Origin of the sequence: Akkermansia sp., from assembly GCF_020860705.1 — a bacterium.
Classification (GTDB): Bacteria; Verrucomicrobiota; Verrucomicrobiia; order Verrucomicrobiales; family Akkermansiaceae; genus Akkermansia.
Genome location: NZ_JAJBTT010000019.1, coordinates 1 through 57,671, shown reverse-complemented (window position 1 = coordinate 57,671; position 57,671 = coordinate 1). Strand labels below are relative to the sequence as shown.

At 58.2% G+C, this 57,671-nt stretch carries 34 protein-coding genes and 1 pseudogene; 20 read left to right on the top strand and 15 right to left on the bottom strand.

Annotated features, from left to right (window positions below; all coding sequences use genetic code 11):
- Positions 1-48 precede the first annotated feature (48 nt).
- The 6 genes from rpsO to LIO64_RS04020 all read left to right on the top strand — a co-directional run bounded on the left by rpsO (position 49) and on the right by LIO64_RS04020 (position 7,661).
- Positions 49-303 carry a 30S ribosomal protein S15 gene (rpsO, locus tag LIO64_RS04045; protein WP_022396563.1) on the top strand — a complete coding sequence of 85 codons (255 nt, stop codon included), beginning with the start codon at positions 49-51 and terminating at the stop codon, positions 301-303.
- Between the two features lie 146 nt (positions 304-449).
- Positions 450-1,067 (top strand): TetR/AcrR family transcriptional regulator, encoded by a 618-nt coding sequence (locus tag LIO64_RS04040; protein WP_290548167.1) that lies wholly within the window; start codon positions 450-452, stop codon positions 1,065-1,067.
- Positions 1,064-2,074, top strand: a complete 1,011-nt coding sequence (locus LIO64_RS04035; RefSeq protein WP_290548166.1) for an HlyD family secretion protein — start codon at positions 1,064-1,066, stop codon at positions 2,072-2,074. The genes LIO64_RS04040 and LIO64_RS04035 overlap by 4 nt, the downstream gene beginning before the upstream one ends.
- A 9-nt stretch (positions 2,075-2,083) precedes the next feature.
- On the top strand, positions 2,084-3,643 hold the full coding sequence (locus LIO64_RS04030; protein WP_290548165.1) for an MFS transporter: 1,560 nt from the start codon (positions 2,084-2,086) through the stop codon (positions 3,641-3,643).
- A complete protein-coding gene (locus tag LIO64_RS04025) occupies positions 3,640-5,061 on the top strand; it encodes an efflux transporter outer membrane subunit (RefSeq protein WP_290548164.1) in 1,422 nt (473 codons plus the stop codon). Before LIO64_RS04030 ends, LIO64_RS04025 begins: the two co-directional genes overlap by 4 nt.
- A 455-nt stretch (positions 5,062-5,516) precedes the next feature.
- Positions 5,517-7,661, top strand: a complete 2,145-nt coding sequence (locus LIO64_RS04020; RefSeq protein ID WP_290548163.1) for a polyribonucleotide nucleotidyltransferase — start codon at positions 5,517-5,519, stop codon at positions 7,659-7,661.
- Positions 7,662-8,132: 471 nt separating this feature from the next.
- Here LIO64_RS04020 and LIO64_RS04015 read toward each other — a convergent pair whose 3' ends face one another.
- A complete protein-coding gene (locus tag LIO64_RS04015; protein WP_290548162.1) occupies positions 8,133-9,323 on the bottom strand; it encodes a hypothetical protein in 1,191 nt (396 codons plus the stop codon).
- Positions 9,324-9,490: 167 nt separating this feature from the next.
- Here LIO64_RS04015 and LIO64_RS04010 point away from each other — a divergent pair, with 167 nt between their 5' ends.
- The 5 genes from LIO64_RS04010 (at position 9,491) to LIO64_RS03990 (ending at position 15,989) form a co-directional block, all read left to right on the top strand.
- Positions 9,491-10,825, top strand: a complete 1,335-nt coding sequence (locus LIO64_RS04010) for a hemolysin family protein (protein ID WP_290548161.1) — start codon at positions 9,491-9,493, stop codon at positions 10,823-10,825.
- Positions 10,822-12,147 (top strand): hemolysin family protein, encoded by a 1,326-nt coding sequence (locus LIO64_RS04005; protein WP_290548160.1) that lies wholly within the window; start codon positions 10,822-10,824, stop codon positions 12,145-12,147. Before LIO64_RS04010 ends, LIO64_RS04005 begins: the two co-directional genes overlap by 4 nt.
- Positions 12,148-12,241: 94 nt before the next feature.
- The gene (locus LIO64_RS04000; RefSeq protein WP_290548159.1) at positions 12,242-14,521 is read left to right on the top strand and encodes a tetratricopeptide repeat protein; all 2,280 of its coding nucleotides are present in this window, start codon (positions 12,242-12,244) and stop codon (positions 14,519-14,521) included.
- 25 nt (positions 14,522-14,546) lie between these two features.
- Positions 14,547-15,281: a thioredoxin-like domain-containing protein gene (locus LIO64_RS03995; RefSeq protein ID WP_290548158.1), complete on the top strand. Its 735-nt coding sequence runs from the start codon at positions 14,547-14,549 to the stop codon at positions 15,279-15,281.
- 27 nt (positions 15,282-15,308) lie between these two features.
- Positions 15,309-15,989, top strand: coding sequence for a TetR/AcrR family transcriptional regulator (locus tag LIO64_RS03990; protein WP_290548157.1), 681 nt, complete (start codon positions 15,309-15,311; stop codon positions 15,987-15,989).
- 37 nt (positions 15,990-16,026) lie between these two features.
- Here the strand turns inward: LIO64_RS03990 and thiE are convergent, their stop codons facing one another.
- On the bottom strand, positions 16,027-16,674 hold the full coding sequence (thiE, locus tag LIO64_RS03985) for a thiamine phosphate synthase (RefSeq protein ID WP_290548156.1): 648 nt from the start codon (positions 16,672-16,674) through the stop codon (positions 16,027-16,029).
- Between the two features lie 88 nt (positions 16,675-16,762).
- Here thiE and LIO64_RS03980 point away from each other — a divergent pair, with 88 nt between their 5' ends.
- Genes LIO64_RS03980 through LIO64_RS03970 form a run of 3 tightly spaced genes read left to right on the top strand, consistent with a single transcriptional unit; the run spans position 16,763 to position 21,922 of the window.
- On the top strand, positions 16,763-17,809 hold the full coding sequence (locus tag LIO64_RS03980) for a quinone-dependent dihydroorotate dehydrogenase (protein WP_290548155.1): 1,047 nt from the start codon (positions 16,763-16,765) through the stop codon (positions 17,807-17,809).
- Between the two features lie 32 nt (positions 17,810-17,841).
- On the top strand, positions 17,842-21,366 hold the full coding sequence (gene dnaE, locus LIO64_RS03975) for a DNA polymerase III subunit alpha (protein WP_290548154.1): 3,525 nt from the start codon (positions 17,842-17,844) through the stop codon (positions 21,364-21,366).
- 4 nt (positions 21,367-21,370) lie between these two features.
- On the top strand, positions 21,371-21,922 hold the full coding sequence (locus tag LIO64_RS03970; RefSeq protein ID WP_290548153.1) for a GNAT family N-acetyltransferase: 552 nt from the start codon (positions 21,371-21,373) through the stop codon (positions 21,920-21,922).
- A 221-nt stretch (positions 21,923-22,143) separates the two neighbouring features.
- Here the strand turns inward: LIO64_RS03970 and LIO64_RS03965 are convergent, their stop codons facing one another.
- Complete coding sequence (locus LIO64_RS03965; protein ID WP_290548152.1) at positions 22,144-25,626, bottom strand: autotransporter outer membrane beta-barrel domain-containing protein; 3,483 nt, start codon at positions 25,624-25,626, stop codon at positions 22,144-22,146.
- A 465-nt stretch (positions 25,627-26,091) separates the two neighbouring features.
- Between LIO64_RS03965 and LIO64_RS03960 the strand changes: the two genes are divergently transcribed.
- Entirely contained in the window at positions 26,092-27,492 is a 1,401-nt protein-coding gene (locus tag LIO64_RS03960) for a glutamate decarboxylase (protein WP_290548151.1), read from the top strand.
- A gap of 690 nt (positions 27,493-28,182) precedes the next feature.
- Here the strand turns inward: LIO64_RS03960 and LIO64_RS03955 are convergent.
- From LIO64_RS03955 to LIO64_RS03915, 9 genes are all read right to left on the bottom strand, one after another.
- Positions 28,183-28,914: an N-acetylmuramoyl-L-alanine amidase gene (locus tag LIO64_RS03955; protein WP_290548150.1), complete on the bottom strand. Its 732-nt coding sequence runs from the start codon at positions 28,912-28,914 to the stop codon at positions 28,183-28,185.
- 147 nt (positions 28,915-29,061) lie between these two features.
- Positions 29,062-29,982, bottom strand: a complete 921-nt coding sequence (locus LIO64_RS03950; protein WP_290548149.1) for a type I phosphomannose isomerase catalytic subunit — start codon at positions 29,980-29,982, stop codon at positions 29,062-29,064.
- Between the two features lie 100 nt (positions 29,983-30,082).
- Positions 30,083-31,330 (bottom strand): hypothetical protein, encoded by a 1,248-nt coding sequence (locus LIO64_RS03945; protein ID WP_290548148.1) that lies wholly within the window; start codon positions 31,328-31,330, stop codon positions 30,083-30,085.
- Between the two features lie 134 nt (positions 31,331-31,464).
- Positions 31,465-32,790: a Na+/H+ antiporter NhaC family protein gene (locus LIO64_RS03940; RefSeq protein WP_290548147.1), complete on the bottom strand. Its 1,326-nt coding sequence runs from the start codon at positions 32,788-32,790 to the stop codon at positions 31,465-31,467.
- A gap of 33 nt (positions 32,791-32,823) precedes the next feature.
- Positions 32,824-33,912: a GDP-L-fucose synthase gene (locus tag LIO64_RS03935; protein ID WP_345779567.1), complete on the bottom strand. Its 1,089-nt coding sequence runs from the start codon at positions 33,910-33,912 to the stop codon at positions 32,824-32,826.
- Between the two features lies 1 nt (position 33,913).
- Positions 33,914-34,981: a GDP-mannose 4,6-dehydratase gene (gene gmd, locus LIO64_RS03930; protein ID WP_290548145.1), complete on the bottom strand. Its 1,068-nt coding sequence runs from the start codon at positions 34,979-34,981 to the stop codon at positions 33,914-33,916.
- Positions 34,982-35,124: 143 nt separating this feature from the next.
- Positions 35,125-36,231 (bottom strand): glutamine-hydrolyzing carbamoyl-phosphate synthase small subunit, encoded by a 1,107-nt coding sequence (carA, locus tag LIO64_RS03925; RefSeq protein WP_290548144.1) that lies wholly within the window; start codon positions 36,229-36,231, stop codon positions 35,125-35,127.
- Between the two features lie 30 nt (positions 36,232-36,261).
- A complete protein-coding gene (carB, locus tag LIO64_RS03920) occupies positions 36,262-39,465 on the bottom strand; it encodes a carbamoyl-phosphate synthase large subunit (protein ID WP_290548143.1) in 3,204 nt (1,067 codons plus the stop codon).
- 254 nt (positions 39,466-39,719) lie between these two features.
- Positions 39,720-41,855, bottom strand: coding sequence for a glutamine synthetase III (locus LIO64_RS03915; RefSeq protein WP_290548142.1), 2,136 nt, complete (start codon positions 41,853-41,855; stop codon positions 39,720-39,722).
- A gap of 401 nt (positions 41,856-42,256) precedes the next feature.
- Here LIO64_RS03915 and gltB point away from each other — a divergent pair, with 401 nt between their 5' ends.
- Positions 42,257-46,696, top strand: a complete 4,440-nt coding sequence (gene gltB / locus LIO64_RS03910; protein WP_290548141.1) for a glutamate synthase large subunit — start codon at positions 42,257-42,259, stop codon at positions 46,694-46,696.
- A 183-nt stretch (positions 46,697-46,879) separates the two neighbouring features.
- On the opposite strand, the gene LIO64_RS03905 is transcribed toward gltB, so the two are convergent.
- The gene (locus LIO64_RS03905; protein WP_290548140.1) at positions 46,880-49,342 is read right to left on the bottom strand and encodes an autotransporter-associated beta strand repeat-containing protein; all 2,463 of its coding nucleotides are present in this window, start codon (positions 49,340-49,342) and stop codon (positions 46,880-46,882) included.
- Between the two features lie 589 nt (positions 49,343-49,931).
- Between LIO64_RS03905 and LIO64_RS03900 the strand changes: the two genes are divergently transcribed.
- Both LIO64_RS03900 and LIO64_RS03895 read left to right on the top strand, forming a co-directional pair.
- Complete coding sequence (locus LIO64_RS03900; RefSeq protein WP_290548139.1) at positions 49,932-52,514, top strand: two-component regulator propeller domain-containing protein; 2,583 nt, start codon at positions 49,932-49,934, stop codon at positions 52,512-52,514.
- On the top strand, positions 52,511-53,038 hold the full coding sequence (locus tag LIO64_RS03895) for a hypothetical protein (RefSeq protein WP_290548138.1): 528 nt from the start codon (positions 52,511-52,513) through the stop codon (positions 53,036-53,038). The genes LIO64_RS03900 and LIO64_RS03895 overlap by 4 nt, the downstream gene beginning before the upstream one ends.
- Before the next feature lie 452 nt (positions 53,039-53,490).
- Here LIO64_RS03895 and LIO64_RS03890 read toward each other — a convergent pair whose 3' ends face one another.
- The gene (locus LIO64_RS03890; RefSeq protein ID WP_290548137.1) at positions 53,491-55,488 is read right to left on the bottom strand and encodes a beta-N-acetylhexosaminidase; all 1,998 of its coding nucleotides are present in this window, start codon (positions 55,486-55,488) and stop codon (positions 53,491-53,493) included.
- 239 nt (positions 55,489-55,727) lie between these two features.
- On the opposite strand from LIO64_RS03890, the gene LIO64_RS03885 reads away from it, so the two are divergent.
- The gene (locus tag LIO64_RS03885; RefSeq protein ID WP_290548136.1) at positions 55,728-56,516 is read left to right on the top strand and encodes a hypothetical protein; all 789 of its coding nucleotides are present in this window, start codon (positions 55,728-55,730) and stop codon (positions 56,514-56,516) included.
- 45 nt (positions 56,517-56,561) lie between these two features.
- On the opposite strand, the gene LIO64_RS03880 is transcribed toward LIO64_RS03885, so the two are convergent.
- Positions 56,562-57,152: a hypothetical protein gene (locus LIO64_RS03880; protein ID WP_290548135.1), complete on the bottom strand. Its 591-nt coding sequence runs from the start codon at positions 57,150-57,152 to the stop codon at positions 56,562-56,564.
- 209 nt (positions 57,153-57,361) lie between these two features.
- On the opposite strand from LIO64_RS03880, the pseudogene LIO64_RS03875 reads away from it, so the two are divergent.
- Positions 57,362-57,671, top strand: a pseudogene (locus LIO64_RS03875) (hypothetical protein); the annotation flags it as partial.

Sequence of the window (57,671 nt, the reverse complement as noted above, 5' to 3'; positions counted from 1 at the left end):
TGTCGATTAGCCGCTGCCACGAGCTAAATACATTCAAAGAAAACACTTATGAGTAACGAAATCAATTTGCAGGAATTCAAGATGCATGAAAAGGATTCCGGTAGCTCCAGCTACCAGATCGCCCACCTGACCCAGCGCATCGCCCACCTGACCGACCACCTGAGCACGAACAAGCATGATGTTTCTTCCCGCCGCGGGTTGCTGAAGATGGTGGCTCTGCGCCGCAAGCTTCTTGATTACGTCAAGCGTGAAGATCTGGCCCAGTATCAGAGCCTGATTCAGCGTCTTGGCCTTCGCCGCTAAACGGCGGAGCATTTATTCCCGTTTGATACGGCCGTTGCGGTTTTCCGCAGCGGTCGTTTTTTTTGCGCCTGCCGGGAGGGGCGTTCCCATGCCCGGGAAGAGGGCCTTGACCTGTAAAAAAATGTCTGTTACACTGACAGACATCTATGGAGCAGATGACACGGGTCCAGCAGAACACGCTGAGAAAGATTGTGGAGGCGGCCATTGAACTGATGAGTGAAAGGGGGTTCCACCGCGTCAGCGTTCAGGAAGTGGGGAAGAAGGCCGGGATTTGTGAAAAGACCGTTTTCCGCTACTTTGCCACCAAAAAGTCCCTGCTGGATGAAATCATCCGGTACAGGGAATACGTCAGTGAATTGAAGAAAGAGTTTGAGCGTAAGAGAACCTGGGAGCTGGCGCATGACCTGAAACTGGCGGCGCGCCTGTACTTCCAGGCGACAAAAGCCAAAAGAAACGCCTTCCGGGCCTACTTGAGCGCGCTGGATTCCGTGGATACGAACGGAGATGATTTTTTGCGCGATCCCCGGGAACTTCACTCCTTCCTGTGCGATTACATGACCGCCATGCAGGAAAAGGGAAAGGTCCGGGAGGGGGATGTCCGGCTCATGGTGCGCGCCTTCGTCAATACGCTGCACGGCTATATGCTGATGTACTGCCTGAATGACGACAGCAGGTCGTGGCAGGACAAGGTGGCCTCCATGAAGCTGACCATTGATTTGTTCATTCAGGGATTTTCCCGGCAACGCCTTTCCTGCGACGCATGAGCAAGCATTTGAAGGCCATTTCACTGGGGAGCATGGCCCTGGCGGCAGTTGGCGCCATTGGCTGGGGCGTCTGGCATTTCCGGGAGAGCCGTTCCATGAAGACGGACGACTGCCGCGTGGAGGCGAGCATCGTTTCCGTGGGGTCAAAGCTGGCGGAACGCGTTACCAGCGTGGAGGTGGCGGAGGGAGACGCCGTGACCCGCGGGCAGACGCTTGCCCATCTGGACGGCCGCACCATGCAGGCGCGCCTGATGGCCGCGCGTTCCCGCGTCAAGCTGATGCAGGCCAGGTATGATGAGATGATGACCGGGTTCCGGCCGCAGGAAATCGAATCCCAGCGGGCACGGACGGCCCAGGCCTCCGCCAGCCTGGAACACGCGCGGCGGGATTATGAACGCATTGAAAAGCTGGTGAGGGAAGAGGCGGGCATCAGTTCTGCAGACCGGGACGCCGTACGGGCTTCCTATCTGGCGGCGCAGGCTGTGGAGAAGGCGGAGCAGGAAAATCTGGCCCTCAAGCTGGAAGGCTACCGTGAGGAGGAAAAGCGGTCTGCCCAGGCCCAGCTGGAAGCCGCCCGGGCAGAGCTGGAGGAATTGGAAGTGCTGTGCGGGGAGTGCGTGATCAAGTCCCCCGTGGACGGGGTAGTTGCCCGCAAGCTGGTGAACGGGGGTGAGATGGTCAGTTCCGGCCAGAAACTGTTTTCTATTGTGGACAGCGGGGACATCTGGCTCAACGTCCGCGTGGAGGAGACCAAGATAGGGCGCATCAGGCAGGGGCAGGATGTGCAGTTCACCCTGGACGGGTATGGAGGGAAGGTGTTCCATGGCACGGTTTATGAGATAGGGGCGGCCACCTATGCCACGTTTTCCCTGATTTCCACGGAGAACGTCAGCGGCTATTTTACCAAGGTCATGCAGCGTTTTCCCGTCAAGGTAAGCCTGCCGAAGGCTGAGGACGGCGTGGTATTCCGTCCCGGGATGCAGGGGAAGGTTTCCATTGATTTTTAAAAGAGGGATATGAGCGGTTCAGTTCAGCAAACAATGGTTCCGGCGTGGCAGCGCCGCCTGCTGATAGGGATGGCCTGCACCTGCACGATGCTGACGTTCCTGAATATGGGATGCATTACGGCGGCTACGCCGGATTTGTCAGGCACGTTTGTCGTGGGCACGCTGGATGTTTCCTGGTCCGGGGCGGCGTGTCCGCTGGGGACGGCCCTGTCATTCACCGTAGCCTCCTACCTGTGGGCGCGCATCGGGTTGAGAAGATCCCTGCGCATGGCCTTGCTGATGATGCTGGCCGGGTCGCTGCTTGGATTGGCGGCGGATCATTTTTTCATCATGATTGCGGCCCGCTTCCTTCAAGGGGCGGGAGGAGGGCTGGCCCTGGTTTACGGTACGGGGCTGGTCAACGCCGCCCTGCCTCCGGAACGCCGCAGCGTGGCGATGGGGGTGAAGCTGTGTTCCATTGGCCTGGCTTCCTGCGCCAGTCCGGTGGTGGGCTGCCTGCTGGTCCAGTACTGGCACTGGCGGGGGCTGTTTGTCCTCGTGGGCGCGGCTGCGGCCGTTCTGGCCGTTTTAACGACGCTGTACGTTCCCAACCAGAGGATTCCCAAGAGCGGAAAGTTTGACTGGTTTTCCTTTCTGGCGGTGGGAATGGGATGCGTATGCATGCTGATGGTGCTTATTTACGGGGAGACGGACGGCTGGACGGTTCCCAGCGTGCTGGGCTGGATGTACGGCGGATGTTGCGCCTTTACCCTGGCCTTCATCTCCTGCATGACCCACCGCACCCCCCTGCTGGACGTCCGCGTGCTGGGAAACTGGCGGTTTCTGTGCGGCCTGCTGGCTTCCCTGTGCAACATTTTCTGCATTTGCTGGGTGCGTGTGGGAACGGTGCAGTTCATGCGCAATGTGATGAATTATGAACCGGTGGGAATCGCCTATGTGTTTATGATTCTGGTGGCCGGGTTTTGCGGCGGGGCGGTTCTCGTGCTTCCCCTGATGCACAAGGGAAAACTGGCCCTGAGGGTGGGCATGATGGCTGGGCTGCTGGCGCTGGGAGCCTCCGCCTTTTTCCTTTCCCGCCTGGATGCGGGGTGTTCCTGGCTGGACGTGGCGTGGCCCCTGGGGATATTCGGCGTCGGTTACGCCTTCTGTCTCAATACGGCTACGCCGCTTGCCCTGAGAGGGGTGGAGGGGCGTTCCGCCGCCGCTTCCTCCCGGACGCTGAACACCGTGCGGTACGTTTTCATCTCCCTGTATGTCAGCAGCGTGAGCACCGTATTGGCCCATATGAAGACGGAGTTCCGCTTCGGCATGGCGGAACAGGTCAGGGACGATTCTCCGGGAACGGTTCACACGCTTGACATGTGGCAGCAGCATTTTGCGGAAACCGGAGGAACGGCGCGGGAAATCCATGCGTCTGTGGATGCGGTACTGCAGAAGGCCGTAGCGCTCCAGAGCCAGGTTTTTTCCGTGGATACTTTTTATCTTTGTACGGTGATCGTGGGGGCTGCCGGAGTCCTGTTCGCGCTGTGCTGCCTGAAATCCGGCCCGGAAAGGAAGGCTGCTTCATGAACCGTTTGCTTTCTCTTCTTTCAGCTCCGTCCGTTCTGGTTGCGCTGCTGGCGTCCTGCGGCAGTCCGGGCGTCTTTGAAAGACCCGTCATGGAAATGCCGGAGGGGACGGCCCGGACTTCTCCCGTGGGACAGGGGTGGTGGCGCATTTTCAATGACCGCGCATTGAACAGCCTGGAAGAAAAGGCGGTGGCGCATAACCGCGATCTTGTCCGCGCCTCCGCTTTGGTGGATGAGGCTGCCGCCCTGGCGGCGCAGGCGGGCGCCGTCCTGCTGCCCCAGGCTGAACTGAAAGCCGGCGCCAACAGGCAGGAACTGTCCGAAGGAGAACGTTACATGGACAACCTGCCGGACCGGTCAAGGGATTTGTGGTCCATGTCCGGGGTGCTTTCCTATGAAGTGGACCTGTGGGGAAAGCTGCGGGCGCGCACGGAGGCTGCCCGTTCGGAGCTGCTGGCTTCCTCCGCGGCGCGGGATGCCGTTTACCTGCGGCTGACGGCGGAAGTGGCCTCCGCCTACATCAATGTGCGTACCTGGGAGGAAAAATGCCTCATCATCCGGCACGTTCACGCCTCCTATGAACAGACCTGCGCCATGTATGAAAAAAGGTTTGTGCAGGGGCAGTATCCGGAACTTGCCCTGCGCCGCGTTCAGGCGGAGCGTTCCAAAACCTTGGCCCAGCTGAAGCTGGCGGAAAACGAGCTGTCCCGTGCTGAAAGTGTGCTGTCCGTCCTGGTGGGGAACAGCCCCAGGGAGGTGATGAAGGGCGGGCTGCCCGGCGGAGGCAATGCCGCCCTGCTGGCCTCCCCCCCGGCCATCCCGGCCCGGATTCCCGGTGACATGATTGAACGCCGTCCGGATATATGGGAACTGGAATCCCGCCTGAAAGCCGCCTTTTACGGAAAGGAGGCGGCGCGGAAGGACAGGTTGCCCTCCCTGGTGCTGACGGGAAAACTGGGGCAGGTCAGTACCCAGCTGAACGAATTGCTGAACCAGCCTTCCAGGAATGTTGATTTGGGTGCAGGCATTCTCCAGACGCTGTTCGACGGGGGAAGAAAGCGTGCCGCCGTTCGTGCGGCGGACGCCGAATGCGCTGCCGTCCAGGCCGCCTATGAGCAGGCCGTGCTGAACGCCTTCCGGGAAATCCGGGACGCCCTGGTGGAACGCCGTAAAAGTGCGGAGGTTTACGAGGCCACCCTTGACGAGGTGAAGTGCCTGCGCCGCAGCTGGGACATTGCCTCCAAGCAGTATGAGGCCGGGTACGTGGGGCTGATGGACGCTCTGGATACGCACAGGAACCTGTTGAGCGGGGAGCTGGACATGGCGGACGCCGCGCAGATGCGGTTGAATGCCGTGGTCAAATTCTGCAAGGCCCTGGGCGGCGGATGGCGCCGCCTCCCCGCTTCTTCAGGTAAGTAAGGGTTTTCTATCAGCATCGGCTGAATCCGTTCCGGTGGAAGTTTTCCGGCGGGTAGAAACGGCTGGCGTTGCTGGAATGTTATTTTGGCATGTTGTTGGGAAAAGCCCGGAATAGTGGGGGTATCAAACTATTTGCTTGCATTCTCCTTGACAGGGCTTATGCTGGCATCCGACGTTCGGGGACTAGTTTTCCGGTGCGTTTCTGTCGGGCATGCCTTGAGAAATTTTCGGATTTTCACAGGCTGTCAAGCCGGTAAGACTGGGCCGGAGCGTTTGATCCATCTGGGATGTGCGCCCTGCCGCGCGGACAGTGTTCCCTTTTATTTCGGGAAAAAACTGCCGTGGATAAAACTCTTCCTGAGGCACTGCCCGTACCTGACGCCATTCAGGCTTCCCGCCCGGAGCCGGTCTGAATGGGCTGATGAGGCTGCGGGTGACTGAAAGACAAGAATATAATGAGCATACATTCAGTTGAATGCAACGTTGGTACGAATCCCATTACGATTGAAACCGGTAAAATGGCCCGTCTTGCAGACGGCGCCGTAGTCGTCCGCAGCGGCGACACCGTCGTTCTCGTGACCGTGGTGAGCGCCACCAAAGTCAAGGAAGGCCAGACCTTCTTCCCCCTGTCCGTGGAATACAAGGAAAAGGCCGCTGCTGCGGGCATGTTCCCCGGCGGCTACTTCAAGCGTGAAGGCCGCCCCACGGAAAAAGAAATCCTGACGTGCCGCATGACGGACCGTCCCCTGCGTCCGATGTTCCCCAAGGGATACTTCTACGATACGCAGGTTATTTCCCTTCTGCTCTCTGCCGACGGTGAAAACGAACCGGACATCCTGAGCATTAACGGCGCTTCCGCCGCCTGCGTCGTTTCCGACCTTCCCTTTGCCGAACCCGTGGGCGCCGTGCGCGTGGGCCGCGTTGACGGCCAGTTCGTCATCAACCCGACCAACTCCCAGCGGGAAAACAGCCAGCTTGACCTGGTGTTTGCCGGCACGAAGGACCAAGTCATCATGATTGAAGGTTCCGCCAACGAACTGCCGGAAGAAGACTTCATCGCCGCCTTGCGCCTTGCCCAGGAAAACGTGAAGGTCATCTGCGAAAAGCAGGAAGAACTCCGTGCCGTGTGCGGCAAGGAAAAGCGTTCCTATGAACTCTGCCTCGCCAAGCCGGAACTGCTGGAAATCGGCTATGAAATCGCCGGGGACCGCATTGAAGAAGCCATTTATGCCGCCTCCAAGGTGGAACGGCAGAAGAAGGTGGGCGCCCTGCGCGACGAAGTGGAAGCCGCCATCAAGGAACGCCATCCGGAAGCCACCGACTTTGACGTGGAACAGGTCTTTGAATACATCCAGAAGAAGGCCTTCCGCATCTCCATCATGGAAAAGGACAAGCGCGCCGACGGCCGCGCCCTCAAGCAGCTGCGTCCCCTGACGGCGGAAATCAACGTTCTGCCTCCCGTGGTGCACGGTTCCGCCATGTTCGCCCGCGGTGAAACGATGTCTCTCTGCCTGGCGACGCTCGCCCCGATGGAAGAACGCCAGTACATGGACAACTACACGGGCAGCGTGAATGAAAAGCGCTTCATCCTGCACTACAACTTCCCGCCCTTCTCCGTGGGTGACACCGGCCGTTTCGGCGGTCAGAACCGTCGTGAAATCGGCCATGGCGCCCTGGCGGAACGTTCCATCTTCCCGGTCGTGCCGAGCGAACAGGAATTCCCGTACGCCATCCGCGTTTCTTCTGAAATCATGGAATCCAACGGTTCCACCTCCATGGCTTCCGTCTGCGCGGGCACTATGTCCCTGCTGGCGGCCGGCGTACCCCTCAAGCGCCCCGTGGCCGGCATTTCCGTGGGCCTGGTGACGGAACAGAATGACCAGCATGAAATCACCACCTACAAGACCCTTCTGGACATCATCGGTTCTGAAGACTTCTATGGCGACATGGACTTCAAGCTTTGCGGCACGTCGGAAGGCGTGACGGGCTACCAGCTGGACCTCAAGCTGCCCGGCATCCCCCTCTCCATTCTGGAAGAAGCCATTCACGTGGCGAAGGCCGGCCGTACGGACGTGCTGAAGGTCATGAATGACTCCATTGCCGCTCCGGCCCAGATGAGCCCGAATGCTCCCCGCATTGAGACCACCAAGATTCCCGCCGACCGCATTGGCGAGCTGATTGGCCCCGGCGGCAAGAACATCAAGGCCATCCAGGCTGAATCCGGCGCTGACATCAACATTGAAGAAGACGGCACCGTGCACATCTACGCCTCCAAGCAGGAAGGCCTGGACCGTGCGCTGGACCTGGTCACCCGCATGTTCAAGACCATTGAAATCGGTGAACTGTACACGGGCAAGATCGTTTCCACGACCACCTTTGGCGCGTTCATGGAAGTGCTTCCCGGCAAGGACGGCCTGATTCACATCTCCGAGCTGGCCGAAGGCCGCACCGCCAAGACGGAAGACGTCGTCAGCGTGGGAGACGTGGTGACCGCCAAGTGCATTGGCATTGACGACAAGGGCCGCGTGAAGATGTCCGTTCGCGCCGCTCTGCGCGACGCCAAGGCTGCCGAAGCGGAAGCTGCCGGTATCACGGAATAACGGTTTTTCCGTTAAACCTTTAAACTTCCAGCCCCGTTTCCGGTTTGTTCCGGGAGCGGGGCTTTTTTATGCTGAAATCAGGATAAAAACAGCGGCCGTTTTTTTCTGATACGGAACAAACGTGAGGTAGAGGTTTCCGAATTGTCTTGGTTGGATGTACCTTCGGAGGCTAAAGGGAAAAGGTTTTATTTTTATCTGGCAATGGGGGCGGACAGCGGTGCTTTTTTGTATAAGGAAATCCTGCTGGTAGCGGATGTTTTTTCGAAATCGTTTCCGGATCGGAAGAGTGCGGAAGAGTTTCTGGGGAAACTGGAAAATCATCCGGAAGGGGAATCTTTTTTCTGGATCAGGCATTGCTTGCTTGATCTGGAGGATGACGGTTCCAAATAGGAAGCCGTCCGGATCCTGTTTCCAGAATGTCCGGAAGAGTCCCTTTGAATATTGATGAATCCTGCCGGCAGATTTGGACGTTCAGGGCTTTTGTCCTTCCTTCGCCTTGTTCTCCGTGCCCTGCTTTAATGCTGGGGGCGGAAGGGTGCACAGAAAGCGGCCCAGCAGGTCCAGCGTAGCTTTCACGTCCTTCAGGTCCGCCAGTTCCCGCGGGGAATGCATATAGCGGATGGGAGGCCCCAGGAGGGAGGCCTGGCCGCCGTAAAGCTTGACGGGGACGAAGTTGGCCATTCCGGGAGGGAAGGTGGCGTCTTTCTGTAACGGAATCCGGTGCTTCTCCGCCAGCTGGAGGAGCTGCGTGGTGATGGGCTGGCAAAAGATATTTTCATGGGTGAAGATGACGGGGCCTTTTCCCATGGACTGGAGCGTCAGCCTCCCGTTTTTTTCGTGGGACGGGAGATCGTTGAGCTGGACGGTATCCACCGTACAGTCAATGACAATGGCCAGTTTGGGGTAATTCCTGCCGCAATAGGCCGTAGCGCCCACCAGGCCTATTTCCTCCTGGGAGGAGGAAAGGAGCGTTACATGGTATTTCAGGTCTTTTTTATGCTTGGCCAGGAAGGAGGCCAGTTCCATCAGCATGAAGGAATTGAGGCGGCAGTCCAGGCCGTGGGCCATCAGGCGCGAGCCGTGCAGCAGTTCCGGTTTGGTGGCGGGAACGCCCCGTTGCCCGACGCTCAGGCCCATGTCCCGGACTTCCTCCGCGCTGGAAGCCCCTGCGTCAAATAGAATGTATTCCCCACCTGCCGGCAGGGGGGTGAGGTTCAGCCACCAGCCGGGCACCGATCCTGCAAAGGCGGTGACGGGACCGTGCTCTCCGTCAAAGCGGTAAGGGCAGGAAAGCATGGACTGGAAGTCCGGAAAGCCGACGGGCCTTACTTTCAGGAACCCGTTTGGAGTAATGTCTGCAATGACAACGCCTACTTCATCCGCATGGGCGTCTATCAGCAGTTCCGGTGCGTCCGGATCCGAGCTGCGGAACGTTGCCCAGGCATTTTGATGCGCATCCGTTCCGGAACTGTCCGCCAGGGGCTTGACGTGCTTCAACCAGAATTGCTGGAAAGGGCCTTCCGCTCCGGAGGACGATGGAATGCTCAGCAGGGAAGTCAGCCTTTCCATGGATTGTCCGTTGAAAGGCGGCGTTTCCGGCGCGGAGGCCATGCAGAGATTCAGAAAGAGCAGGGGGAGCAGCAGCAGGCGGATAGCGGACATGCTTTACTCTACCATGGAAGAAAAGCAGGAAGCAATGCCGGAGGAAGGTTAATGGAAAAGGAGAAATGGATACTATGGCAGATTTTTTTGTTTCCCGTTCTTGACAGGTTTTTTGGGATCTCTATGATGCGGATGCTCGTTGCGTTTTACGGGCGCCCCCGGCATACATGATTCTTTTTATCATCTTCGTTATCCTTTTCCTTATTCTGGTCAACGCCTTTTACGTTGCCGCAGAATTCGCCGCCGTGAGCGTGCGCCGCAACATGATCCGGGAGATGGCGGAAGATGGCAGCAAGGTGGCTGCCCATTTGCTGAGGATTTTGGAGAATACCAGGGAGCTGGACCGCTACATTGCGGCCTGCCAGTTCGGCATTACCATTTCCAGCCTGGTTCTGGGCGCGTACGGCCAGGTGGAGCTGGCCGCCTACCTGCACCCCCTGTTTGAACGGTTCGGCGGCATGGATTCCGTCATGGCCAATTCCGCCGCCGCCATTGTGGTATTGATCGGTCTGACGGTTTTGCAGGTGATTCTGGGGGAATTGATGCCCAAGTCCCTGGCTTTGCAGTTTCCCAGGCAGGCGGCCCTGTATACGTATTACCCCATGCGCTGGACGCTGACCTTCTTTGCATGGTTCATTGATTTCCTGAATGGAAGCGGTCTTCTGCTTCTCAAGCTGTTCCGCCTGCCGCCGGGAGGCCACCAGCACATCCATTCCCAGCAGGAGATCAATATGCTGCTGGATGAAAGCCACCAGGGAGGGATGCTGGAAGAAGATGAGCATGAACGGCTTCATAGCGCTCTTTCCCTGGCGGAACGCACGGTGGAACAAATCATGATTCCCCGTTTCCAGTTGGTTTGCCTGGATGTGGACGCCACCCAGGAGGATATTCTGAACATGATTGCGGACAGGCCCCATACGCATATTCCCGTGTATGAAGGGAACCGTGAGTCCGTGATCGGCATGCTGCATATCAAGGACATGGTGGCCGCCTATGCGGAAAAGGGAATTCTTCCCCCCCTGCGCTCCATGCTGCGGCAGGCGCCGTGCGTGATGGAGATGCAGACGGTGGAGATGCTGATGTCCCGGCTGCGGGAGGACAAGGCCAAGGAAGCTTTTGTGCTGGATGAGTACGGCAAGTTTGTGGGGCTGGTGACGCTGGAACGCCTGCTGGGTGAAATGGTGGGGGATATTGATGAGGAATTTATCCGCTCCGGGGAAAAGGTGGAGAACCTGGCGGACGGTTCCGTGCGCATTCCCGGCATGATGCGCGCCCACAAGGCGGAATGCCTGGTGCCTTTCCTGATGAACGGCGCTACTACGGTGGGCGGCTGCGTGATCAAGCACATGTCCTGCATTCCCAAGGAGGGGGACCGTCTGATTATTGCCGGGCGCGTCCTGGTGGTGGAGAAGATGGATCACAACCGTGTTTCCTCCATCCTGCTTCTCCCCCCGGAAAAGAAGGAAAATGAACCTACCATGGAAAGCGGGGTGGACGCATGATGACGATTTTCATTATTCTGCTGCTGATCCTGCTGAACGGTCTGTTTGTGGCCGCGGAGTTTGCCCTGCTTGGCGCGCCCCGCGCCGCGCTGGAGCAGATGGCCTTGTCCGGCAACATGGTGGCGCGCCGTGTTTCCCAGGTGTTGAAAACCCCCCGTTTGCAGGACCGTTACATTGCCACGGCGCAGCTTGGCGTGACGTTTGCCAGCCTGGGGCTGGGCATGTACGGGGAGCATGCCGTGGCCGGATGGCTCCATGAATGGCTGGCCCAGCACGGATGGGCCTCCTGGCTGGTGGCGCACGGCGCGGCCAGCGTCCTGTCCGTGGCGGTGCTGACGTACCTGCATATCGTACTGGGGGAAATGGTGCCCAAGGCGCTTTCCCTGCAGTACGCCACGAAGCTTTGTCTTGTCATCACGATGCCCATGTACGTGATCCAGCTCTGCCTGTATCCGCTGGTCGTGGGCATGAACGCCCTGGGCAATTTCCTGCTGGGGCTGCTGGGCGTGGACAGGAACGAATCCAAGTCCCATTACCATTCTGCGGAAGAACTTCAGTACATTATTGAGGAAAGCCATGAAAACGGCGCCCTGCCGGAGGAATCCGGCCGCATCATGGACGGCCTGTTTGATCTGGATGATTTATACGTGCACCAGGTCATGACTCCGCGCGTCAGGATAGACGCCATTCCGGAAGGGGCGGGGCATGAAGAGATACGGGAAATCGTGCGCCGCACCCGCCGCACACGCTACCCCGTTTACCGCGGCGATCTGGACCACGTGGTAGGCATGGTGCATGCACGCGACCTGTTCCGTCTCATGTTCCGCGGAGAGTCCCTGACGGCTGAATACGTCCACGCCATTCCCAAGGTGCCTAAAACGGTGAAGTTTGACAATGTGGTGGAGATCATGAGGAAGGACAATGTGCGCCTTGCCGTCATTCTGGACGAGCACGGGGGAACCTCCGGACTGCTGACCCTGACGGACGTTTTTTCCGAGGTGATGGGCTGGGACCGCGGCCGCATCAGGGTGCTGACGGATCTTCCCCGGGATGCGGTGGGCTTTTCCTGCGACGTGTCCGGACTGGCCCGCATTGAAGAGCTGGGAGAAGCCATGGACATGGATTTGCAGAGCGAGGAGATTGATACCGTGGGCGGCCTGATTCTCAATCTGCTTGAATCTCCGGCTAAGGAAGGTGACGCCGTTGGCTACCGCGGCCTGGAATTCAAGGTGACGCAGACGGAGAACGGTGGAGTGGAGCGCTGCATCGTGACCCGTATTACTCCCTTGATGCGGGAAGATGCCGTGGAAGAGGAGGAATAAGCCGCAGGCGTTCGGGAAAATCCTCCGGAACTGTAGCGGTGGATGTAAAAGTTCCTTGGTGGAGCGCGTATGATATGGCAGAATATTTTTCGCCATGTCCAACCCTGAGCCTTCCGATGCTTCCGTGAGCAGGTCCTCCATGAAAAAGTGGGTGATCCTTCTTGTCATTCTTGGGGCTCTGATAGGGCTGGGCACCATGATGAAGTCCTGGATGGACCGGCGTTCCGGCGCGGGAGCCCAGCCGGCCGTTTTTTCAGGCGGCAGTGAACACTGGGACCAGAATGAGGTGCCCATCTCCATGCAGTGCGGGGCCTGCCATGAAAAGGAATTCCGGCAGTGGGCAGGCTCGGACCACGCCTGGGCGTTCCGCAAGCTGGGGGACCAGTGGGAGTCTGAGGCGTTCCATAACATGAAGCTGGACGCCCACGGCAGCATTCTTCAATTTTCCACGAATGGACAGGGGCGCATGGTGCATGACGGCCAATCTTCAACTTCCTGGCGGGCGGAGTGGGCCACAGGGAGAATTCCCCTGGTGCAGTATCTGGTGCCTGCAAAGGACGGTGGCTATCACACCCTGAGCGCCGCGTGGGACGTGAACCGCAAGGAGTGGTTTGACATTTTTGGCAAGGATACGCGGCAGCCCGGCGACTGGGGGCACTGGACGGGGCGCGGCATGAACTGGAACACGCAGTGCGCGTGGTGCCACATGTCCCTGTTTCATAAAAATTATGATCCGGTGAAGGACCGCTATGCCTCCACCTGGACGGAACCCGGCGTGACCTGCATTCAGTGCCACGGCCCGCTGCTGGACAAGCCTGAGGCGGGAACGGGCTGCATGATTTCCACCAAAAACAAGCTGACGCCGCAGCAGATTCACGACAACTGCGCCTCCTGCCATGCCCGGCGGGACGAATTCGATCATGATTTTGCCGTGGGAGACCGTTTTGACGACCATTTCCAGCTGGTGCTTCCCGTGCAGCCCGGCGTTTTCTGGCCCAACGGCATGCAGCGGGACGAGGATTATTGTGAAACCGGGCTGCGCCTGAGCCGCATGGGCAAGGCGGGCGTCACCTGTCTGGACTGTCATGACCCGCATACGGGAACGCTGAAGCTTCCGCAGGAGGATAACACGCTCTGCCTGCGGTGCCACGGCACCGGGGAAGCGGTAAACGGGGTGAAAGCCCCCATCATTGACATCACCAAGCATACGCCGTGCCCCCAGTCCAGCATGGGCGCCCGCTGTGTGGAATGCCATATGCCGGAAAGCCTCTACATGGCCCGCGACCCCCGCAGGGACCATTCCTACAATTCTCCCGACCCCCTTCTGAGCGTGGAGCTGGGCATTCCGAATGCCTGCACCATGTGCCATAAGGAAAAGAGCAATGAATGGGCTGCGGAAGCGGTGGAAAAATATTACGGGCCAAAGCCCAAGATGGCGCAGTACAGGGACCGCACGCGGGCCGTGCAGCGCGCCTATGAAGGGAAGGAGGACGTGCTGCCCCTGCTGATGGAGTGTTTCAAGCGGGAAGAAGTGGGCGCATGGCGTGCCACGCTGCTGGAGCTGATGGATGCCTGGGCGCATGAACCCGTCGTTCAGGAGCTGGCTGCCGCTGCGGTTAAGGATACGGACCCCCTGACGCGCGCCGCCGCCGCCAAGGTGATGGGACGTGCGGGCAATCCCGCCGCGGGCAAGCTGCTTAATGACCCGTTCAAGGTCGTGCGCCTGCAGGCGGAGTGGGCTCTCCGGGATTCCCTGCCGCCGGACAGCCCGGCCATGAAGGAACTGACCGCCGCCGCCCTGCACCAGGCGGACCAGCCGTCCGGGGCGATGAAACTGGCCCAGATAGCCATCAGCCGCAAGGATGCGAAGGCGGCGGAACAATGGTTTGCCAAGGCTTTGAAGTGGGATGCCACGTCTTCCGTAGTGCACCGGGATTATGCCGTTTTTCTGGCCTCCCAGGGCCGCAGCCGGGAAGCGGTGGACCAGATGAGGGAGGCTGTGCGGCTGGCGCCCAGGGATGCCAACCTGTGGTATCTGCTGGGGCTGGGCCAGATTGAGAACAATGATGAGCCGGGAGCGCTGGAATCCTTTAATGAAGCGTTGAAAATAGAGCCCTCTTTCATCCGCGCCCTGTTCAACCGGGCACTGCTCAATGAAAAGGTAGGACGGCTGGAGCAGGCCTTGCAGGACCTGGAAAATTGCTCTTCCCTGGACAAGGAGAATGCGGATATTCCGTTCACGCTGGCGGTGATGCTTTACCGCAACGGACGTTACCGTGACGCCGCGGCTGCTGCTGCAGAAGCCCTGCGGCGCGATCCCGGGCATGCCCAGGCCAGGCAAATTCTGGAATCGGCTTCTCGACATGGAAGGTAGGAAATAGTATATCAGCGTTGTGTATATGAAATTTTCCCCGTTGCGTATTCTGCTGGTATCTGCGTTCGTGCTGGGCTCCTCCTTCTGTTTTGCCGGCTCTCCTGATGCGGCGGAGGATCCCTCCCTTCGTACCTGGACGAATAAAAGCACGGGGAGCACGGTGGAGGCCCGCCCCATCGCCTTGAATATGAAGACTGTCAAGCTGGTGACCACGGCCAAGAAACCCATCACGATGCCGTTGGAAAAACTTTCCGAGGAAGACCGCACGTGGTTGGAGGAACACAAGGAGGTGATAGGAAAGCCTCTTTCGGAATGGTCCTCCGTGCCGTCCGGGCCTGTGGCTGAGGAAATGAAGGGGAAGACCTACATGCTGGACAACGGCAAGCTCCAGAAGAAGGACGGGAAGCTGAATCCCAGGCATTTCATTCTGTATTTCAGCGCCAGCTGGTGCGGGCCGTGCTGCCGGAATGCGCCCCACAGTGTGGAGGCCTACAACAAGGTGGTGAAGGATAACCCGGATGTGGAAGTGATCATGTGCAATCTGGACCAAAGCCTGGAAGCTGCCCAGAAATGGGCTGCCGCCAATAATATGCCGTGGCCCATTCTGCTGAGGAAGGATTTGACGGATCTTGCCAAAAAAGTGGCCCCCCGCGGCATTCCCACCATGATCCTGGTGGATAAGGACGGCAACGCCATTCAGTCTTCCCAGGACATGGAACAATTGGTAAAAGCTGCCGGTTCAAGACGTTCCTCCCGCTAGGCTCCTGCTGTTTGATCTTCTGAAACGATGACTCCTCCCCGCAAATCCCAGTCCGACCGTTCTGCGGAAACCAGCGGTAAAATTCTCCGTGCCGCTCAGAAACTTTTTGCCCTCAGAGGATTTGACGGAGTGACCATGAGGGCGATTGCTTCTGAAGCCGGGGTGAACCTGGCTTCCATCGTGTACTATTTTGAAAACAAGGAAGGGCTGTACCTTTCCGTTTTCAGGCAGTATGCGGAACCCCTGATGGAGGCGCGCCTGAAAAAGCTGAAAGAGGCGGATCTTCATCCGTCCCTGCAGGCGTATGCCCGTGCGTTCATTGAACCTGCTTTCCGCCTTCTTTTGGATAAAAGCCTTGGCGGTCCGGACCATGCCCGCCTGTTGTGGCGGCTGCCCCAGGAACCGGAGTATCTGGGCAAGAAGATTTACGATGAATTTTACGCGCCGCTTATCCGGGAAATGACGCAGAGGATTCGCCAATTCTGCGTGTGGAACGATGAGCTTTCCATCTCCTGGCACGTGCATATCATGAGTTCCATTTTCCATGCCACGCTGGGGAAATACGTCACCCGGATGGAACTTCAAGACAAGGAGCTGTGGATGAAGGACCAGGATCTGGTTTTGCAGATGATTGTGGATACGGCTGCGCTGCTGATTTCACGGCCCGCTCTTTCTCCGGAGGGGGAGAAAAAGCAGGAAAAGCGTTGAAGAGGGGGTGGAAACCCCGGAAAAATGCGGCCTTCCCCTAGGACGCTTCCCCCAGCTTTTTTCTAAGCGCCTTTACCGTTCCCGTGATGTCCGGTTGTGCCAGCAGCCAGGAAACGATGACGATTCTGCCGGCTCCCGCCTTCAGAACGAAGGGCAGCGTCTCCCCGGTGATGCCGCCGATGCAGAAGACGGGGAACCCTTCCGGCAGTTGTTGCTGGACGCTTGCAATATCGTTCAGCCCGATGGCAGGTCTTCCAGGCTTGGTGCCTGTGGGGAACAAGGGGCCGAAGCCGATGTAGTCCGCCTGCTCCCGGAACGCTCCCAGGGCCTGTTCCGGGCTGTGCGTGGAACGCCCGATGATGGCGTCCTCCCCCAGCATGGCCCGTACGGGTGCCAGGGCGCCGTCGTTCTGGCCCAGGTGGACTCCGTCCGCCCCGGTCCTTAGGGCAATTTCCGGATAGTCGTTAATGATGAAAAGACAGCCATGTCTGCGGCACAGGGGGGCAAGCTGTTTTCCCATTTGTTCAATGAACTCGGGCCCGTGGTTTTTTGCCCGGAGCTGGAGGATGCCCAGTCCGCCTTCCAGTAATTTTTCCGTAACGGATAGTAATTGATGTTCAGCAGTATATCCTGTATCCACAATGCCGTACAGACGGCAGGACGAGAGGCGTTCCTTCCTGTTCATGGAAGGGAATTGTACCGGATAAAATCATCCCGGCAAGACGCTTCCCATTCTTGACCCTAAAGGAGGGTGTGGTATACTCCCTCCCATCGTGTCGCCCGCCTTATATTCCGTCGCCAAAAGTGTCCTGTTCCAAATGAATCCGGAAACCGCCCACAATGTGACTTTGTGGGGGTTGCGCCTGGCAGAAAAGATGCGCGTGCTGCCTCTTGTAATGGGTGAGGTTCCTTCCGATCCCGTGGAAATTCTTGGAATGAAATTCCCCAACCGGGTAGGCCTCGCCGCCGGGATGGACAAGGAGGCGGATACCGTGAACGCCTTCGGGCAGATCGGCTTCGGCTTTGTGGAGGTGGGTACGCTGACGCCTCGCCCCCAGCCGGGCAATGACAAGCCCCGCCTGTTCCGCCTGATTCCGCAGCGGGCCATCATCAACCGGATGGGATTCAACAATGACGGCATTGCCGACGGTGTGGAGAATATCCGTGCCGCCACCCGTTTTCATGGCGTTCTCGGCGTCAACATTGGGAAGAACAAGGTGACGCCCAATGAAGATGCGGCCCAGGATTACCTGACCTGTCTGCGCGCGGCATGGCCTGTGGCGGATTACATCGCCATTAACTTCTCTTCCCCCAATACGCCCGGCCTGCGTGACCTTCAGGCGGCGGAACCTGCCGCGCGCCTGCTGGCTTCCCTGAAATCGGAGCAATCCAACCTTGCTGCGGAAACCGGACGCCAGGTTCCCATTTTCATGAAAGTGGCCCCGGATGTGACGGATGAACAGATTGCGGAACTCAGCCGGGTCTTTCTGGATGAAGGGCTGGACGGCCTCATTGCCACCAATACCACGCTTTCCCGCGCCGGGGTGCAAAACAGTCCCCGCCAGGGAGAAGCCGGCGGCCTGTCCGGCGCTCCGCTGACGGAGAGGTCCACGGAAGTCATTGGCGCTTTCGCTTCCGAATTGAAGGGAAGTATTCCGATCATCGGCGTGGGCGGCATCATGAGCGGAGCGGACGCCGTCGCCAAGATCAAGGCGGGGGCCAGCCTGGTCCAGCTTTACACCGGGTTCCTGTACCGCGGGCCGGACCTCATCCGGGAATGCGTGGAGGCCATGAAGGCTGAATGCCCCGTTAATTCCTGATCCGTCTTACTCACTGCATAAAGGTTTCATTCATGCCCGGTTCCTTCGTACACCTTCACAATCACACGGAATATTCCCTGCTGGACGGCGCCGTCCATATCAAGGACCTCATTGCCGAATGCTCCCGCATGGGCATGCCGGCCGTCGCTATCACGGACCACGGCAACCTCTTCGGGGCCATTGAGCTGGTCATGGAGGCGAACAGCCTCAACAAGTCCGTGGCCGCCTGGAACAAGGAACATCCGGAAGGTCCGCGAAAACAGGAGGTGAAGCCTATCTTCGGCTGTGAGGTGTACCTTTCCCCCACGCCCATCAGCGTGAAAAAGCAGCTTCCCGGCCGCCGCAAATACACGCACCTGCTTCTTCTGGCGGAAAATGAAACCGGCTGGCAGAACCTCGTCAAGCTGGTATCCCGCTCCCATCTGGAAGGTTTTTACTACAAGCCCCGCGTGGACATGGAAACCCTGCGGGAGTTCCATGAAGGCCTCATCTGCTGTACGGCGTGCATTGCCGGGCCGCTGAATGAATGGCTGCTCAACGACCAGCCTGAAAAGGCGGAGGAGGCCCTGCTGGCGCTGAAGGATACCTTCGGGGAGGGGAATGTTTTTGTGGAGCTTCAGGACCATGGCATGGAAGAACAGAAAAAATGCCTGCCGGAGCTGGTGCGCATCGCCCGCAAGACCAATACCCCCATCGTGGCTACCAATGACGTGCACTTCCTCAGGAAAGAGGATCACGACATGCACGACGTGCTGATCTGCATCGGCACCAACGAGAAGCTGGCTTCCCCCAAGCGCATGCGCTACTCCACGGAAGTCTACCTGAAATCTCCGGAGGAGATGCGGGAGGTGTTCCAGGACTATCCGGATGCGGTGGGAAACACGCTGAAAATTGCGGAACGGTGCAACGTCACCATCAAGCTGGACTCCGCCAGTACGGAAAAGTACCCGGAATTCGGCACTCCGGACGGCTCTACGCGTGAGGAATACCTGCGCAGGGTGTGCTATGAAGGCCTGGAGGAGAGGTACGGCAAGGAACGCGTGGCCACGGATAAGGAGCTCCGCGACCGTCTGGATTATGAGCTGGGGATTATCAACCAGTTGAAGTTCCCCTCCTACTTCCTGATTACGGCGGACTTCATCAACTGGGCGAAGGATCATGACATTCCCGTAGGGCCCGGCCGCGGTTCCGCCGCCGGCTCCCTGGTGGCGTATGCCATGAAGATCACGAACATCGATCCCCTGCGGTTCGGGCTGATCTTTGAACGTTTCCTCAACCCGGAGCGCGTCAGCCCTCCGGATATCGACATTGACTTCTGCCAGACGCGCCGCCCGGAGGTCATTGACTACGTGCGGCAGAAATACGGGGAGCGTGCCGTGTCCCACATTATCACGTACGGCACCATGGGCGCCAAGTCCGTGCTCAGGGACGTGGCCCGCGTGATGGACATGTCCTATGCGGATGGCGACCGCATCTCCAAGCTGATTGAAACCGGCCCCAAGGTAACTCTCCAGTCCAGCTACAAGAGCAATGAGGAACTGAGGGAGCTGATCGCCTCCGATGAAGGATACGCGGAACTCTGGGGTTACGCCACGCGCCTGGAAGGGCTGATCCGCAACGTGGGCGTGCACGCGGCGGGCGTCGTGATTGGTGACCGTCCCCTGGACGAACATGTCGCTCTAACCCGTGACGATCTTTCCGACCCGCATGCTGCCGTTGTCGCCCAGTGCGACATGAGCGCGATTTATGAAGTGGGTCTCTTGAAGATGGACTTCCTGGGGCTGAAAACCCTTACCGTCATGCATGATGCGGAGGAATACGCCCGCTGGCGCGTGCCGGACTTCAAGCTGGACTCCGTTCCCCTGGATGACCGGGAAACGCTGGACCTGCTGAACAGGGGGGACACGATGGGCGTGTTCCAGCTGGAATCCGGTGGTATGGTGGATACCTGCCGGCGTTACGGGATTCAGAAAATTGAAGACATCATTGACTTGCTGGCCCTTTACCGTCCGGGAGCCATGCAGTTCATGGATGAAATGATCGAGGTCAAGAAGGGGCTGCGCCAGGTGGTGTATGAGCATCCGCTGCTGGAACAGGTCAGCGGAGAAACCTACGGCGTGATGATCTATCAGGAACAGGTTCAGGCGGCGGCCAAACTGCTGGCGGGCTATACGCTCGGCGGGGCCGACCTGCTGCGGCGCGCCATGGGTAAGAAAGACCCCGCAAAAATGGCCAAGGAAAAGGCCCACTTTGTGGAGGGGTGCTGGAAGACCAACCAGATTGATGAAAAGACGGCCACGGCCATTTTCGACAAGATTGAAAAATTCGCCGGGTACGGCTTCAACAAGTCCCACTCCGCCTGTTACGGCCATATTTCCTACTGGACGGCTTACCTCAAGGCCCACTTTCCCGTGGAATTCCTCTGCGGCCTGATGTCCAACGAAGCGAACAACGATAAAATCGGCGTGTTCATCCAGGAAGCCAACCGCATGGGCATTGAAATCCTGCCTCCCAACGTGAACAAATCCATGCTCAAGTTCACTCCTGAGAAAACTCCTTCCGGCAAGCTGGCCGTCCGGTACGGACTGGCGGCCATTAAGAATGTGGGGGAAGGAGCCATGCAGATTCTTCTGGAAGAACGGGAAAGGAACGGGGAATTCTCCAGCATGGAAGATATCTGCAACAGGCTGGATTCCAAATCCGTCAACAAGAAGATTCTGGAATCCCTGATCCGCGCGGGAGCGCTGGACTGGACGCTGGAACCGCGCTGCGCCATGTTTGAGCGCGTGGACCTGGCCCTCAGCGGCGCCTCCCAGGTGCACAAGGATAAGGCGCTGGGGCAGGGAGCCCTGTTTGACATGACGTTTGAAGCCCCGAGGGTGAAGGATGAGTCCCCTGTTCCGGAATGGTCCAAGGATCAGCGCATGGGGGATGAAAAGGACTTGCTGGGCGCCTACTTCTGCGGGCACCCCCTGGACTCCATGCGCGGCGTCATTGATGCGGAAAAATATACCCGCATCGGCCTCATTGACACGCTGGAACCGCATGAGCTCAAACAGAAGCACCAGATTGCCGGCATGGTGCGTTCCGTCATCCCCAAGATCAGCAAGGCCGGCAGGAAATTCGCCATCCTGACGCTGGAAGACTTCACCGGCAGCATTGAAGTGCTGCTGTGGTCGGACGTGTATGAAAAGGCCCTGGAAATGGAAGGAGGCCTGGAACCGGGCGTTTTCGTCTCCGTGCGTGCCAACATCCGGGAGGATGACCGCACTTCCGCCAAGAGCGTAGCCGCGCAGAGCGTGGATCCGCTGGGCGGTAAAAAGCGCAAATCCAGAGCCGGGGAACAGGGCCCCCTGAACATCATCGTCAGCCCCCTGCGCCATACGAGAAAGAATCTGGAACAGATACGGGACATCCTGAAAAGGTACCCCGGCCGGTCCAGAGTCAACCTCACGATCAAGGACAGCCTGGGGCACAGTCAAATCCTGGAGCTGGACGAACGGTTCCGCGTCAACCGCTGTGAAGAGCTGGAAACGGAACTCTCCATGTACAACTAGCGCCATGCCGGGAGGGAAACTGCTTCTGCCGGAATCGGAACGCCTGGTGTTCCGGGCATGGGAAGAAAAGGACTGGCCCTTTTTTGCGGCTATGAACGCCCATCCCCGGGTGATGCGCTTCTTTCCCGCCGTCATGACGGAGGAGGAATCCCGCTCCATGTGGAACCGCATGAGGGCGGAACTGGATGAAAAGGGTTATGGTCTTTACGCGGTGGAAAGTAAAGCCTCCGGCGGCCTGATCGGCCTTATGGGGTTTCACTGGGCGGACTTTGAAGCGGACTTCACGCCCTGCGTGGAAATAGGCTGGCGTCTTGTTCCGGAAGCCTGGGGACACGGTTACGCTACGGAAGGGGCAGTGGCATGCCTGGAACACGGCTTTTCCCGGCTGGGCTTTGACCGGGTGTATTCCTTCACTGCCTGCGTGAACCTTCCTTCACAGGTCGTGATGCGGCGTGCCGGAATGAAGAAGAGGGGGGAATTCAACCATCCCAAGGTTGCTCCGGATTCTGTTCTGTATCCTCATGTGCTGTACATGAGTGAAACTCCTGGCAAATAATTTCACGGCGGGTTTTTCATTGAAGATGGCCGGAAATAAAACCGGCAGAACCATGTTTTTAGTTGTTCCTGACGGAATGGTCTGCCGTGCGTTTTCCTTCCTGTTGATGCATCCCTTCCGGAAAAACAAACAGCCTGCAATCCGGGAAGAATGCAGACCGTTGGCTGGGTAGGGGGCGCATGGCAGCGGGACGGAGCCGCCCCGCTGCCGCGATGCGCGACTTAGAAGGCGTAGCTTACCCCGGCGTTGACCCGGTGGTAGGTTGACTTGCTTCTGCCTTCAAATTCATAGCCGGCGTAGGCCGTCCATTTGGGGTTGATGACGACGGTGCTGTTGTAGTTGACGCGTACGGCGTTGCGGTCCGGACGGGATCCCCTGGCGGTCCAGGAGAAGTCGTTCATCAGGCGTCTGGCGCGGGTTTCCGGGTTGTCGCGGACGACGTCGGGAACATAGCTGACGGCCAGGCTGTTCACCCACAGGACTCCGTTGCCGAATTGCAGGGACTTGCTGATTCCCACGCCCACGGGAAGGCTGAGGTTCTTCAGGTCTCCCCTGTCGAAGTGGCGGGGATCATATCCCGTTTCCGTGAAGGAATTCTGGTTCACCTGGGTGTATTCGATGCCCAGGAACGGGGACAGTGTCCATCCCTTGTTCAGATTGTGGTCCCAGGTGGCTTGCAGGGTGGCGAAGCCCATCCTGTTCTCCCATTTGCCGTTGGACGAGCCTCCGGCGTAGTAGGAATCCAGCTTGTTGCGCGTCCAGCCGTAGCCCAGGGTTCCTTGGATGTTCAGCATGTTGACGGGAGACATCTGCCTTCTCCATGCTCCGTAGAGCAGGGCCACGTAGGACGTCTGGTCCACTTCGCTGATCCAGGTGCGGCTCTTGTTCTTGCCATACAGGTTGCCGAAGGCGGCGCCCAGGATAGTGTTCGGCGTGAATCTGCGGTCGGCGCCCACGGCATAGCCGCCGCCGTTGTAGTCGTAGCCGTCAATGCCGTTTCTGGTGGCGTGGTAGGTGAAGTCCCCCAGGCCGTTGACCCAGAAGTTGTTTTTTGGCCCCAGCAGGAAGCGGGTGATGCCCACTTTGCCCAAAGCTGCGTTGGAGACGGACTTCATGTTGGAAGCGGAGCTCCACATGGAGTTGCCTATGTCTGCGCCGGCCAGTTCCGGCAGAATGTCTTCAATGCCGCCGGTGGGGTTCCAGACGGCGTACAGCTGGTCGCCAGTGCCGTCTCCGTCCGTGTCTACCCATTCCTTGGTCCAGTAGCCTGAATACGCATAGGGGGAATCGACCACATTCGTCCCGGTGGTAGTGGAATAAATGTCATCGAAATCGCCCTCTCTGCTGCCTTGGGTGCCTTCAGTATAGGAAAGCGCCAGGAATTTCTGCTGGGTTGCCCAGCGGTTGTGGGCGTAGTCGTCCATGGTGTCCGCCACGCCCATCAGGCCGCCGACTGTGTGGGAATTGGCCTGTTCAATGTGCAGGCCGGAGCTGTAATCATCCATGAAGGGGCGCAGGTCAAAGATGACGCCCTTGCTGAAATCGATCGTATCACCGCGGAAGGTCGCGCCGCGGCCGGCCCTCAGGGTAACTCCCTCTGCAAAGGCGATGGCCTTGCTGTTCACGGAGCTGTTGCCCGTGATCTCCAGAACGCCCTTGTTGATGGTGAAGGAGGAATCCTTGGCCAGATCGCTGCTGCCGTACGTAACGCCGTCTTCCAGAATCAGGGTGCCGTCGTACAGCGTGGTTTTCCCGGAGACATTGAAGTACTTGGATTCCGCCAGCCGGTTCTGCCAGTCGACCTCCGACTCGCCTGCTGCCTGGGTGATCAGCCTGTCCGCCTCCGCTCCGGAGAAGCGGATGGTTCCGGTGAATGCCGGAGTCTCCCCGTTATAGGGTGCCGTATCCACCCCTTCGGACTTGTTGAAGTCATAGGCGATGTTGTCGTACTCCGCTCCGTCTCCTCCATTGCGGAAGGGGTCATAGAAGGTGACCGTACGTCCTTCCTGGGCGCGGAGTGCCACGCTGTTCATGGAAAGGCTTCCGTTGGTTCCGAAGAGCAGGGAGTTCAGGATGGGATTGTCCCCTCCGCGTTTTTCCGTGTTGCCTTTCACGATGATGTCTCCCTGGTCCGCGGAGAAGATGGCGTTCCCGTAATAAAGGAGCATGGCTCCAGCCTCGCCGCCCACGGAGTTGTTTTCAATGAGCACGCCGCCGCGGTTATTGATGAATTCCAGTCCGTTGGCTGCCTGAAGCGCTCCTACGTCACTTTGGGCCGAGTTGCCGGAGATCGTGACCTTCCCGGTATTGACGAAAGACGTTTTCCCGTCCACCCGAAGGGCCCCGTATCCGTAACCTATGGATTTATTGCCGGAAATGGAAATGTCTCCCGTATAGGCAAAGGTGAGGTTTTTGCGGAGGAATCCCACGCCGTAATAATTACCTGCCGTGTTATTATCCAGGGTGATGTTTCCGGTTCGGGTGAATGAGGTATTTCCATCCACCGACATGGCGCCGTAGTAATTGTCCGCACTGTTTCCGGAAATGGAGATATCTCCCGTATGGGAGACGTTCCAGTCCCCGGTAACCCAGCTCACGCCGTAGGAACCATCCGCGTGGTTGTTGATGAAGGTGATGGAGCCGATATTGTCGAGATTGAGGCTTCCGCTGATGCCGAACGCCCCGGCGCTGTTGCTGGCGTAATTGCCTTCAAAGCGCAGGTCTCCCCCCACGTTGGAGATATCCAGGTCCTGTCCACTGTAAACGGCGCCGAAGTTGCCGTTCCAGTCGGAGGTCTTATCCCTGGCGTCCGCCCGGTTGTTTTTGAAAATGACGTTTCCGGTGACGCCGTCTATCTTCATTCCGCCTCCTGTGCCTTCTTCGCCATTATCCGTACCTGCATAAGCGTAAATAGCTCCGGCCATCCACGCGGAATTGTCTTCAAAGACGATGTCACCATCAATATTCTGGAAGGAGACGGAGTTTTCCCCCTCGGGAATGTAGTCCTCCATATCCGTGGAGGAATCATAGGCTCCGGCGTGGATGGCACCGCCTATGTTGGCGTGTGCCTCTGTCGGAGAATGCCCGGTGGTGTTCCCGCTGAACAGGATGGACTTGGTATTCTCAAAGGTGATCGTTCCCCACGCAAACAGGGCGCCGCCGAGGGCCTGTCCCTGTGCGTCGCTGTCTCCCAGTTCATTGTTGGTGAAGGAGATGTTGCCCATGTTGGAGAAGGTTGCATCTCCACGCACGTTCACGGCCCCCCCGGCGTTGGTGTCGGCATTGACAATGGACTTGCTGCCGTTGAAGGAAAGATCCCCCATATCCGTGAAGACGAGCATTTCTGCGCGGATAGCGCCCCCGCCTTCATTGTCGTTGGTCCAGCGGTTGCTGTGAACGGAAGAACAATTTTCAAAACTCATGGACAGTCCCGTGCCGGTAAACGTCATGACGGACGTATTGGGGGCCGTACCAGGAGCCGTGGTCTGGTTGAAGAAAACGCTGCCTGCGTAAACAGTGTCACTTGTCATGAAGTTTTCAAAGGTCAGGTTCTCCTTCAGGTTGTAAGTAATACTTCCGTCTGTCTCCTGGCGGGCAGTGACGGTGCCTTGGTAAAGATCTTCACTCTGCTGGGCTGCCCCCGTTTGTACCAGGGAAGAGGCCATGAGGAACAGGATGGCGGATACTGCTAATTTTGGTTTCATTAGTATGCGGTAAGGTTCTTTGGTGAATCCAGACCTGGGCCGTGCTTCGCACGGGCGCCCGGGTGGGTGCGCGCTGCCTTCGGCGTCTGGAAAGGATAAGAGTCCCGAACGCTCATTTTTTCTCAATGGATGACGTGCTGTTCCATGAGACCCTTCTAACATATTTTCTCTGTTGTACATTGAAGATGAAAAAGTACGGTCCTCTTATCCGGCGGAAGATGACCTGTGTCATACATAGGGTGTTTTATGATGATAGATTATAAAATATAACAAATTTTGTAATTTAATGATTTTTAGTGATGGGTATATAATAAAATAAAACTTGTTCCTGTATTTTTATAGAAAAGTTATCTTAAGAGGAATGACAATAGAAATATGAACATTTTCTTTTACGGGGGCTTCTATCCTTCATACGGGCAGCCTCTCGAGGCCGTCCCGGAAACGATGAAACAATTAGATACCGTCATGTTTGATCCAAACCAAAAACCCGATACAGCCCGTGCTGAAAATTCCATTTTCGGCTCTCCGGAAGCTGACAACCTCCTGCCCAAGGACCAGTTTCCGGATTACGCCATGCGTGCGGAAGACGCCTTTCAATTGGTGTCAGATGAATTGATGCTGGACGGCAATGCCCGCCAGAACCTTGCCACATTCTGCCAGACGTGGGATGAAAAGCAGGTCAGGATGCTGATGAATATCAGCATTAACAAGAATATGATCGACAAGGATGAATATCCCCAGACAGCCGCTATTGAAATGCGCTGTGCTTCCATCATTGCCAACCTTTGGAACGCCAGCCAGGATGAAAAGCCTATCGGCTGTTCCACCATTGGTTCCAGTGAAGCCTGCATGCTTGGAGGGATGGCCGCCCTGTGGCGTTGGAGGGCCCGCCAGAAAGCCGCCGGCAAGCCCATTGACAAGCCCAACCTGGTATGCGGTCCCGTCCAGATCTGCTGGCACAAATTCTGCCGCTACTGGGACATTGAAATGCGTGAAATTCCCATGTCTCCCGGAAAATGGAAGATGGACGTGGAAAGCATGCTGCAGCAAGTTGATGAAAACACCATCGTCGTGGTTCCCACTTTTGGCGTAACCTATACGGGCGCTTATGAATTGCCGGCGGAAATCGCCAAGGCACTGGACGATTATGAAGAAAGAACCGGCGTCAGCGTTGACATCCATGTGGATGGCGCCAGCGGTGGCTTCCTGGCTCCGTTCTGCGCTCCGGACGTTGTCTTTGACTTCCGCATTCCCCGCGTCAAATCCATCAGCGCTTCCGGCCACAAGTACGGTCTTGCTCCGCTCGGTGTGGGCTGGGTGGTGTGGAGAGATATTTCCGACCTGCCTGAAGGGTTGATTTTCAATGTCAATTATCTTGGCGGGGAAATTCCCAACTTCGCCATTAACTTCTCACGGCCGGCCGGGCAGATCATCTGCCAGTACTACGACTTCATCCGTCTGGGCAAGGAAGGATATACCAACATCCATACCCAGGCCTACGAAGTGGCGAAGTACATTTCAGATGAGGTTGCCAAACTGGGACCGTACGAATTCATTTGTACGGGTGATCCGGAAAAGGGCATTCCCGCTTCCTGCTTCTTCATCAAGGACGGAGCCAAGACGAATTACACCCTGTTTGACCTCTCGGACAAGCTGAGAACCCGCGGCTGGCAGGTACCCGCCTTCACCCTCCCTGCAAATTGCCAGGATACGGTGGTGATGCGCGTCATGGTCCGCCAGGGCTTCACCAAGGATCTGGCTGATCTGTTCCTGGAGGACTTCAAGCGCATGATCGACTTCTTCGAGAAACACCCGGTCACCTCTCCGATGACTGCGGAAGAAGGCACGTCCTTCCACCACTCCTGATGGAAGTTCCGCTGAGTGATTTTTGTTGGATGAATAAGTGTGTGTAAGCGCAGCTCCGCAGTTGTCAAGGTTTGTGCGTGGACCTGGCGGCTGCGGAGTTTTGCGTCCTGACGGTTGGACCGGGCAGAAAGATTGCTGGAAGGCCTTCTTCACTTCGTAAAAGATAAAAATCCTTTGAAAGACCGCACCGGGTTTCCTGTTTCGGAAGCCTTGGAGATAGCTGGGTATTGAGGCTCTTGGAGAGATTCCGGTCACGCCACGTCTTTTGAGGAAGAAAAATGAAGATGCTTCTCCGCGTTTTTTTAGGAACGGGGTAGGACATGCTGCCCATCAGGCTTCCGCACTATTCTTCCGGCAGGAACAGGTCCGGAGACGGGGCGCCCTTCAAAGAGACGGGAAGATGCGGCGTTCATGGAAATCCTTCCGCCATGCAGGATGTTCCGTTTTAAAGTCCGGCGTTTTGTTGCCGTACCGGGATGGGAAGATGGCATAAAAATACCCAGTTCCCTGATGCCGGGACTAAATGATATTCCGTCCGCAGACGGCCGGACAGGTGAAACGGCATGGGAGAATAACGGTCCCATATGCCTTGCCTCCATGTTCCCATGATAGAGAAAGGCGGAAAACGCTTCCGGAAAAAAGCTTCCCTGCATCCTCAACCTCCATGCCGGAGGAAGCTGGAAATTGCGTTCAGCTGATGCAGCGGAAATAATAATCCACGCGGGAGATGAACCAGGACCATTTGAAGCCGGGCTTGCCGTTGTCCAGCAGCAGGTGCGGGCAGCGCTTGCCGGTCCAGTAGTAATGCGGCACGACGTTGCGCAGGGGAATGTCGTTGGCATACATGTTATAGGCGGCCAGCTTGGCGGCGCGGTCAAAGGTTTTGACGATGCTCTGGCCGCGCTTTTCACACATTTCAATGCCGATGGAATACATGTCCCCGGGGCCGCCCCTGTCCGCATGGCGGCCCGTTTCATTCAGGGGAATGTGCTGCATGGCCACATACGGGTCCACCGTGTAGTGCCAGTTGCAGCGCAGGGCGCCGTTATTCAGGGCGCGGGCGTGCTGCATGGCGTCTGCAGAAGGGTTCTCCGTGTTGTGCATGGTAATGAAGCGCGGCTTCATCCGGGAGGCGCGCTGGCGGAGAGGAGAAGAGCGGGGCATGAACATCTGGTGGACATTGCATTCCGCCAGCAGCTGCCGCGGGGAACGTTTCACCAGGGGAACGGCGGAGGGCTTGAAGGAGATCATGGGCGCCATTCCGGCCTTGCCGGAGGAGTCCGAGCAGCTGGTCAGGGCCAGCAGGGCGGCCGCTTCCATCAGGAATGTTCTGCGGTCCATGCCCTGGACTTTTTCCAGCATGGGCTGGAGTTGTCCGGAAACGCGGGCAAGGTAAGTGGCGATGGAGGAAATATTGCTCATACGGCAGTCCGGGGTGTGGGGAGTTGCAGCGCGGATGCGGGAAAAGTTTAGTCCACGCTAAGATTCACATTCCTTCTTTGCAACGAAAAAATGTGAAAGCTTCAGCTTTATGCTGAATTCTTCACGCTTTTTGTCATATTGGGCTCCTCAAACCGTTGTGGAAAGCAGGACGGTCCCCGGTTCCGAAGCGGTGACGGCGTCTGCCCGTGCCGGAGACAGGATGAATTCCCCCTGGCGCGCCGTTTTTCCGTTCCAGGATACGGAGCCTTTCAGAACCGTGAAAATGGCGAAGCGGGAGGCGTCCGGCTGGGTGAAGCGTTCCCCCTCGTTCAGCCGGTGCTCCTCCATGGTGAAATGAGGCATGTCAGTCAGATAACCGGGCTGCTGGCTCAGTTCCCGGAATTCCATGATGGAATCCAGCGCCTGTTTCAGGTGCAGTTCCCGCCCCTTTCCGGAGGCGTCCGTCCTGTTCCAGTCGTAAAGCCGGTAGGTGGTATCGCTGTTTTGCTGAATTTCCGCAATAAGATGTCCGGCGCCGATGGCGTGGACAAGGCCCGCGGGAATGTAAAGATGTTCCCCCTTTTCCAGATGGGTGGAGCGTATCAGTTGTTCCATCCGGCCCGTTTCCGCCGCCCGGCGGATGTCCCCGGGCGTGGCGGCGTCTTCCAGGCCGCTGTAAATCAGGGCGTCCGCGTCTGAATGCAGCACATACCATACTTCGTTTTTGACTTCCCCCTGCCGGGCGGCGGCGGTCCGTTCCGGAGGGTGCACCTGGACGGAAAGGTTTTCACGGGCATCCAGAATTTTGCAGAGCAGGGGGAAGCGCGGGAAATGCTCATAGCCGGGTCCGAAAATTTCTTCCCGCCGTTCTTCCCACAGCCGGTGCAGGCCGGTTCCTTCCCATTCTCCTTCCCGCACCATGCTCATGGCTTCCGGGCGGTCGCTGATTTCCCAGGCTTCCCCGTAGGCCGTTTCCCGGTCGGGCAGTTCCCTGCCAAGCAGGGTTCTCATGTGCTGGCCGCCCCAGATGCGGGGCTGGTAGATGGAATGGAATCGGAAAGGCTGCATGATTGCAGGGATAGCGTAGGCCATCTTTCAGGGGCGGACAAGCAAAATGCCCGCAGGAGGGCCTGCGGGCATGGAGGGAGGGTAATGGGGCCGTTTGCGACTATTTGATGGATTCCCAGACGATGCCGATTTCATCAAACGGCACATATTCCTTGTTCTTGTCCAGCTTGGGTACGCCGTAGTTGGTCCGGAACAGGGGCAGGATGGGAGCGCCCGTCTTGGGATCCTTGCTCATGGGCTGCATGCCCACTTCCTCCAGCAGGAGGGTCATGCCGAATTCCCCGCCGGGACCTTCACTGACCAGAATTTCAATGGGGTACACCTTGCCCTGCTCCACGGTGAATGTCTTGCCGGCGGCTACGCCGCGCATGGTGTTGTTCCAGTGACCGGAAGTGCCGTATTTATAGAACGTGACGGGGGGTACGTTGATCCCCGCATCCTTGAGTTCTTTTTTCAGGTCGTCGTTGCCGGGCTTGCCTTCCATGGCATCCAGCCATTTTGCGTTATTCGCCGTCATTTTCCCCAGAGAGGCGGATTCCCAGCCATAGTCGAATACGTTCTGGTTATTAAACCGGACCGCGAGGTAGTCGTCACCCAGGCCCACGAAGCGGAAGGTGCCGGATTTGGGAGCGCGCACCTTGCCCCGGTAAATGGCAAGCCACTGGCTGGGTTTGACCTTGTCGTCACATCCATACGCCTTGGGCGCATCTTCGGCAGGAGTTCTTGGAACGTAGAACTGGGCGGCATACAGCTGCTGAGGCGCCTTGTAAAAACGTTTCAGTTCCGATTCATTCCAACCCTTGTTGACAAAGCGGGAAAGAAAGGCGCGGTATTGGTCCATATTCATATTGGTGGGCCGTCCGCCGGGCGTTTGCTTGGTGTCGTAAAAGGTTCCCACCAGCGTGCTTCCGGAAGGTTCCGTCTTGCCGAAGGCAGAGGTGTCGCTGCCCAGGTCCGGACCAAAGCCGTCTCCCATACCCAGAGCGTTCCCTTCTTCCAGCATGACGGGTTCATCCGGAGGATCAATGTCGATCTTGGGAAGGCTCACCGGTGCGGCAGCGGCTGCCACCACTACCTTGACGGGAGTTTCCGCATGGGATGACGATGAGGTTTCCCTCTGTACTTCCGGGGGAGGAGGCGTCTCCGCCGGAGGTGCTTCGTCAGGCGTCATGTAGCCGACGACCTGGGGTTCTTCCGGGGGGGCGATGATGATGGTCAGGGAATAGAGAATGGCTCCGGCCAGGATGACGGAGAGAAAGGATGTCGCCAGGGCGGCAATGTAATTTTTCCGCCTTTCCTTGCGCAGAGTGTCTACTGCCTCTTCGGTGGGTTCTATATGAAGGCTCATACATGTATGATAACATGGGAACTCCATATGTTGAGTAACATGCAGATAACAAGGATAACATGTCGGTAACAAAAAGGGGGGAGGAACGGGGCGCCTTGCCCTGGTGCGCGGCCGTGTTTTCCTGACTTCCCTGGTCAGTCCTGGCGGACCGGTTTTCTTTCTCTGCCGCCCAGAGCGATGGCGAGGATGGAAAAGACTCCCAGGATCAGGGGATAGTAAAGGTACTCCATGATGAGCAGGGGGGAAACCTGGGCGATGCCGGCGGCCATGAGCATCTGGGCGCCGTAGGGAATGACGCCCTGGACCAGGCAGGAGAAGGTATCCAGAATGCTGGCGCTTCTCCTGGGCGGGATGTGGAACTTGTCGCTGATGTCTTTGGCGATGGGGCCCACCGTGATGATGGCGATGGTGTTGTTGGCCGTGCAGAAGTTGGCCAGGGAGACGAGGGCCGCAATGCTGAATTCCGCGCCGCGCCTGCCGCGGATGTGGGAAGTGATTTTTTCAATGATATAGGCGATTCCTCCATTGAAGCGGATCAGGGACAGCACGCCTCCGGCCAGCAGAGTGACGATGATCAGTTCTCCCATGCCGGTCATACCGTCTCCCATGGACCTGAACCAGTCCATGAAGGAGAAATATCCCATGCCGATGCCCACCGCGCCCGTGGCGAGCAGCCCCAGCGTCAGCACGGCCATCACATGAATTCCGGCCAGCGCCGTGACCAGCACCAGCAGGTAGGGGAGCACTTTCAGCCATTCAATGGGAGCGTCCGTTGAGGGAGGGGACTGCACGTTCCAGCCAAGCAGTACGTAGCAGCCCAGGGCCAGCAGCGCGGCGGGAAGAACCACTTTCACATTGGCCCGGAATTTATCCCGCATGGCGCAGCCCTGCGTGCGGGTAGCGGCAATGGTGGTATCTGAAATGAAGGAAAGATTGTCTCCGAAAAAAGCCCCTCCCACGACGATTGCCGTCATCATGCCCGTACCGACCTGCGTTGCCTGCGCCAGGCCCACGGCTACCGGAGCCAGTGCGACAATGGTTCCCACGGACGTGCCTACGGAAAGGGAAATGAAGCAGGAGGCAATGAACACGCTGGCAAGCAGCAGGTTGTCCGGCAGAAGGCGCAGCGTGAGCTGCACCGTGGCGTCAATGGCCCCCATGTCCCTCGCAGACTGGGCGAACGCGCCCGCCAGCACAAAAATCCAGATCATCATCAGGATGTTCCTGTTGGCCACGCCGGAGGAAAACAGGTCCACCCGTTCCGCCATGCTTTTCCCGCGGGTGATGAGCACGGCCCAGACAGCCGCCGCCGTAAAGGCCACCGTCACCGGGACGGCGTAAAAATCCTGTACGGCTACGGAGATGACCAGGTAAAGCAGGAAGAAAACCAGCAGGGGGCTCAGCGCCCACAGGCTGGGTCTGACAGGTTCCGTAGCCTGGCTGTCTGGGAGGTGGCTCATGAGCTGTGCGGGCTGCCGGAGATGCGGGACTTGCTAATTCCCTGCGGCCCCTGCCGGGTCCAGGTACCACTGGTAGATGAGTTTCACGCCTTCTTCCAGCTCCACCTGGTGGCGCCAGCCCAGGGAACGCAGCTTGGAAACGTCCGTCAGTTTGCGCATGGTGCCGTCCGGCTTGTCCGCATTGAAAACCAGTTCTCCCCGGTAGCCTTCCGTGGAGGCGATCAGGCGCGCCAGGTCGCCTATGGAGATTTCCTTCCCGGTGCCGATGTTGATATGGCAGTTGCGCACTTCCCGGCCGTCTCCTTTCAATTGGTTGAAATCCACCTGTTCCATCACATGGACGCAGGCGTCCGCCATATCCTCGCTCCACAGGAATTCCCGCAGGGGCGTTCCCGTCCCCCACAGTTCCACGGACCCGGGGGCGATGCCGTAGTTGCCAAGTACGGCCAGAATGGCTTCTTCCGGCGCCGTTCCGTCCACTTGTTCCACAGGGCGCGCTTCCAGGTCTTTCCGCACGGCCTTCCAGTCTCCATCCATCAGGCACTTGGCCAGATGGATCTTGCGCACCATGGCAGGCAGCACGTGGCTGTTCTCCAGGTGGAAATTGTCATTGGGACCGTACAGGTTCGTAGGCATCACGGCGATGTAGTTGGTGCCGTATTGCAGGTTGAAGCTTTCGCACATGTTCAGCCCTGCAATTTTGGCGATGGCATACGGCTCATTGGTGTATTCCAGCGGGGAGGTGAGCAGGGCGTCCTCCTTGATAGGCTGGGGAGCCTCACGCGGATAAATGCAGGTGCTCCCCAGGAAGAGGAGCTTGGAAACGCCATGCCGGAAGCTTTCCCCGATGACGTTCTGCTGGATTTGAAGGTTGCGGAAGATGAAATCCGCCCGGTAGCGTGAGTTGGCAATGATGCCGCCCACGAACGCCGCCGCCAGAAAGACGTATTCCGGCTTTTCCCGGTCAAAGAATTCCCGGACGGCCGCCGGGTCTTCCAGGTCCAGTTCACGGTGGGTGCGGCCGATCAGGTTGGAATACCCCTTGTTTTCCAGGGATTTCCAGATGGCGGAACCAACGAGGCCGCGGTGTCCGGCCACGAATATTCGGCTGTTTTTTTCCATTTCAGGAATTGACGGGATTTTTAACATATTCCATGTCGTGCCGGACCATGATGCGCACAAGCTCCTCAAACGGCGTGGCGGTGGGATTCCAGCCGAGCAGGGTTCTGGCCTTGGTGGGGTCTCCCAGCAGCTGTTCCACTTCCGCGGGGCGGAAGTATTTGGGATCCACTTCCACCAGAATATTCCCCGTTTTTTTGTCGCGTCCGCGTTCTTTCACGCCTTCTCCCTCCCATTCCAGTTCAATTCCGGCTTCGCGGAAGGCCAGCGTGCAGAATTCGCGCACGGTATGCATTTCCCCGGTGGCGATGACGAAATCCTCCGGAGTGTCGTGCTGGAGGATCAGCCACATGCATTCCACGTAATCCTTCGCATATCCCCAGTCGCGCAGGGCGTTCAGGTTGCCCAGGTACAACTTGTCCTGCATGCCCTGGGCAATGCGTGCCGCCGCCAGCGTGATCTTGCGGGTGACGAAGTTTTCCCCGCGGCGTTCGCTCTCATGGTTGAACAGGATGCCGTTCACGGCGAACATGCCGTAGGATTCCCGGTAATTCTTGGTGATCCAGAAGCCGTACTGCTTGGCGACGCCATAGGGGGAGCGGGGGTAGAACGGAGTGGTTTCCTTCTGGGGAACTTCCTGCACCAGCCCGAAGAGCTCGGAAGTGGACGCCTGGTAGATGCGGCATTTCTTTTCCATGCCCAGGATGCGGACGGCTTCCAGCATGCGGAGGGTGCCCACGGCATCCGTTTCCGCCGTGTATTCCGGCACGTCAAAACTGACCTTCACATGGCTCTGGGCGGCCAGGTTGTAGATTTCGTCCGGCTGCACGGTCTGGATGATGCGGATCAGGGAGCTGGAATCCGTCATGTCTCCGTAATGCAGGTTGACCAGGCGGTTTTTCTTCATGTCCCGCACCCATTCATCCAGGTAGAGGTGTTCAATGCGGCCCGTATTGAAGGAAGAGGAGCGGCGCAGGATGCCGTGTACTTCATAGCCTTTGTCAATCAGGAATTCGGCGAGGAAGGAGCCGTCCTGCCCCGTAATGCCGGAGATCAATGCAATTTTGCTCATATATCAGGTATGGATTGGTGATGAGAGTTCCAAAGAGGAATGGCGGGATGCTTTGGATGCTTTGAAAAAAGTAGTGCATTTCCCCCATTGTGACGAGGAAAATGCACTGGTCTAATCCAAAAAGGTGGCAACGCCGCAGCCGTTTACCGTCTGCCGGCAGCGATCATTTGCTTGAAGTCCCGGAACAGGTACTGGGGGTCGCGGGGTCCGGGAGCGGCTTCCGGATGGTACTGCACGCTGAAAACGGGCAGCGTCTTGTGGGCGATGCCCTCCACCGTGTTGTCATTCAGGTTCAGCAGGGTGATTTCCACGTCGTCCGGCACGGTGGCCGGGTCCACGGCGAATCCGTGGTTCTGGGAGGTGATGCTGATTTTGCCCGTTTTAAGATCCTTGACGGGATGATTGGCGCCGCGGTGGCCGAACTTGAGCTTGAAGGTTTTCGCCCCCAGTGCGTGGGAGATGATCTGGTGCCCCAGGCAGATGCCGAACATGGGGACTTTCCCGATCAGGGCGGCCACTTCCCGGTGGATGTCCGTCAGCGTGGCGGGGTCCCCCGGACCGTTGGAGAGAAAGACGCCGTCCGGTTTCATGGCCAGCACTTCCTCCGCCGTCGTGTGGGCGGGAACCACGGTTACACGGAAGCCGTTTTCCCTCAGCTGGCGCAGGATGTTGTACTTGATGCCGAAGTCGAAGGCCACGATGTCATATTCCACGGGGGGCAGTTCCCCTTCCGTCACCAGCGCGTCCACTTCCTCCGGCGTCATGGGATGGGAACCGATCTTGTCCACAATGTTGCAGCCTTCCATGGAAGGGGCCTTTCTGGCCGCTTCCACGGCTTCCTCCGGAGTCAGCTCCGTAGTAAGGCAGGCGCGCATGGCTCCGGCGGAGCGCAGGTGCTTGGCGATTTTGCGGGTGTCCACCCCTTCAATGCCGATGACGCCCTGCCTTTCCAGCCACGGGCCCAGCGCTTCCGTGGCGCGCCAGTTGGAATGGACCTTGGCCAGTTCCGCCACCACAAAGCCGCTGACCTGTGCCCCGGCGGACTCGTTGTCTTCCGGGTTGATGCCGTAGTTGCCGATCAGCGGGTAGGTCATGGTGACGATCTGCCCGCTGTAGGACGGATCGGTCAGGACTTCCTGGTAGCCGGTCATGGACGTATTGAAGCAGGCTTCCCCCACTTCCGTGCCCGTGGCTCCGAAGTGCGAACCGATGAAGACGGTCCCGTCTTCCAGTGCGAGAATGGCTCTCATGATGATAGGTATGCTGTGTGTGGTGTGGGATTAAAGGGTCTGGGCGTGGTATTCCTGGATGGTGCGCACCTGGAGTTCCCTGTTTTTCAGCGCCTCAATGGCGTTCACGCAGGCCTGGGCAGAGGCCAGGTTCGTGCAGTAGGACGTCTTGGCGGCGATGGCGGAGGAGCGGATGATGATGTCATCCGCCCGCGCGTCATGGGAGCCGGGCGTATTGATGATGAAGTCAATGTCTCCGTTCTTGATATGGTCCACGATGTTCGGGCGGCGCGCCTCGTTCACCTTGTAGGCGCGTTCGCATTCGATGTCGTGCTGGAGCAGGTGGATCATCGTGCCGCGGGTGGCGCACAGGGTGAAGCCCATGTCCGCCAGCTGGCGGGCCATGTGGAGCACCCGCTCCTTGTCCCGGTCGTTTACGGAGATGAAGACTTTTCCTTCCGTGGGCAGGGGGTTGAAGGCGCTGACCTGCGATTTGGCGAAGGCGATGTCCGGGTCCGGGTCAATGCCCATGACTTCCCCGGTGGATTTCATTTCCGGCCCCAGCACCACGTCGATGCCCGGGAAGCGGCCCCACGGGAAGACGGCCTCCTTCACGCAGTGGTATTCCGGCGTGATTTCCTGGGTGAAGCCCAGTTCCGCCAGCGTTTTGCCCGCCATGATCTGGGCGGCCAGCTTGGCGAGGGGCTTGCCGATGGCCTTGGAGACGAAGGGGACCGTGCGGGAGGCCCGCGGGTTCACTTCAATGACGTAGAGCTGTTCGTCCTTCACGGCGAACTGGATGTTCATCAGGCCGCAGACGTTCAGGCGCCGGGCCAGTTCCTTGGAGGCGCGCGTGATTTCCTTGTGCATCTTCATGGAGATGCCCATGGCCGGGATCATGCTGGCGGAGTCCCCGGAGTGGATGCCCGCGGGCTCCACGTGCTGCATGATGGCGCCGATGACGGCGCGCTCCCGGTCTGCGATGACGTCCACGTCTATTTCCACGGCGTTTTCCAGGAAGCGGTCGATCAGCACGGGGCGTTCTTCGGAGGCTTCCACGGCTTCGCTCATGTACTGGCGCAGTTCCTTTTCCTCATACACGATGATCATGCCGCGGCCGCCCAGCACGAAGGAGGGGCGCAGCAGCACCGGATAGCCGATGCGTGCGGCGATGGCGGCGGCGTCCTCCACATTGGTGGCTGTTCCCGCTTCCGCCTGCTTCAGCCCCAGCTCCTTCAGCAGGGCGGAGAAGTGTTCGCGGTCTTCCGCCAGGTCAATCGCCTTCGGGCTGGTGCCGATGATGGGCACGCCGCGGGCTTCCAGGGCGTTCGCCAGGTTCAGCGGCGTCTGGCCGCCGAACTGGACGATGACGCCGTCCGGCTTTTCCTGCTCGCAGATGTGGAGCACGTCTTCCAGCGTCAGGGGTTCGAAGAAGAGCTTGTCGGAGGAATCGTAGTCCGTGGAGACGGTTTCCGGATTGGAGTTGACGATGATGGTTTCATACCCCATTTCCCGCAGGGCCATGGAGGCGTGCACGCAGCAGTAGTCGAATTCGATGCCCTGGCCGATGCGGTTCGGACCGCCGCCCAGGATGAGGATTTTTTTCCGGCCCGTGTCGCGGGCTTCGTTCTCATCCCCGTAGGTGGAGTAGAAGTAGGGCGTGTAGGCCTCGAACTCCGCGGCGCAGGTGTCCACCAGGCGGTAGCCGGGGATGATGCCCTGTTGCTGGCGTTCCTGCCGCACGGCTTCTTCCGTAGTACCGCGCGCTAGGGCGATCTGGCGGTCTGAAAAGCCCAGCTTCTTGGCTTCCCGCAGATCCAGGGAGGCCAGGCGGCCGCCTGCTTCCGCCAGATCCCGCATCTGGGCCAGGAACCAGGGGTCGATCTGGGTGAGCTGGTGCACCTCGTTCAGGGAGAAGCCGCTGCTGAACGCCGTCTGGATCCAGAAAATGCGTTCCGCCGTGGGGACGGCCAGCTTCCGCGTGATTTCCTCTGCGGAGGGGTTTTCCGGCGCCTTGGCGTCGAATCCCCAGCCCCAGCGGCCCGTTTCCAGGGAGCGCAGGGCTTTTTGCAAGGATTCCTTGAAGGTGCGGCCGATGGCCATGGCTTCGCCCACGGATTTCATGGACGTGGTCAGGTGTTCGTCCGCCTGCTTGAATTTTTCAAAGGTGAAGCGGGGAACCTTGGTTACCACGTAGTCGATGGTAGGCTCAAAGCAGGCGGGCGTTTCCCGCGTGATGTCGTTGCTCAGTTCGTCCAGCGTGTAGCCCACGGCCAGTTTGGCGGCCAGCTTGGCGATGGGGAACCCGGTGGCCTTGGAGGCCAGCGCGGAGGAGCGGGAGACGCGCGGGTTCATCTCAATGACGATCATGCGGCCGTTGGCCGGATTGATGGCGAACTGGATGTTGGAGCCGCCCGTTTCCACGCCGATTTCCCGGATGACGGCGAAGGAGGCGTCCCGCATGACCTGGTATTCCCGGTCCGTCAGGGTCTGGATGGGGGCCACGGTGATGGAATCCCCGGTGTGCACGCCCATGGGGTCTATGTTTTCAATGGAGCAGATGACCACGCAGTTGTCCGCGCGGTCCCGCATGACTTCCATTTCAAATTCCTTCCAGCCGATGAGGGATTCTTCAATCAGGATTTCCGAGACGGGGGAGAGGTCCAGCCCGCGGGCGCAGATTTCTTCAAACTCCGTCTTGTTGTACGCCACGCCGCCGCCCATGCCGCCCAGCGTGAAGGCGGGGCGGATGATGAGGGGAAAGGTGCCGATGTCCCGCGCCACCTGGCGCGCCTCCTCCATCGTGTGGGCGATGCCGGAGCGGGGCACGTCCAGGCCGATGCGGATCATGGCCTCCTTGAACAGGTTGCGGTCCTCCCCGCGGTCAATGGCGTCCGCATTGGCGCCGATCATGCGCACGTTTTCCCGTTCCAGCACGCCGCTGCGGTGCAGCTCCATGGCGCAGTTCAGGGCGGTCTGTCCGCCCAGGGTGGGGAGCAGGGCGTCCGGTTTTTCCCGGATGATGATCTTCTCCACGAACTCCGGGGTGATCGGTTCAATATAGGTGCGCGGGGCGGTCTCCGGGTCCGTCATGATGGTGGCGGGGTTGGAGTTGACCAGTACCACTTCGTAACCCTCTTCCCGGAGGGCTTTGCAGGCCTGGGTGCCGGAGTAGTCGAATTCGCAACCCTGGCCGATGACGATCGGGCCGGACCCGATCACGAGAATCTTTTTGATGGAGGTGTCTTTAGGCATAATGGCGATGGAAGAATCATGCAGTCCTGGACCGTGGATTTCCGCCGGGAGAATTAAGTGCCCGCTGGCTGCCGGAGGAAAGTTTTTTTACGATCAATGACGCGGATTTTTGGGGGAAAAGCGCCGGGGGAACCGGCGGAGAAGATGCGGGGACATCCGGGTGCGCAAAAGCCCCGGAGCCGTGCCGTTCCCCCTGCGGGCAGAGGCTTGTCCCTCAAAGGGGCGGCATGGTTCCGGAGCTCCGTCGTTGCACCCTAGTAGATGAACAACATTTCTCTGTACTTGGGGAGAGGCCAAGACTGGTCGTTCACCAGGGTTTCTGCGGCATCGACGCTGGTTCTCAATTGGGACATCGCGGCAAGGATGTCCTCATGGCAGCTCGTGAGCGCCGTTTCCAGGGTATCCAGGTCGGTCACGATGGAATCCAGGGCGTCGCCCAGCTTGTCCGCCAGCTTCCGGAGGGCGGCGGTGCCGTTGGTCTGCTTGGCGTCCAGCGCCCTGGAGAGCGCGGAAACGGTTTGCTTGTATTCATTGCGCAGGGCGGGGAGGATGATGGTGGCCGCCATTTCCCAGGACAGGCGCCCTTCAATGCGGATGCGCCTGTGGTATTCCTCCAGAAAGATCTCAAACCGGGATTCCAGTTCCTTGCGGGAAAACACGCCGTACTTTTCAAACAGGGCCAGGTTCTTTTCATTCACCAGGGTGTGGAGGGCGGTCATCGTGTTTCTCAGGTTGGGGAGGCCGCGGCGTTCCGCTTCCTTCACCCATTCCTCGGAATAGTTGTCTCCGTTGAAGATGATTCTCTTGTGTGCGGAAATCCTGCGCTTGAGCGTTTCCTGGAGCTGGGCCAGGAAGGTCTCCGGAGCGAAGGTGGAAAGTTCTTCCGCCAGGGAATCGAAGGCTTCCGCTACGATGGTGTTCAGGGTCATCATCGGTCCGGCGCAGGACTGGGCGGAGCCTGGGGCCCGGAACTCGAACTTGTTGCCGGTGAAGGCGAACGGGCTGGTGCGGTTGCGGTCCGTGGCGTCACGGGGCAGGATGGGCAGCGTATCCACGCCGATTTTAAGCGTATCGGTGCGTTTGCCGCAGCCGGATTCCCCGTTGATGATGTTCTCGATCACTTCATTGAGCTGGTCGCCCAGGAAAATGGAGATAATGGCGGGCGGCGCCTCGTTCGCGCCCAGGCGGTGGTCGTTCCCCGCGCTGGCTACGGAGTTGCGGAGCAGGTCGCTGTGCTTGTCCACCGCCTCAATGATGGCGGTCAGCACGGTCAGGAAAATGGCGTTCTGCTGCGGGTCCGTGCCGGGATCCAGCAGGTTCTTGTCCCCGTAGGAAATGGACCAGTTGTTATGCTTGCCGGAGCCGTTGACGCCCACGAAGGGCTTTTCATGAAGCAGGCACACCAGCCCGTGCCTGTTGGCCTGCTGGCGCAGGATTTCCATCACCAGCATGTTGTGGTCGACCGCCAGGTTCACGTCCTCAAACAGGGGGGCCAGCTCAAACTGGGCCGGGGCCACCTCATTGTGGCGCGTCTTGGCCGGAATGCCCAGCCTCCAGAGCTCCTTCTCCACATCATTCATGAAATTGAGAATGCGCGGCTTGATGGAGCCGAAGTAGTGGTCCTCCAGCTGCTGGTGCTTGGCGGGCGGCGCGCCGAAGAGGGTGCGGCCCGTCTGGACCAGGTCCGGGCGGTTCAGGTAGAAATTCTTGTCGATCAGGAAATACTCCTGTTCCGGTCCCAGTGTGATGGTCACGTGGGAGTCCGGCTGGCCGAAGCACTTCATGAGCCTCCTGGTGGCGTTGCTCAACGCCTGCCGGGAACGGAGCAGGGGGGTCTTCTTGTCCAGCGCGTCGCCCGTGTAGGAACAATAGGCGGTGGGGATGCACAGCGTGGCCCCGTTGCCGTGGCGCTTGATGAAAGCGGGGCTGGTGGGGTCCCACGCGGTGTAGCCGCGGGCCTCAAACGTGCAGCGCAGTCCGCCGGAAGGGAAGCTGGAAGCGTCCGGTTCGCTCACGATCAGGTTCTTGCCGGAAAAACTCATGATCGGTTCCATGCCCTTGGGCTCCAGGAAGGAGTCATGCTTTTCCGCCGTGGACCCCGTCATGGGCTGGAACCAGTGGGTGTAGTGAGTAGCTCCCCGTTCCAGGGCCCACTGCTTCATGGCGTGGGCCACGTCCGCAGCGATGTCCGCATTCAGCGGCAGGCCGTCCTGGATGGTGGCCAGGAGGGTTTTTGCCGTATCCTTGGGCAGGTACTGCTTCATCACCTCCGTGCTGAAAACGTCGGCGCCGTAATAATCAATGTTGACAGGGGCGCTCTCGCTCATGCCGCTGACGGGCAGGGAAGCGATGGCGCTGATGGCTTGTGTTCTTGTGGAGTCACTCATCATGGTTAACTGTTGTGCCTTTTATGCAGCAAGAAGCGTGCCAACTTTTTCAGATCACCTTCTCCAAGAGGTGCAGGAGAAGTATAAGAACATGAATATCAATATTGTTTGTCGTCTTTAAGAGGAGTATTTCCTGGAAGGGCGGATCATGAAGAAGCTAAAGATGTGTTACAAAAATGTAAAAACAGGTAAAAACTGTACTTACAAAAATGTAAAACAGGTAGGTATCCGAGCCCTTCCCAGTATGTTTCTTGAGCTCATGGAAGGAAAAGGACATCGTGGGAAAAGCCTGTAAAACAGGGCGATGGAAAGTGATGGAGCAGTTTCGATAGCGTTTGAAAAAAAGTTGGCACGCTTTTTGCTGCAATAAAGGCAGCTTAACCCAAACAAGAAACAGCAAACTGATGAATAGCGATCAATTCGAGACAGGCGTCCCTGAGCCGCAGGGATTGTATGACTTTGAACAGGAGAAGGACGCCTGCGGCGTGGGCCTGGTGGCGGACTTGAAGAACGAACCCAGCCACAAAATCATTGAAATGGGGGTTACCGTTCTCAAGAGGCTGATGCACCGCGGTGCGGTGGGAAGCGATCCGGAAACGGGGGACGGAGCGGGCATCATGGTGGCTCTGCCGGATGAGTTTTTCCGCCTGGCCCTTCCCAACCGGCTTCCCTCCAGGGGAAAATACGGAGTCGCCATGATGTTCGGCGGCTGCGGCCATGAGGAGGAACTGGAAGCCGCCGTGACGGAAAACGGCGGTGCAGTAATTGCGTGGAGGCAGGTGCCCGTCAACCGGGACAGCATCGGCAGGAACGCCCAGCTCACCTGCCCCCTGATCCGCCAGCTCTTTATTGACGGCAGCGGCTTTGCAGACCAGGCGGAGTTTGAACGCAAGCTGTTCGTGATGCGCCGGGAAATGGAGAGGCGCGTGGAAGGCTGCTATGTGTGCAGCTGCTCCAGCCGCAGCATCGTGTACAAGGGGCTGTTTCTCGGCACGCAGATTGAAGGTTTTTACGAGGACCTGGCCAGCGAGCATTTCAAATCTCCCCTGGCCCTCGTCCACCAGCGCTACAGCACGAACACCTTCCCCACCTGGAGCCTCGCCCATCCCTTCCGCTACCTGGCCCACAACGGAGAAATCAACACCCTGCGGGGGAACCTGAACCACCTGAAGGTGCGGGAGCCGCATTTGTCCTCCTCCCTGCTGGGGGATGATTTGCAGAAGCTTCTGCCCCTCATTCCCCCCGGCCAGAGCGATTCCGCCTGCCTGGACAACATGGTGGAGCTGCTGGCGGCCGCGGGGCGGGACCTGCGCCACGTCATGCTCATGCTCATGCCGCAGGCCTGGGGCGTCAACTACCATCTGGGGCCGGACGTGCGCGGCTTTTTTGAATACCATTCCGCCATGATGGAGCCGTGGGACGGCCCGACCGCCGTCGTCTTTTCTGACGGCGTCAACGCGGGAGCCATGCTGGACCGTAACGGCCTGCGTCCCGCCCGCTACACGCTGACAACGGATGATATTTTCATCCTGGCCTCGGAAACGGGCGTGGCGGACATTCCCGCGGAGAAAGTGGCCCGCAAGGGGCGCTTGCGCCCCGGAGAGATGATTTACTGTGATCTGGTGAACCATCGGCTGGTGTCCGACGCGGAGACCAAAAATGAAATGGCCCGGCGCATGCCCTACCGCCGCTGGGTGGAAAGGAACAAGATTTCCGTCCGTTCCCTGTTTGACTCCGTCTCCGCTTCCGCGGAAATGCCGGATCTGACCGCCCACCAGCGCCAGTTCGGATTCACGCAGGAGGACGTGGAGCTGATCATACGCCCCATGATGATGAAGGGTACGGAACCTCTCGGCTCCATGGGGAACGACGCCCCGCTGGCCGTCCTTTCCGGGAAGGCTCCGCTTTTGTTCAATTACTTCAAGCAGCTGTTCGCGCAGGTGACCAATCCTCCCATCGACCCCATCCGGGAAGAACTGGTCATGAGCCTGACCACGTACATCGGCAACCATCCCAATATTCTGGAAGAAACGCCGGAACACGCCCGGCTCATCAAGATGGCGCGCCCCGTCATTACGGACGAGGAGCTCAACCGCCTCTGCAACATCCGGCAGGCCGGATTCCCTTCCGCCAGGCTCTCCATCCAGTTCCCGGAAGGCGGGGACGGGAAGGATTTGCGGGAAGCCCTGGACAATCTGGCGGAATCCGCCGTGGGACTTGTCCGGTCCGGTATACGCATCCTGGCGCTGACGGACCGCAACATCGGCGGGGGCTATGTTCCCATCCCCAGCCTGCTGGCGTGTTCCGTGGTGCACCGCGCCCTGGCGGCCGAGGGCCTGCGTTCCGACGTGGGCCTGATCGTGGAAACCGGAGAGGCGAGGGAAACGATGCACTTCGCGCTGCTGCTGGGCTTCGGAGCCACGGCGGTCAACCCGTACCTGGCCCTGGCGACGGTCACTTCCCTGGCTGCGCCGCAGGATTGCCCGCTGGACGTGGTGAAGGCCTCCGGCAACTATATCAATGCCATTGACAAGGGACTGCTCAAGATCATGTCCAAAATGGGCATCTCCACCCTGCGCAGCTACCGCTCCTCCCAGTTGTTCGAGGCCGTGGGGCTGAACCGGGAACTGATTGACGAATTCTTCCCCGGCACGGTCAGCCGCGTGGGCGGCATCGGGCTGGAAGAGATAGCCGCGGAATGCAACCAGCGGAGCGCCCGGGCCGCCGGGGATAAAGGCGGCTTGGACGCCGGGGGCCAGTACAAGTACAAAAAGGGCGGTGAGAACCACCTCTGGAATCCGCAGACGCTCCAGGCCTTCCGCGCCGCCGTGCGCGATAACGACGAACGGAAGTACCGCGAATTCGCGGATTACAGCAACCATCAGGCGCAGCACCTCTGCACCCTGCGCGGGCTGTTTGAATTCGTTCCCGGGGAAGCCGTCCCCGTGGAGGAAGTGGAGAGCGTGGATTCCATCCTGCGCCGCTTCGTCTCCGGGGCCATGTCCCTGGGATCCCTCAGTCCGGAGGCCCATGAGACCATCGCCATCGCGATGAACAAGATCGGGGCGAAAAGCAATTCCGGGGAAGGGGGCGAGGACGAGGCCCGGTACGAGCCCAATGCCAAAGGAGAGGTGCGCTACAGCGCGATCAAGCAGATCGCCAGCGGACGCTTCGGCGTCACGATCAACTACCTGCGCCATGCCTCCGAGCTCCAGATCAAGATGGCCCAGGGGGCCAAGCCCGGCGAGGGCGGCCAGCTCCCGGCCCACAAGGTGGACCCGTACATCGCCCGGCTGCGCCATTCCATGCCGAACGTCAGCCTTATTTCCCCGCCGCCGCACCATGACATTTATTCCATTGAAGACCTGGCCCAGCTGATCTACGACCTCCGGAACTCCAATCCGGACGCCCGCGTCTCCGTCAAGCTCGTTTCCGAGGTGGGCATTGGCGCGGTGGCCGCCGGGGTGGTGAAGGCCCATGCGGACGTGGTCGTGGTCAGCGGTCATGACGGTGGCACGGGCGCCTCCCCGCTCACCAGCGTGAAGCACGCCGGGCTGCCGTGGGAGCTGGGGCTGGCGGAAACGCAGCAGACGCTTGTGCTCAACAAGCTCCGTTCCCGCGTACGGCTCCAGGTGGACGGCCAGCTGCGCACCGGGCGCGACGTAGTGATGGCGGCCCTGCTGGGGGCGGAGGAATTCGGCTTCGGCACTGCCATTCTGATCTCCATCGGTTGCGCGATGCTCCGCAGGTGCCATGAAAACACGTGCCCCGTGGGCGTCGCCACCCAGGACCCGGCCCTGAGGGCCAAGTTCAGCGGCAAGCCGGAATACGTGATCAACTACCTCCGCTTCGTGGCGCAGGAAACGCGGGAAATCCTGGCTTCCCTGGGGCTCCGTTCCCTGGACGAAGCCGTGGGCAGGACGGACCTGCTCTCTGTAAACCGCGCCATTGACTTCTACAAGGCGCAGCATCTGGACTTCTCCTCCATCCTGCATGCGGCGGACGGGGAAGGCCGCAGGTTCGACCCTTCCTTTGAAAGGGAGCCGCTGGACAACTATGACCGCCGCCACCTGCTGCCGAACCTGGGAACCCTGCTGGAGAAAGGGGAAAAGAGCGAACTCTTCCGCGAGATCCGCAACGTGGACCGGACGGTAGGCACGGAACTTTCCGGGGAACTGGTAATGAAATTCGGCCCGCGCGGCCTGGCGGAAGACACGCTTACGGTACACTTCACCGGATGCGCGGGGCAAAGCTTCGGCGCCTTTCTGGCTCCGGGCATCACGTTTGAACTCGTGGGGGAAGCGAACGACTTCGTAGGGAAAGGCCTCTCCGGCGGCAAGATCATCGTGCGGCCTCCGGAAAACATCTCCTTCGCTCCGTCGGACAACGTCATTGCCGGCAACGTCATCGGCTACGGGGCCACATCCGGAAAAATCTTCCTGCACGGGCAGGCCGGGGAACGCTTTGCCATCCGCAACAGCGGCGCCACGATGGTGGTGGAGGGCATTGGCGACCACGGCTGCGAGTACATGACCGGAGGCCGCGTGGCGGTGCTCGGCAAGGTGGGCGTCAATTTCGCCGCGGGGATGACCGGCGGCCTGGCCTACGTGTACGATGCGGACAACAACTTCGATCAGAAATGCAACCTGGGAAGCGTGGATCTGGAAACGGTCATGCCGCACTCCGCCGATGAGGCGGAACTGCTCCAGCTCATTTACGAGCACTACATGGCCACCAGGAGCCGCCGCGCCTGCGACCTGTTAAGCAACTGGCCGGAGGAACGCGGAAAATTCATCAAGGTCTTCCCGGTGGAATACCGCCACGCCCTGGCCATGCATTCCTGAAAGAAGCATTCAGCAGTTTTCTGTTGTTTGGGTAACGCTAGGGGCCTCCGCGGGTGCGGAGGCCCCATCTGTTTTAAAGGGTGAATGCTGCATTTTTTCATCACAGGAATGGCGCCTGACAAACGGGGGCTGTCCCGCCATTGTTGCGGAACAGCCCCCGGAGGAGATACTGGCAGGTAGGGATCAGGCCTTCTTTCTGCGGCGCATCAGCAGGGCCGTGAGGCCCAGAAGGCTCAGCGTGGCCGTGCCGGGTTCCGGTACGGTAAGGCCGGTAAAGGTCAGACTGCCGTTATCGTAGGTAACGCCGTCCCAGATCAGGTTCTGGTTGTTCTGCGTAAGCGTCAGCAGGGCGTCCCAATCAATGTTGTCCGCCAGGGAGGTGCCTTCACCCTGCGTGATCAGCGCGATTGTCAGGGAGGTGGGGTCGAGCTCCAGGTCGCTCCCCAGGTTCAGCGTCAGGCCTCCGGTCAGGTTCAGGGTGGATGTTTCCTGCATGTCGATGAGAGCCGTGTTGAAGCTGGACAGGTTCAGCGTAACGTTATTCAGCGTGGCGGAAGTCGTGCCGGAAAGGGTCAGCACCTGGCCGGTGGAGGCCAATGGGGTTCCGGCCGCGTTGCTGAGAACTACCGTTGAATCCTTGATGGTGGCATTCCCCGTCAGGGAAACGGTGATCTCCTTGGGCGCGGAAATGCTGCCGAGTTCCTGGATGCTTCCCGCCTGGAGCGTAATGGCGTTGGCCAGAGCCTGGCTGCTGGCATTCAGCGTTCCTCCCTGCACCAGGACGGCCCCCTGTCCAAGGGCGGTTGCGGAGCCGGCCTGGAGCGTTCCCTCAACGATGGTGGTGCCTCCGGTATAGGTGTTGTTGCCGGAGAAAACGACCGTGGAACTGTTCTTGTTCACCTTCACGCCCAGTTGGCGGGTGGCGTCCTTGTCTGAAATGACGGAGGAAATGGTAAAACTGTTGGTGCCGCTGGAACCATTGGTGATCAGCAGCTCCCCTTCACCGGTGATCGTTCCTCCCAGATTGGTGGCGTTTCCGTAGTAGGAGCCGGCGATGGTCACTCCCGCCCCGGCTGCATCAATGGTAATATTGGCATTGAAAGGGGTGTCCGCTCCGTAGGCCTTGCAATTGAGCATTTCAAACGTGGAGCCGGCTTTCATCAGCATGTCCGGAGTTCCGCCCAGAATGGTACCTGAGCTTTTGAGGCTCAGTTTGGCGTTCTGACCGATGGTGATGGACTCAAACGTATAGGTAGTATCGCCGGCTGCCAGGTTGACTGTGCCGGCGTCAATAATGAGGTGGGCGATGTCAGAGGCATGGTTGGCATTGATGGTGCCGGTGCCGTTGGTCACCTTGTGGACCGTCAGGGAGCTGTCCGCGTGGGTGATGGGAATCAGGGTTCCTTCCTCAAAGGTGTACTCCACATCCCCGGCGCCCGTAAGGGTAAGGGAGGTGGCTTTGTGCGCCCAGGAGTCATTGGCATTGTAGTTGGCGGCTGCCATGGTCAGGACGCCTCCGAAGGTCCAGTTGGGATTGGTTGCCGTGATGGAGGCGTTGTCCCCTAGGGTGAGAGCGCCGATATAGGTGGAGGCTGTATCACCCGTAATGGTGATGGAGGCCGTGTCACCCAACGTCAGTGCGCCGGACCCGGAAAGGCCTGTCAGGGTGTTGGTTCCGTTCATGATGACGGCTCCGGCCCCGTCCAGGGTGGCTGTTCCGGATATGTTGGAGGATACCGTGAGTGTGGTGCCTTCCGCCGCCCGGAGAATGCCGGGGCCGGACAGGTTCAGGGAGCCACCGGAAATGGACAGGTCTCCGCCGGACACGAGGATGGCGTCCGTACGGCGCGTTTCTCCGTCCGCAATGGTCAGTGCTCCCGGTCCGTTGGTGACGTTGACGGAAGCGTAGGTTCCGGCGCCGTCATTGGCATCCGTCCATGCGGCGTCTCCCAGTTGGGAAGCCGTCCACTCGGAGGACGCGGTTCCGTCCAGCGTAGCGGAAATTTTAACGCCGTCATAGGTATTGACGATCTGGATGCCCGCAATGCACCCGCGGGTGCCTGATCCGGAAGTGTTGCTCGGAGTGCTGATTGTCAGGTTGTTGGAAGTCTGGCCTCCTACGTACAGTGTATTGGTTCCTTCCACTGCTTCCCCATAGGTTCCCGTTGCCCCCCAGGCGGAAGATCCCGCGACAGTGGAGGTTCCGTTCCAGGTGTAGGAAACGCCGTTGATGGTCTTGGCGGAGAAGTTGCCGTTGGCGGTGTCCGTATTGCAATAAACGTAGACGCCGTAGGTCAGGAAATCCAGGCCGCTGACATTGATGGTGATTCCGTTGCCGTCGTCCAGGTACCCCTTGAGCATTTGGCTATCCCCTGTGGAGGGGGTGCCGCCGCCGCGCCAGGTATTTTTACTGGACCACGTGACCGTGGCTCCGGTGGCGTCCCCGTTATTGTTCTTCAGGTCCTGCGCCGTGGATTGGGATGCCCCGCTGAATTGATTCCAGTTGGAGCCGATAACGGGTTCGAGCCCGGCACTGGAAGAATCGGTAATGGTGCCGTTTGATTCATTGGTGCCGAAATTGATGCTGATGCTTTCTCCGGCAGCCTGGGACTGTGAGGCGAATGTCCCGAAGAAGGCCGCAGCCATGAGCCAGGCTGTTAGTTGATGAGGCAAATGAGGTTGCATGAAATTGATGTTATAACAGTTTAAATTATTCAATTTAAATTCAGAAGGGAAGGCCTCCCTTCTACGATACCCGGTTTTTATCGGATTCGGAATCCGAAGTCAACCGGAAAGTTTGGTTTAAAGCGTGTTAGAGAAATTTTGATTAGGGAAAAATGAAGGAATGGCGATTAATAATAAAAATAATTAAATCATAACTGACTGATAGTCTTAATATTTAAATATTAAGCGCGTTGCGGCGGATTCCGAATTCGATGTTGGTGAAAATGGCTCATCGTATTTGATGCCAAAATTGGGGGTGGGGAAGAACGGTTTGGCGGCGCTTTTAAACGGAGACTCTCTATTTTTCCGTTCAGGCCTGGAACGGCTGTAGCGGGGCTGTTTCCAAAACCAAAAAATATTTATAACTAACATATATTAAATGACTTATGTATCTAACGGTAAATGGATTGTGCGGTTTTTTATTTGGATAAAATTGAGAATAAATTTAAAATGGGTTGACGAAGGTAAAATGCGGTAATATTCTCATATAATAATCAGGAAAAAATTGGTTATGTTTATAAAATTAAAATATTTCGTAGGAACAGTGATGCTGGTGCTCCCCTTGTTGGGATCATGGTCTGCAGGCAACGTCATATCCGTCCAGGTGCCGGAACAATTGCCTGAATGCCCGGTGCGGTTTATCCGTGGAACCCTGGTGGCTGGCGACGGCTCCATTTGGGCGGTAGGGGAGAAGGAAAGCGTTTACCGCCTTCAGGTTGGAGATCGGTCGTATGAAAAGTCCTGGCTCAATATGGATTATTATTCCGGTTTTCCTAAAGGGAAGAATTTCACCTGCATTGCGGAAGACAGGCAGGGCCGGATATGGGCGGGCACGGACGACAGCGGCGTGGCCGTCTTCAATGGAAGGGAGTGGAAGACGTATGACCGCAGCAACGCCCTGAATGGCGAGCATGTGTATGCGCTGGCCGTTTCTCCCGTTTCCGGGGAGGTAGCGGTTGCTACGTCCGGCGGCGTATCCATTTACAATCCGGGAAATGATTCCTGGAAAACGCTGGACCGGTCCACGGGACTGGTGGAAGACCAAGTAGCTTCCGCGGGCTTTGATACCAGGGGGAATTTGTGGCTGGCTTATGCGTGCGGTGGCGTATCCTGCTCGCCGCTCAAATCAGGATACATGCAGTGGAAGAACGTGCAGGCGCCCTGGTACTGGGATACCAAGCAGTTTGCCCGGCAGCCGTACCAGTCGTATGGGGACGGACTGCCTTCCAATACCTGCAATGTTCTGGCCTGTACGGAAAAGGACCAGGTGCTGGTAGGCACCTGCTCCGGACTGGCGTACAGCAACGGCATCAGTTCATGGCGTTTTATGCGGGGACGTGATTATGCCCAGAAGAACAATCATCTGTATGGTTCCGCCGTGCGGAAGACCGCCGTTCCGGGAGAGGGGGATTCCAGGATGCTGTCTGAGGATTTCGTATCCTCAATTATTCAGCAGGGAAAACATATTTTCATCGGTTACCGGACACAGGGAGTGGATGTTCTGGATGCCGAAAGGATGACGGTGCGCCGGAGGATAAGGAAGGGGCTGGAAAACACAGATGTATCCTCCCTCCTGGCTCTGGGGGACGGAAGCGTCTGGGCGGCGACGTATGGGCGGGGATTTGTCGGTTTGAACAAGGGGACCCTGTCTTATCAACTGGACAGGAAGCAGCAGGATGGGGAGATTGCATTTCCCTCCCCGGCACAGATGGAAGATCCGGCCATGGTTCTTAATAGGCTGGAAAAGCTGGGGGTGGATGCGCATGCGGGCAAGAGCATTGTGTTCCGTGGGGAGGATTGGACCACGAAAGGAGACTGGTGCGGAAGGTACGGCCTGACGCGCGCCACGCTGTGCGCCACAAACGCCCCGATGAGCAATTCCGAGTTTACGGCCAAGACTGTGTCGTTCCGTACCCTTTCCTCCGTTCCTGGTTATCCCGGGTACAAGGGGGCCTTGTCTTCTTACTGGATTCAGGGATTGATGGGGCTCAACCGCAACAAGGGGGACGCCCTGCGCTGGTGGGTGCACAGCATCAAGGAAAATGATAACCGTAACATTCTTTTCGACCCTACGGATTCCGTGCGGACGGAGGCGGAATGGGACGACCACGGGGAAGCGTACCCGTCCTTTGTGGACGGTCCCGATATCTGGGTCGCTGTGGAAGTGCCGGAAGGCGTTCATGAAGTAGCCCTGTATTTCTACAATCCCAACGGGTATCTTTCCAATGAATCCAGGCGGGATTACGTGGTGGAAGCCAGAAGGCATCCTTCCACCGCCCCCCTCGTGTTCCAGTTTAATATTGAGGGGGATCTTGCGATAGGAGAACGGAACAAGCGGGGGAAGGAGCTGACCGCCGCCATGGAGCAGTGGTATTCATTCCCGGTGGAGGCGCGCACGCGCGTTTCCCGGTTTGCGGGGTCCGGAGTTTATAAAAGATTCATGTGCAGAAAAGGGGGGATTTACTTGTTCCGTGTTTGCCGGAACGGTTCCTTCAATACCATTTTAAACGGCGTATTTGTGAATGAAAGGATCCCATGGGAAATCCGCGTTCCGGAGGAACTGCCCTATTACGTGTCTGGTCAGTTTGCGGGCATTGTTCCCACGCCCGAGAGAGTGAATGGAGCCACGCTGGGGCAGAGGGAAAAAGTCGTGTGCAAGCCCCTGTATGAACTGCAATACACGCGCAAGTACCTGACGCCGGCGGCGTGCAGTCTTCAGAACAGGTATATTCTTTCCCTGTGGCGGCAGGCCCGGGAGAGCCGTGCGGAGGGTGGCTGCCTGGCGGATTGCCTCCAGTGGGAAGCCAAAGTCAGTGACGACCGCGTGAGGGCTTCCTTTGATGAAACCATGAAGCGTGCATGGGACCAGAGCCAGATTTATTACATCGGCAACCGGTCACGGGATTTCATGCCTAATGCCCCGGGCACCGTTCCTTTCTCACTCCGGGAATTGCGCCTCATGGCCAAGCTGCATATCGACTGGCGGCAGTACCGGGACGATGCGAAGACCCCTCCTGAAAAATCTGTTCAGGAAATGAAGGAATTCCTCAAAAAGGAATTGTTAAAACAACAACAAAATAGAAAGCAACAATGAACAAAATTGCCTGTGCAATTATGGTTTCTCTCTCAGGGACTTGCTTCCTGCAGGGGGAAATAGCGCCACCGGAAACGGACTGGAAAGGAGGACGCCTCATTTATGATGGTGTCATCATCAAAAACCAGATCAACCTGCCTCAAAAAGGAATCAAATATCATGATGAGGATCAAATGTCCTATGATATTACAGACACCACCATTGCGATGAGTACCACCCTTTCCAAAAATCCGCAATGCGGCAGGGAATGGTGCTACAAGGGCATCAGCCACATTATTGTTAAATACTGCGGTCCGATTGCCGATCCGGACGACGGAGGAACCCTCTATTTCGATCAATACTACGATCATCACGTCTGGTTCGATAACAAAAAGTATGGGCAATGGGGGATTATGTTCTCCAAAGTCTATATCATCACCCGCATTAAGAATGCCAATATTGAGGATGTCAAAGATTATGGCGTCAGCGGGGAGGACGGCAGCATCTTTTTCCAGTACGTGGAGAAGATGCTGGGTGAATTGTGAGCTGCGTCCGGATTCTCCGTTTCATTGGCGGATGAATGACGCGCTCTCACATGGAAAGAGCCGCTGATGGATGATGCTGGTTTCCGCGGATAAAGATCCTTGTCCGTTGATTCCGGTTATTCAGATGCCGGGGAGCCGCCAATGGCGGCCTCCGGCATCTTTTAAAGAAAACCCTTATACAGTGACTGGCAGAAGGAACTCTTTTCCCTGTCCGGGGTGGAAATCCTGCCCGTCCGGGAGATGGACGTCTTTGCCGAATGCCGGGAGGAATGCCCCGCTTGCGGCACTTCATACGCTGCCGGTAACCACCGCAGGCATCCACATGGACTTTCATTTCCGTGGTTTGCTGGCGAAAGGAGGAAGGCGCACTCCTTCCCAGCCCACCAAAAAGCCGGAGGAGTTTTACGTTCCGCCTGCTTTTGCCTGTTCAGGTTCCGATGGCCAGGGAAAGGTTATGGCAGTTCACCATAAACGGTGCCGTAGGAATCGTCGCCCCCGGAGCCGCTGAGTTTGGCTTTTACTGTATAGGTGGCGCCGTCTTTGACGGCCGGAACGTTCAGGATGTAACGGATGTTTTCCTTTTGGGTTCCACTTTTGCCGGGGTGGGTGTCCCGGGCTATTTCCCTGTTTCCTTCATATAAGGCCACGGATTCTATTTCAACGGCGTTTGCTCCTTTTTCATAGAGCAGGGTGATCGTATACCTGCCGGGGGATTTGATCAGCTTGGAGGCATCCAGGGAAAGTTTCTTGTCGGCTACGCTGTCCGGAGTCCAGCCCCCGAGCCGGGGAGTGTTGAAAAAGTCGGATTTGTCTATTTGATCCACGATGTCTTTGGCATAGTGGATGCCCATCAGGTCCATGCGTTCGCCATATTCCTTTAAACGCTTCTTGAAATCGGGAAAATCCTTCCTGCCAGCGGGAGTCCAGCCCACTTCCGCAAAGGCGCAGGCCCTTGGGAATGCCTGGTAGTGCAGCCGCTCCGGAGTGGCTATCCATTCCGTCCATAGCTGGGCGCCCAACCCCTTGACCTTGGAATGGTACTGTTCCTCCAGGCCAGGGAAGATGGGCTCAAAGCCGTATGCCTTTTGCAGGGGGATGCTGCCGTAGCTGTAGTCAAGGTAGGTGGAACTGTGAAGGGAATTGACGATCTCGTGGCCATCCCTGATGGCGTTTTTGCCCAGGTTGGTGTCGCCTTTCCAGAAATGGATGACGGCGTTTGTGTCCAGCTTGGCGCCGGCTTTGCCTCCGCCGTCCCCATTGACGTCATGGCCGTAAATTTCATTCCATCCCATCATGCGGCGTCCTTTTTTGGCGACGATTCCGGACATGCGGTTGGTGAAGTACATCTGGACGTCCGCATAACTCTTCATGTTGTTCTTTTTCATGAACTTCTCAATTTCCGGAACACCCTTCCACTGCTTGTCATAGCGTACTTCATCCCCGCCGATATGGATGATCTTGCCGGGGAACAGCGCCACGACTTCGTCAAGCACGTCGGAAAGAAAGGCATAAGTCTTTTCAGAGGTAGGGTCAAAAGCCGTGTTTACAATGAAGGTGGTGGGAACCTCCGCGGGTGATTTAAGGCTCAGGAACGGGTAGGCCACGCTGGCGGCGCTGGCGTGGCCCGGCATTTCAATTTCCGGGACGATGGTGATATTGCGCTGCGCCGCATACTGCACGATGTCCCTGATCTGCTTCTGCGTATAAAAGCCTTCATGCGGCTTTCCGTCTGATTTGCCGCTGTTCCAGGTGCCTATTTCCGTTTCCCTGCGTTTGGAGCCGATGGAAGTGAGCCGGGGATATTTTTTAATTTCAATGCGCCAGCCTGCATCGTCCGTCAGGTGCCAGTGGAGCGTGTTCATCTTCAGCAGCGCCATTTGGTCAATGATCTGCTTGATGACTTTTTCTCCAAAGAAATGGCGGCCTTCGTCCACCATCAGGGCGCGCCAGGAAAAACGCGGATAGTCCACCATTTTAAATGGAGTTCCGGAAATGTTCCATTTCACGGAGGATTTGTCCGCCTTCTTGTCGTGGAAGATAACGGGCATCATTTGGATCAGGCTTTGGCCGGCATAAAAAATGCCTTTGGCATGGGCGGCGGAAAGAATAATTCCCTCCGGGGAGGATTGGATGGAATAGGCTTCCTCTCCCCTGGAGGCCAGGGACGGGTCTTTTTTAATGATAATGCAGGTGCCGTTTTTTGGAGCTTCCTGCGGTGTTTTAAGGGGGAGGGGAAGACCGGTCCCTTTGCTGAGCATCTGCTGCAATTGCCTGGCGCGGTTCAGAAAGGGCTTGTCATGCGTGGTTGATACGATGGCGGAGGCTGGGGTGAGCCGGGCCGGGGTCCCTTTTAACAGCGTGATTTCAGCCGGCTTCGGGATGATCTGTTCTTGAGAAAATGCCGCAGGAAGGCAGGCGGAGAAGACGAGGGCGGGAATGAGGAGCTTCATATGTTCAATACCAGGTACAAAGACTGCCGGCACAATCTTTCAGCGGGAATTTGTTTTTCTGGATCTGGGAACTGAATATTGTTTTTTCCATAGGGGTCCCGTCTTCTGGAGGCGTTTTATCCGGCTGCGGGCGGAATATCGGCTTGCAGTAAAAAACGTAGAAGGGGTACAACGTAGAAGGGTTCCATCCGCGTCCGGATGTACCGCCGCAGGAAACTCCCATCCAACTATGGAAAAAGATGAAAACGAACTCTGCAACGGAATTATTGCTGGCAGTCTGCGCGGGCGTGCTGTCATGCACGGGCGCCTGGGGCTCCTCGATGGTTTGCCAGGATCAATCCTACTACTTGAAAACGGCGTGCCCCCATCCCCTTTCTCTGGCCGGACCTGCGGATGAACGGGTTTACCTGCGTTTCCAGACGGGCTGGGCCAGCAAGTACGAGTGCGAGGGCCTGGACCTGTGGGACGGTTCTCTCTGCACGTTCGTTCCTGAGGTTCAATATAAGGAGTGGGTGGGGAAAATATGGTACGGCGTTTCCACGGACCACCGGAACCATGCGGAATTAAAATACCGGCTGGATTACATCAAGGAGCTGGGGAACTGGACGGTCATGCCCTGGTATGAACACAGCTTCGTTTTCCCGGGGGACAAGGGCATTCCGCGTCCGGGGCTGAAGACAACCTATCATTTTTCCGACCGCTGGTTTAGCGGTACGGACCTGTACTGGCAGTACAACAACCATACGTTCCGCGGCTATTATGCCGTGTTTGCAGGAATGCATGAAGACATAGCGGATTGCGTGCGCGTGGACGCCGTGGTGCGTTATGGCTACAATGGAGGATATGTGGGGCCGGTGGTGCATCACGGATCCAACGCTCTGGATTACAATTTGAGCTTTACCTTCCGCGCCACCTCCCGCCTGACCGTGGAATTGTTCACCAATTACAGCCAGGCGCTGACCGTGGTGAAGCAGAGGGACCTGGGGGATGATTTTTATTACGGCATCAACCTGAAATATACCTTCTGACGTCCGGTCCGTTGCGGTGCAGCGGAGATTTCCCGCGCAGGCCGTTCACGGCCGGGCGAACTGGAAATGCATCCAGTCGTAATTCCGCCCACGGCCCAGGGAAAAGGCTCCCTCCCTTTCCACGATGGACCAGAAGGCATCATATTCCGGGCCGGAAAAAGCGGCTTCCGGCGCGCTCATGTACAGGGTGTTGCGTTCGGGGTCCAGGTCCACGGCAATGCCCCACGCGTGCAGGGACGGGCGGGAACCTCCGCGGATGGGCCGGTTATTGAAGCAGCCGCCGTAAACGTCCAGCCGCAGTTCGCGGATGCGTTCCATGCCGTAATGTTCCAGCGTTCGTTGGAAAATCCGGATGAGCGGAGCGGCGATGAAACGGTGGCAGGTGATGGAAGTGAGTTCCGTATCCATGTCCCATGACGGTCTTAATGGATAGGGCAGGGGGATGGTGACCAGGGAGTCCGGGTCTCCCGGCTGCCCGAAGATGGAATGGCTGGAGAGCACTTCCCGTTCCGTGGGCCAGACGGACGCAGCATGCCTGACTCCATGCAGCTGGCTGCCAAGGATGGTGCAGGCAATCACCGGAAGCGCCAGTTTCCGGAAGCTCGGGAATACCCGTCGCTGGGGTTGGTTGGGCATGGTGGTGGGGATGGGTTACTTCCGGTGTAGCAGGTTTGCGGCCCGGTGCAAGACCTTTGCCGGGCCGGAACGTTCTCCGGAGGAAGGGGACCCCTGCTCATGGCTGCCATTCGCAGGCTTTCCGGGGCGGGGCAGGCAGCTATTTCCTGCGGTATCGAACATCAGGGGGTATTTTTTTGTCACAATGGAGTACTATTGCCGCTTTGCCCATGAATTCCGCCTCTCCCCAGCCTCCTCCCCCACCGGATTCCGTCTGGTACGGGTGGATTTTAAGACTGTTCCATCATTGGAAGATAGGGGAAAGGCAGGTCACGTACGTATGGGCCGTGGTCGTGGGGGTGGTAGGGGCCAGCATGTCCCTCTTTTTTGAGAGGATGGTGGAAGTGATCCAATGGTTGCTCACGGGCATCTGGTCGGATTCCCGCGTGGGCACCTTTTCCCAGGTGGAGCCTGAATGGAGGCTGTTCATTCCGGTGGTGGGGGGGCTGGCGGCCGGGTGCATCCTGCTGTTCCTGAAAA

Bases quoted from the DNA above. Each gene is read 5' to 3' on its own strand.
- LIO64_RS03950 (WP_290548149.1), bottom strand. From the start codon at position 29,982: ATGCAGCCTTTCCGATTCCATTCCATCTACCAGCCCCGCATCTGGGGC.
- gltB (WP_290548141.1), top strand. From the start codon at position 42,257: ATGAATAGCGATCAATTCGAGACAGGCGTCCCTGAGCCGCAGGGATTG.
- LIO64_RS03935 (WP_345779567.1), bottom strand. From the start codon at position 33,912: ATGGAAAAAAACAGCCGAATATTCGTGGCCGGACACCGCGGCCTCGTT.
- LIO64_RS03895 (WP_290548138.1), top strand. From the start codon at position 52,511: ATGAACAAAATTGCCTGTGCAATTATGGTTTCTCTCTCAGGGACTTGC.
- carA (WP_290548144.1), bottom strand. From the start codon at position 36,231: ATGAGAGCCATTCTCGCACTGGAAGACGGGACCGTCTTCATCGGTTCG.
- LIO64_RS04035 (WP_290548166.1), top strand. From the start codon at position 1,064: ATGAGCAAGCATTTGAAGGCCATTTCACTGGGGAGCATGGCCCTGGCG.
- dnaE (WP_290548154.1), top strand. From the start codon at position 17,842: ATGCCCGGTTCCTTCGTACACCTTCACAATCACACGGAATATTCCCTG.
- LIO64_RS04040 (WP_290548167.1), top strand. From the start codon at position 450: ATGGAGCAGATGACACGGGTCCAGCAGAACACGCTGAGAAAGATTGTG.
- LIO64_RS03990 (WP_290548157.1), top strand. From the start codon at position 15,309: ATGACTCCTCCCCGCAAATCCCAGTCCGACCGTTCTGCGGAAACCAGC.
- LIO64_RS03890 (WP_290548137.1), bottom strand. From the start codon at position 55,488: ATGAAGCTCCTCATTCCCGCCCTCGTCTTCTCCGCCTGCCTTCCTGCG.
- LIO64_RS04020 (WP_290548163.1), top strand. From the start codon at position 5,517: ATGAGCATACATTCAGTTGAATGCAACGTTGGTACGAATCCCATTACG.
- rpsO (WP_022396563.1), top strand. From the start codon at position 49: ATGAGTAACGAAATCAATTTGCAGGAATTCAAGATGCATGAAAAGGAT.
- LIO64_RS03905 (WP_290548140.1), bottom strand. From the start codon at position 49,342: ATGGCTGCGGCCTTCTTCGGGACATTCGCCTCACAGTCCCAGGCTGCC.
- LIO64_RS03970 (WP_290548153.1), top strand. From the start codon at position 21,371: ATGCCGGGAGGGAAACTGCTTCTGCCGGAATCGGAACGCCTGGTGTTC.
- LIO64_RS03915 (WP_290548142.1), bottom strand. From the start codon at position 41,855: ATGATGAGTGACTCCACAAGAACACAAGCCATCAGCGCCATCGCTTCC.
- LIO64_RS03885 (WP_290548136.1), top strand. From the start codon at position 55,728: ATGAAAACGAACTCTGCAACGGAATTATTGCTGGCAGTCTGCGCGGGC.
- LIO64_RS03955 (WP_290548150.1), bottom strand. From the start codon at position 28,914: ATGAGCAATATTTCCTCCATCGCCACTTACCTTGCCCGCGTTTCCGGA.
- LIO64_RS03940 (WP_290548147.1), bottom strand. From the start codon at position 32,790: ATGAGCCACCTCCCAGACAGCCAGGCTACGGAACCTGTCAGACCCAGC.
- LIO64_RS03995 (WP_290548158.1), top strand. From the start codon at position 14,547: ATGAAATTTTCCCCGTTGCGTATTCTGCTGGTATCTGCGTTCGTGCTG.
- thiE (WP_290548156.1), bottom strand. From the start codon at position 16,674: ATGAACAGGAAGGAACGCCTCTCGTCCTGCCGTCTGTACGGCATTGTG.
- LIO64_RS04010 (WP_290548161.1), top strand. From the start codon at position 9,491: ATGATTCTTTTTATCATCTTCGTTATCCTTTTCCTTATTCTGGTCAAC.
- LIO64_RS04030 (WP_290548165.1), top strand. From the start codon at position 2,084: ATGAGCGGTTCAGTTCAGCAAACAATGGTTCCGGCGTGGCAGCGCCGC.
- LIO64_RS04000 (WP_290548159.1), top strand. From the start codon at position 12,242: ATGTCCAACCCTGAGCCTTCCGATGCTTCCGTGAGCAGGTCCTCCATG.
- LIO64_RS04025 (WP_290548164.1), top strand. From the start codon at position 3,640: ATGAACCGTTTGCTTTCTCTTCTTTCAGCTCCGTCCGTTCTGGTTGCG.
- LIO64_RS04015 (WP_290548162.1), bottom strand. From the start codon at position 9,323: ATGTCCGCTATCCGCCTGCTGCTGCTCCCCCTGCTCTTTCTGAATCTC.
- LIO64_RS03880 (WP_290548135.1), bottom strand. From the start codon at position 57,152: ATGCCCAACCAACCCCAGCGACGGGTATTCCCGAGCTTCCGGAAACTG.
- LIO64_RS03960 (WP_290548151.1), top strand. From the start codon at position 26,092: ATGTTTGATCCAAACCAAAAACCCGATACAGCCCGTGCTGAAAATTCC.
- LIO64_RS04005 (WP_290548160.1), top strand. From the start codon at position 10,822: ATGATGACGATTTTCATTATTCTGCTGCTGATCCTGCTGAACGGTCTG.
- LIO64_RS03945 (WP_290548148.1), bottom strand. From the start codon at position 31,330: ATGAGCCTTCATATAGAACCCACCGAAGAGGCAGTAGACACTCTGCGC.
- gmd (WP_290548145.1), bottom strand. From the start codon at position 34,981: ATGAGCAAAATTGCATTGATCTCCGGCATTACGGGGCAGGACGGCTCC.
- LIO64_RS03900 (WP_290548139.1), top strand. From the start codon at position 49,932: ATGTTTATAAAATTAAAATATTTCGTAGGAACAGTGATGCTGGTGCTC.
- carB (WP_290548143.1), bottom strand. From the start codon at position 39,465: ATGCCTAAAGACACCTCCATCAAAAAGATTCTCGTGATCGGGTCCGGC.
- LIO64_RS03965 (WP_290548152.1), bottom strand. From the start codon at position 25,626: ATGAAACCAAAATTAGCAGTATCCGCCATCCTGTTCCTCATGGCCTCT.